We start from the raw sequence: 57,671 nt of genomic DNA, 5'->3' as shown, positions 1-57,671 counted from the left end.
ATAAAATGCAAAGACATCAGCGCCTTCTGGCAATCGAGTACCGCTTGTACTCAATGTCGATAAAATCACTTCTTTTGCCATGATGGTATCGGGATTGTTTGCCAAGTGCCAAATAGGTTCAGCGGCACTATAGGTTAGTACACCAATACCAATGCCTGCGCCAAAAATCATAGAAAACCATGAAAAATTTGAAAACTCTGGCTTGCCATTAGGATCAGAGCCAAGCTTGGTACGACCAAATGAAGGCCATAAAATAACGGTTAAGCAAACAAGAATATAGAACGCTACAGAATAGGTGTAGTAGCTATTGAGATTGGTGTACGACCAGTTTTTCATAACATCTAAGATAGCACCAGAGCGTTCGATATCGCTTAAAATCCAAATAACGACCAAGGTCACCAAAACTTTTGAAGTTATGGTGACAATGCGATTAAAACCCTTATAAAATCCTTTATCGTGAGTTTTGATATTTAACTCTTTTATGGGAGGTCGGATAGGCATAGTTTTTTCCTTAAAACTGAATGCAATGAACTACATTGGTTGATAGCCTAATATCGCACTATCTCATAACAAAAGGATTAGCCATCGGTTCCGCCGAAACATTAATCCACGTCGTTTTTGTGCGAGTATATTGAAGTACCGATTCGCTACCAGCTTCACGCCCGTAACCTGATTGATTGTAACCACCAAACGGAGCCATAGGGGAGATAGCTCGATAGGTATTGACCCAGCAAATACCCGAACGAATTTGTTGTGAGACACGGTGTGCGCGAGCCAAATTTTGGGTAAATACGCCAGATCCTAAGCCATAGACGCTATCGTTTGCCATAGCAATGGCTTCTTCTTCAGTATCGAAAGCCACTAGGGACATCACAGGTCCAAACATCTCAACGGTTTGCGTTTCAATATCAGTATGAGGGCACTCTACTAGGGTAGGGCTGAAATAGTTGCCTCCTGCTAAAGTTGCGTCTGTAGGAGGGTGACCGCCAAATCGAATAGTAGCGCCTTGTGAGACTGCTTTTTCTAACGTATCTTTAATACGATCTACTTGAGCCTTAGTACACAAAGGACCTACGTGAGTAGCAGAATCAAGAGGGTTGCCGATGACAATATTTTTAGCTTTCGCTTCTACGCGTTTGATGATTTCAGGCAAAATAGAGCGCTGGATAAAGCCACGAGAGCCTGCTACACAAGACTGACCGGATGCGCCAAAGTTACCCGCAATGAGGCCATTAGCCGCACTTTCTAAATCGGCATCATCAAAGACAATGATCGGGGATTTTCCGCCCAGCTCTAAGCTTGTTACGGCAAAGCTATTAGCCGAATTTCTAACCACATGACGTGCGGCATCAGGTCCACCAGAAGGCAATCTTGTCCACATCGGGATGACTGGTTAATGGAATAGCACAATTTTCAGCATCACCGGTGATGATAGATATCACCCCTTTAGGAAAGCCTGCTTGTTCTACCAGCTTGGCAAAGGCAAACATAGGACAAGGTGCTATTTCTGAAGCTTTTAGAATTACAGTACAACCTGCTGCTAGTGCAGGCCCTAGCTTCGTTGCCGTCAAAAACATCTGTGCGTTCCACGGTACAACTGCCGCGACGACACCAATTGGTTCGCGGCGAGTAAAGACATGCATGTCAGGCTTATCAATCGGTAGTGTTGCTCCTTCAATCTTATCGGCAAGTCCTGCAAAGTAACGATAATAATCACCAACATAACGTGTTTGGGCCACAGTCTCATGTGCCAGTTTTCCGCTATCGGTCGTTTCTATTTCTCCAAGTTTCTCAGCATTTTTTTCAATCAGTTCAGCGAGACGGTATAGTAGCTTACCTCGCTGTGTTGCTGTCATTTTTGCCCACTCAGGATTATTTAAAGCTGCTTTTGCACCACTGACGGCGCGTTCGACATCGCTTGAGTCAGCACAAGCGAAGGTTGCCCATGCTTCGCCCGTTGCAGGGTTTAGACTGTCCATGCGTTGGTCACTACTGCCTTCGCACCATTCACCGTTTATATACAGTTGATAATGAGGTTTGGTCATCGTTATTCTCCATATTTTTATTGAATTACCTGCTCATCTATTGATAAGTGATGAGTCTTAATGAGGCTACGAAAATGCTGGCATGACTTCATCGATGAATCGGCGTAACGAGTCTCGTTTTTGCTCATAAGTCATACTAGAATCAATCCAAAATGAAAATTCGTCATAGCCTAAAGCTTCATAGTGTTTGAGCTTCTTAATGACCTGATAAGGTGTTCCTATAGGCATGTTCTCTAACATTTTTTCAGGAGCGTACATCTCCATTTTTGCCATTTCTTCATCACTAAGGGGTTTAATTAACCCTTGCGTGACTGGACGCTCATTTTTGAACCATGAGCCAAAATAGCAATAAAAGCGGCTAATGGATTTTGCAGCTTCAGCAACGTCATCGGCATCACTGCCTACATAAGCATGTTGTAAGAGCATGATTTTTGGGTCTTTATCTTGCCCGTACTCATTTTTGGCATCTTTAAATCGCTGCATTAGAGTTTCGATTTCTTCAATACCCATCCATAAAGGCGTGACTTGCACGTTGCAACCATGTTCAACAGCATAGTTGTGGCTATTAGGGTCGCGCGCAGCAATCCACATAGGTACGCCACCTTCTTGTATAGGTTTTGGCGCTGATGTAGTAGCCGGAAATTGCGAATATTTGCCATCGTGGGCGTAATCACCTTTCCACAGTTTCTGAACCGCTGGAACAAGCTCGCGCATGCGTCCGCCAGCTTCCATGGCATCCATACCTGGCATTAAACGCTCATACTCAAAGCTGTAAGCCCCGCGAGCAATACCTAAGTCCAATCGTCCTTTGGTGAGAATGTCAGTCATCGCCGCTTCACCAGCTAATTTAATAGGATGCCAAAACGGTGCAATTATGGTCCCCGTACCTAGTCGAACATTTTTGGTATGGTGGGCTAAATCTACTAAGTTTAAGAACGGATTGGGGGCAATGGTAAAATCCATACCATGATGTTCACCAGTCCAAATGGCATGCATTCCACCTTGATCTGCCATTTTTGCTAGCTCAATAAAATCGTTATATAGCTGCCGATAGCTTTGTGATTCATCAATTCGTTCCATGTGTAAAAATAATGAAAACCTCATAACGCAACTCCTTTGCTCGTTTTTTAATTTGACTTTTTCTGTAGTATTTACGATAAATGTAAAGTTTAATGGACCTTGCCAAACTCTTCTTTGCCAACATACACACCATAAAAGCCATTTTTGCTTTCGATGGCGTAGCGATTCATCATGGTAGCCATGGCTTGAGTCGCAAAATTTTGTTCTGCAAGACTATCGATAGCGACATATTCCCCCAGTCCTTTGGTGTCTGCCGATTCTGCAAAGGCTCGGTAAAAAATATAATTATTATTGTTTTTTGTGTTTTCATAGATTGAGAAGACTGCACCTAGCTGAGCGTCAATACCTTTCTCTGCTAAAAACTGCTTAATAGTACTGAAAGCATTGGTGTTATCGTCAGTAATAGTGTTTGGTAGGTTGGCTTTGCCGTCACTTTGGCTCAATAACACTTTTCCATCGTGTTCGATAATCACACCCACACTGACTTGTTGTTGCTGGGTACTAATCTCTGCCGCTTCGCGTTCTAGTCCTAAGCTAAAATAACCGCCAGAAGCATACCCTAATCCGCGCCCTTCACGAGCTGAAAAATCTAGTACTTGGCCAACCAAAAGGTGATGATCGCCTGCTTCAAGATTACGCTCCGTTTTGCAAGAAAAATGTGTTAAGGCACCATCGATGATTGGATTACCTTGTTCATCTGTATGCCAAACAATTTGACTAAAACGGTCATCTTTTGAACCTGCAAAGATATTTGAGATGTTCTGCTGGTCTTCGCTTAAAATGTTGACGGCAAAGTTTTCGCAGTTGGCAAACACATCAAAACTGGATAGAGATTTTGCTGGGCACACTAATAATAGTGGTGGCTTAAGTGATACCGAAGTAAATGAGTTTGCAGTAAAGCCGACGGGTTTACCATCATCAGTCATAGCAGTTATCACAGTAACGCCAGTCATATAGCTGCCAAAAGCATTGCGTAAGGCTTTAGAGTCAAGTTGCTTCATGAGTACCTCTTCTTTTAAATTAAGCATGCTTTTAAATTAAGCAAGCGTCATATTATGCGATTCACATTGAGTAAAGAACGTCGCCAACGCTGCATTAACGTCATCAGCGTGGGTCATTTGGGTCATATGGCGGGCACCAGGTACGATAACCGCGTGACCACTGGGTAATAGTTCTGCCATCGCCAACGACATTTCAGGCTTAGAGTTAATGTCCAATTCGCCTGTTAGAAATAACGTAGGCACAGTAATGGACTTTAAATCAGCTGCTGCAATACCACGTAAATGGGCAAACATTTGATAAGCCCGTGCATATCCTAAGCGATTGCCATTATCCAACCATGTTCGGCATAATTCTGCTTCTGAGCGGTATTGAGAGTCGCCATCAAACCATCGAGCAATCGGTTGGTCAGTGACATTTTGTTCAAGGTTGTTTAGCAGTGATTCTGCTCGAGCTTGTACATCTTGAGCCGCGACATCTGGACGTTCATATATGGCATTAAATGCAGCAATACCGCGTACTACTTGGGGGTAAGATACCGCGGTTTGTAACGCTGTCATTGCTCCTAATGAATGTCCAACGATGATTGCTGGCTCGCCAATAACATTATCGATGAATGTTTTTAGCACGTCAGCAAAGTCTTGCAACGTCAACGAGGGGTTAGGTAGTAACTCACTCTCCCCATGTCCAGGCATATCGATCGCATAACAGCGATAGCGCTCTGTAAATGCAGATAACTGCTGGTTCCAGCTTTCTGCTCTCAAACCTACACCATGTATAAAAACGATTGGAGTAGTTTTTTCATTAACAGTGCTACTAGCCTTATCATTACCTTTGTAATGATAAGCGATTCCATTAGAGGTTTTACGTGACCACTTCATCAGTGATTGCTCCTTATACGGCTGCTGGATTGTCTAAATCGCGACCGAGGTCTTTCAAATCTTGGTAGCGATCACCAATACGGTGATGCGGCCGCCCGCCAGTTGCTCCTCCCAAAACAATCACGACTTCATCATCACGAGGCGCATCTGGGATAGCAAATTGGATGGTCAAATAATGTGAACGTCGACCTACATCGTCTTTATCCATCAGCGGTACCATGATGGGGGAGTTTGCTGTACCGCGTATATTAGTAAATGATAAATAACTACTCGCAGATAAGGCTTCACGATAAAAATTGCCAAAACGTAACGTATGAATTAGACCTGAGGCATGTTCGATTTCGCCGTTTAACCCGACGACAGCAGCCTTGCCATAAGCCTGTATTTTGTCTGCCCCGCCAGCCAAGTTAATTATCTTATCAGTCATCAGCTTACCCAAAATAGGACCATATGCTTGGATTTCAGGTTTTAAGTCTTCGACATAGCGCCCAGCCCATGGATTAGTAATCACAGCGGCAACAGCGAACAGTCGTAACGGTGTGTCAGTAGCTTTGAAACCTTCAATAAAAGTTTCTTCTTCAAAAGTAACAATTTTTCTAATTTCTGGCTTTAGCATGGTAGATTCCTTTTTAGATACATAGTATATTCCGTAATATGGTATACCATAATATGATATGACAAAGAATGCTATCTTTTTTTTTCATAATCGTTATAATCTCTTTATCTTCGATAGAGTAAAGGTCCAATGTTAGAGAGAGTAGAGAAGCCAAAGACTTTAAAAGAAACAGCATTAGAACAACTGCGTATGGCGATTATGGTAGGTCAGCTTGAGCCAGGTGAAAGATTGGTAGAACGTACAATTGGTGAGCAGTTAGGCGTTAGCCGAACAGTAGTACGTGAATGCATCAGGCACTTAGAAAGCGAGCATTTGGTGACTGTCACCTCAAGTGGTCCTTCAGTGACAGTATTAGAAAACAGTGAAATTCGCCAGATCTATCAATTACGTGCCATGCTTGAAAGTGAGGCAGTACGCCATTGTGCCGAACAAGTAACTCCCAAAATAGTAAGCACTTTACAGAGAGGATTGACTCAAATTAGAGCTGAACTTCATGCAGGAGACGTTGCTTGCGCTCTAGAACACTCGCGTTTGTTTTATGAGTACCTGTTTGTTATAGCGGGAATGACAGTAGCATGGGAGCTGACAGATAAGTTAAATGGACGTATTGGGCGTTTACGGTTTATGACTTTGTCTACGCCGGAGCGTGCGAATAAAGGTCCTGATAATTTGCAAGATATCATTGATGGTATTGCTAATGGCGACAGTAAAGCTGCCATCGAAGCTTGTCAAAAACATATTGATGAAGCATGTCGTATGGGCTTGCTTCTTAACCAACAAGAGTGAGAAACAATCATGGATAAACAACGTTTCGAATTAGGACTCACCCAGCGTAAGGCGACCTTAGGCGAGGAGTATGTCGATAAAAACATACAGGCTGCCGATGATTTTAATCGACCATTTCAAGAAGCCATGACCGAATGGTGTTGGGGTTTTGGGTGGGGTGATGCAGCTATTGATGTTAAGACTCGTTCTTTAATGAATCTAACCATGATTGCCGCTTTAGGAAAAATGCATGAATGGGAGTTGCATCTAAATGGGGCAATCAATAATGGTTGCTCTGTGGAAGAAATTCGAGCCGCCATTCATGCTATTGCAATTTATTGCGGTGTGCCACAAGGGGTAGAATGTTTTCGTATTGCGCGTAAAGTACTGACAGAACGTGAGTTATTATAACTTTTTGCAAGAAGTAATTAACATTAATAGAAAATGTGTTCAAAACATTTTGGTAGCAATGTCGCTGCTTTTAATCAGCTGCATTACACTAATCGTAGGTGTTTGTATAAAAAGAAACCCAGACACAAAAAAACCTCAAACAATCTAATGTTTGAGGCGAAACTTGCTTAAACTTAATGTCTAAATTCGTTTTAGCTGTTTACAAAATATGGCGCAGCGGACGGGACTCGAACCCGCGACCCCCGGCGTGACAGGCCGGTATTCTAACCAACTGAACTACCGCTGCTTAGGTCGTCTTAGCATCTTGCCTTTATAAAAGGCCCACTTGCTAATAAGTGGTGGGTGATGACGGATTCGAACCGCCGACATTCTGCGTGTAAGGCAGACGCTCTACCAACTGAGCTAATCACCCTGAGAAGCGTATAAAAAAAGCACTGCAATTTTAGCTTCGCAAGAGAATTTTCTTTAAAGAGAAAATTCTAGAGCATAAAGCACAGTGTTTTATTAGCTCTCAACAAGAGATATTATGAATAACTCCCCTTGCTGTGGGTGTGTATTATATAGATTTACATCTGCCTGTCAAATAGTATTTTATAAAAATTTCAAATAATCCAAAATAGATTGTAATCATGAGCTCTGGTAGCAGCAGCTTATAGTAATGAATGATTAAAATACCTTGAATAAATATGTATTAAGCAAGGGTGCTATTATAATACGAGAGTGAGATGATTTGATAAGCTGCATTCGTTAAATACGGCTTGTTGCCTTTATCTATTGTTTGATAATAAAAAACTACTATACTACCAAACCGTAGATATCAATTATCAATTTTTTCTATCCATATTTTGTTCTGCGTAGGGTGAGGGAGGCAGTTATAGAATCTTTAGCGACTGAGCAGCACCTTGCATCGTGGTCTTGGGGTAGCTTTGCAGGGTTAGGACTGCTATTACACATCATATTAATGGTGATCATGACTTTGCGTGTGGTCTCGGTACAGCGCAATATTGGAGTGGCGATTGCTTGGATAGCGGTTCTATACACCCTGCCAGTGTTTGGGTTTATAGCTTATATTCTAGTCGGCGAACCGATGATTGGTCGTCGTTATCGGCAGCGTGTGGATCAAGCAAGCTTGCTAATGAACGACATAGCAGCACGTGAGCGGATGGTATTTGATCAAGGACAAGATTTGTTGCCGATTAACTATCGGGGCGTGAGTCGTATCGGTACACGCTGGACAGGGTTTGGCGTGTACGCTGGACATAGGATGCAACTGCTAACTTCATCTAGAGCGTTTTTTAATCATCTGATTAGTGATATCGATAATGCTAAGCGCACCATTCTTATAGAGTTTTATATTATCTATCCTAAAGGCCAAGTCTTAGAGGTGTTAGAGTCTCTAGCTGCTGCCGCCAAACGCGGGGTAGAGTGTCATATACTAATCGACAGTGTCGGCAGCTTTAGCTTTTTTAATAGCTCTGAGCATCAAGCGTTAGAGCGAGCAGGCGTGTTCGTACACCAGTCACTACCGGTAGGATTGTTTAAAACCTTGTTTAAGCGCTCTGATTTGCGCAATCATCGTAAGATTGTGGTGATCGACGAGTATATCGGTTATACCGGTAGTTTTAATTTGGTGGATCCCAAGTTTTTTAAACAAGACAAAGGTGTTGGGCAGTGGGTTGATGTGATGATGCGCAGCGTTGGTCAGCAGCCAATTAGCATAGCTACGGCCATGGCTAAAGTTGTCATTACTGATATCGGTGCTGAAAACAACGACAATCTAGATGCGTTAGATAAGCGGGTAAATAGCTATACTCGTAAGTTGTATGTGTTGAATCCAACCATCAATGATATTAACAGCCGCATTCAGGTGCTCGTTGATGATGTGGATAATTATATACCTACCGTACCAGGCTCAAAGTCGATTGCGATACCGCAAATGCCTGTGGTTGATGATGTCGTTGCACAGCTCATTCCTTCAGCGCCGCAGGTGACCGCTCATGTCATTTATAATACTTTAGTGACTATTATTCACCGCGCCAATAAGCGTATTCAAATTACGACGCCTTACTTTGTACCAGATGAAGCACTATCAGGAGCGCTGGAGACAGCAGCAAAGCGCGGTGTCGATGTGACTTTAATTATTCCAGAAAAGGTAGATTCGTTTTTGGTGCAGCATGCGTCACAAGCGTATTATCAAGAACTGCTTGAAGCTGGCGTAAAGATTGCATTGTTCCAAGGTGGACTATTACATGCTAAAACGGTAGTTATTGATGATGATTATTGCCTGTTTGGTACAGTGAACATCGATATGCGTAGCTTCTATTTAAATATGGAAGTCAGTTTGGCGATATATACACCTGAAATGGTTGCTCAAGTCGCTGACTGCCAAGATGCTTATTTGCAAAGCTGCCGGTTTTTGAGTTTAACAGAGTGGCAGCAGCGTCGCGATTCTGAACGATTGTTCGATAACGTAGTGCGTCTGTTTAGTCCTTTATTGTAGTCGTTACCATCTTTGTATAACTGATTTGTATGACCGATGCCTAATCTAGTAATGCTATTTGTGATTTTTATTCAGAGGATATGCCCACTCCATGCTTGCTACGCCAAACGCTACTTTAGCTAAGATCCCTAAAACGTCACTTGATTATATGGCGGAAGGCTACTGGCAAGATTTTATAGCAGATCGTCCTATCGCAGGGGGTATCGCTTATGAAAAGCAGCTGCATGAGTGTCAGTTAGATGAATCGCTTGCCAGCTTACAGCGAGTAGACACGCTAATTTTGCAGATACGCCGCGATATGACAAAGGCAAAAGATCAATCTGAGGGTTTAGATGAGAATGCACTGCTGATTGATGAGCGTTATCGCAACTTATTACTGTTTTTGGCATTTTATGCAGGGCGAGTGCTGGCGCACCAGTGGCAAAGCGAGCCACATTGGTATGGACAGTTTGAACTAAAAAAGCATTTTGATACGCTACCGTTGATTGCAGAGGATTTTTATCAATCCATGGCTGTGGTATATAGTGATAACTCTAACGATAGCGCAGGTATATTTTTTGCGTTAGAACCCATAGGCTTGCGACTATTTGGGCATATTGATCGACAGTTTCAGGCAGTGCAAGGTGGGCAAGTTGCTAGCGGATTGTATCAAGCAGTAAGTGCGCGACTACCAAAAAATAATGGTATTGATGAGAGTGTTACAGCTGAACCAAGTGTAGAGCATTATTCTGAATCAGTAGATATTCATCCAAGATTAATCAATAATGAAAATTTTCAAAACCAACGGCTACCAATCCAAGCGACCAAACACAGAGAAATTCCTGTTACCAAGCTAGCCGTAGCACAGCAAGCTGAGCCTTCAATAGTCGATGTAGCAGCGAGTGTCAAACCTAAAATATCTGAAATGCCTACTAATATCAGTGCAATTACTACTCAACTGCAAACTGTTAGCCCCTTAAAGGTCTCTATAACGCCAGAAATATTTACTCAATTGCTTATAGAGTTAGATGAGATTAAGGTGCCACAAGCTACTGGCCATGATGACTATCTGCAAGCGTGCAAAATACTGGATCAATTCGAGCACCATATTGCGCGGCAAAATAAGCCGCGTGACCAAGTAACGTTTTTAGAGCAGCATCAGGCTGCACGGCAGCAAGCATTAATACGTCTGCAAAATTCTGCCGAATCTGGTAATACCACTGCGATGTTACGCTTGGCTATGTACGAGTTACTAGGTGAAGGACAAATAGCGGATGCAGAAGCCAGTAAAGTAGTAGGGACAGACTGGGTCAAACAAGCGGCAAACAAGAAAGATATCCGCGCTCAGCGCTTACTTAGTAAAATGTACTATCAAGGTATCGGCGTGCCGCAAGAGGTGATTAGCGGTCAGTATTGGTTGGAGGAAGCGGCTAAAAATGGCCATACAGAAGCAGCAGATCTGGTGGCTAAGTGGCAACAAGCTCAAACATTAATCACATCGAAAAAACAAGAGCAGCATAGTATTAAGCGTTATCAAATATTGCTAGGAGTAGTGGTGCTGGGTGCAGTATTACTTATTGTATTTGTATAATAATCAAACACTCTCTTATCGCGTTGTAAGGTTTTAGACTGGCTATTTAACGATGTCATAAGACAGTAATTAGTAGGCCATACGATTTTCTGTGCACATTTTCTTCGCACATAGTCACTAAGTTGTATGGCTTTTTTCTGATTTACGGTAGAATTTATCAACGGTTGACTGTCTAATTTGTCATTTTATTTATCACAAAACTGGGCTTTTCCATGCCATCACCTTCTGTACCACCGTCTACTGAATCTGAGCCATTAGCGGCTCAAAAAGATTTTGATGACGATACGCTGGATAATCATTCGCTAGATAACTGTGCGTTAAGTAGTACTGCGCCAATCAAACGCGCGACTCGCATGCCACCTTGGTATTATCAGCTTGCTATCACGCTACTAAAGCCGTTGTATCGCATGCAGGTTTGGCGTCGTTCGCGCAGTCGTGACAACTATCAACAAGAAGTTGCGCAGCGCTTTGGCAAACAATATCCACCGTGTCCGGTATCGAGCGACACAAGCGATAATAAAATAATTTGGTGTCATGCCGTCTCGCTAGGGGAGACCAATACAGTCGCGCCCTTGCTCGACGCTCTATTGGCGCAAGGCTATGATATATGGTTGACCAATACCACACAGACGGGTCATGCGCGCGGTGCCAGTCGTTTCGCTGAGGAGATTGCTCAAGGTCGGATGAGTCAGAGTTATGTGCCAGTAGATACGCCCGCCGTTATCGAGACATTTTTGGCGCATGTACAGCCCGTCGCTGCGTTGTTTGTCGAAACTGAATTGTGGGCAAACATCTTAGCCACTTTATCGCAAAAAGACATTCCTAGTATTCTGGTAAATGGACGACTATCAGCGGCATCTTTTACCCGCTATCAAAAGATAAGCGCCGTAAGTGCTAGCATGATGCAAAACCTCAGTTTAATCATCGCGCAAGATAGCGACTCTGCTAAACGCTTCCGGCAGTTGGGAGCAGATAGTGCGCAGATACGCGTTGCAGGCTCACTTAAATGGGTCATCAATACGCCTAAAACTACCAATTCCAAAAACGTCACTGATTCCAAACTAGCAACTAATAAAGTCAAAGAAGATGGCGCTATTAATGAGTTGTCGAATCTGTCTGATTCGCAGTTTGTAGACCGTCCAGTTTGGATAGCAGCGAGCACTCATAGCGGTGAAGAAAGTATGGCATTAGCGCTGCACCAGCAACTATTGGATATAGCGGAGCTGTCTACGGCCCTACTTATCATCGTACCCAGACATCCTGAACGCTTTGATGAGGTGGCTACGCTCATTAGCGAAACAGGTTTGCAAATGGCAAGGCGCAGTCAAGACGAAGACATCACTACGAAAACGCAGGTTTATCTGGCTGATAGTATGGGTGAGCTGATGCGATGGTATGCACAAGCAGATGTAGCGCTTGTTGGTGGTTCTATCGTTGATATCGGCGGCCATAATCCTGTGGAGCCTATGAGTGTGGGCACGCCAGTACTTATGGGACAGTATACTCAATCATGTCAAAGCGTCGTAGATAAGCTGGCAAGTGCTGGTGCTTTATATCAACCAACCAACCATTTTTATCAAGCAATTGGCAGTGACGAGCATCTAATAAACGACTCTACAAGCGATGATGAGATGATATATCAACAGCTACAGTTTTGGCTGCGTCATTTAGAGACTGCCAGACAAGCGGGACAAGCAGGCAAGCAAATGACCATTCAGGAGCAGGCAGTATTACCTCGTCAACTAGCGATGATAGAGGAGACGATTGAAAAGTTTTCTAGCGTGTATCCTCAGACCGACCAGCAGTATCTCTAATCGTCGTTCACTCTTATTTTTATTAAGCGATCTGCTCTATGAATTGTATTTTGTTGCCTGCATCTGATATTACACTGCCTTATGCACAGATTAACTCGCCTGTACAAATCGAACACATCAATCAGGTATTGAAGCTACCAGTTGGTGCGACGCTCAAAATCGGTCAGCTTGGAGGCAATCTTGGTACAGCAGTGATCGATGCTATGTCACCTAGTAACATACAGCTACGTGAGGTACAGCTTGATATTCCGCCACCAGCCAAATTAGAAGTTACTCTGATTTTGGCATTGCCACGGCCTAAAGTACTACGGCGCTTAATCATGGACATGACTGCATTGGGTGTTTGTCATATTATTCTGATCAATAGTTACCGTACCCAAAAGAGCTATTGGCAAAGTCCGCTACTGAGGCGGCTTGATGAATTTGTATTGGAAGGTCTGCAGCAAGGGGTCGATACGATAGCGCCGCGCATTTCTTTACAAAAACGCTTTAAACCGTTCGTCGAGGATCAGCTGCCCAGTCTGATTACTCATGACGCTATAGTCGCTCACCCTTATAGCGATCTGTCCTTTTCGCAATATCTGCAACAGTCTGCACAGTCTATATCTTCTGCAAGAGCTCAGCGGCCAGATGTGGTTTGCATTGGAGCTGAAGGAGGCTGGGTCGATTATGAGATTGAACTGCTATGCAAGCAGGGATGCAAAACGGTAAATATTGGGCCACGAATCTTACGCACAGAAGCTGCTGTAAACGTGATTTTGGGTCAATGGCTAATATAAAGTAGATAGAGTGAAGCTCTCTAAAACCTCTCTATAAACTGTGCTTTCGGCGGCAAAGTCAGTCGAAATAAATGTATTGATAATTAATCTCATTTCTATTAGTATATTGTTTCTGGTTTTTATCATTGTTTTAGCAGTATAAACGCCTACCTAATTGCTCATCATCTAAGCTATCTCATTTATCTTTTACACTATTATGGAGAAGACCATGTCATCGAACGCGGTTGCTGAACGTCTGTCGCTAACTCGCCCTGTTAAGGCTACCTTATCTGTTGCTGTCTTTGGCATGATGATGGGTCTAGTGGGTTGTAATAACGCATCGACTCCAGCTGAAGACGCAGAGACGCAAACGCCGACAACTGAAGAAGCCAGCGATGATAATGCCGTAGCGACTTCGAGTGATGAACAAGTGGTGACGATTTATTCGTCACGTAATGAGCAGCTTATTAAGCCATTGTTGGACAAGTATACCGAAGAGACAGGCGTAAAAATTGAGCTGGTTACTGACAAGACAGGTCCATTAATGGCACGCTTACAAGCTGAAGGTCAGAACACACCGGCCGACATGTTATTGACGGTCGATGCTGGAAACTTATGGCAAGCAGCGCAGCAAGGATTATTGCAGCCAGTCGCTTCTACGGTACTTGAAAGTAATGTTCCTGCTAAATACCGAGATCCAAAAGGTCAGTGGACAGGTCTGTCATTACGTGCACGCACGATATTTTATGATCCAAACAAAGTCAGTGCCGATGAGTTATCGACGTATGCAGATTTGGCCGATCCAAAATGGAAAGGTAAACTGTGCTTGCGTACCTCTAAAAAGGTCTATAACCAATCGCTTGTCGCCAGTATGATGGAGCATTTGGGCGAAGAAAAGACAGAAGAGGTTATTCGTGGATGGGTCGATAATCTAGCGACTGACGTATTTAGTGATGATACCAGCATGTTAGAAGCCATCGCTGCAGGTCAATGTGAAGTTGGTATTGCCAACAGTTATTACTATGGCCGTATACTTGATGAAAAGCCTGACTTCCCTGTCGAGATATTTTGGGCAAATCAAGATACAACAGGCACACATGTAAATATCTCTGGCGCTGGTGTGACCACCAACTCAGACAATCCAGATGGCGCGCTTAAACTAATAGAGTGGTTGTCCTCTGATGAAGCTCAAGGTATTTATGCCAGCTCTGACAAAGAGTATCCAGTAAAAGAAGGTATTGATGAATCAGACATGCTCAGATCTTGGGGTACGTTTAAACAAGACGATATCAATGTGCAAAAATTTGGCGAACTACAAACACAAGCTATCCAGATGATGGATAAAGCAGGTTATAAATAATCTTTTAGTGGATAGTTTGGTTTATACGCGTCTGACAGGGTAATATCTATATTATGACAATGACAAAAGCGTCTGCTAGTGAAGACAGTACTGTCAAAGATAGCCCTGCCAGCGACACTCGTGTTGTTCGTCAAGAGCGTATAGCCGGTAAGCGCATTATTTCAAAATCAGTCTTAGGGCTGATTTCGTCGTTTATGCTCATCCCAATTTTAATTGTGCTTTTTGCATGGACGCAGCCAGTTGCAGATATCTGGTCGCATATGACAGATTATGTGCTACCGCAAGTCCTCAAAAATACGGTCATCTTACTGCTTATGGTGACTGTGATTGCTGGCAGTATTGGTACGGCATTGGCGTGGTTAACAAGTATGTACCGTTTTCCAGGACAGCGGTTTTTTTCGTGGGCGCTGATGTTGCCATTAGCTATGCCCGCTTATGTGCTAGCATTTGTGACAGTGGGAATAGTTGATTTTAGTGGACCGTTACAGACAGGACTACGTGATTTGGGTATCAGTACAGCGATACCTTCAGTACGTAACGTCTGGGGTGCTGGGCTAATATTGTCATTGGCGTTTTATCCTTATGTGTATCTGCTGGCAAGACAAGCTTTTTTATCTCAAGGTCGGCGTGCGATAGAAGCAGGTCAGATGCTGGGGCTTAGCCGTAGTCGAGTGTTATTTCGCTTGGCTCTGCCGCAAGCGCTGCCTTGGATTATCGGTGGGTTGTTGTTAGCAACTATGGAGACTTTGGCAGATTTTGGTGCCGTCTCGGTATTTAATGTCGATACCTTTACCACTGCTATTTATAAAGCATGGTTTGGATTTTTTAGTCTAACTACGGCAGCACAATTGGCCGCTTTATTGATCGGTGTGGTATTTATTGTGGTATTGTTTGAGCAGTATTGGCAAGCAAGGCGCGGCAATGCGGTTACCCAAGGTAGCAATCGCCGCCTTGAGGCCAGTACCCCTGCAAAGCTTACAATGACGCTGCTGTGTACGCTCGTATTTTCAATCGCCTTTCTCATACCATTTTTACAACTGTTCTATTGGACGGCGACGAATTTTCGCCAAGATTTTGATGCACGTTATATTGATTTTGTCACTAATAGCTTGATGATTGCTAGTATGACGACGCTACTTATTGCTTTTCTTGCGATTATCATTGCGTGGATTAAGCGGCAGTATTCTGACAAAACAACGAAGCTAATGATCACTTTAGCCAATTTGGGTTATGTCGTACCAGGCACAGTACTAGCTGTAGGGGTTTTTATTCCGATTGCTTGGGTTGATAATCAACTGATCGCCATCGGGATTACCTCAAAGCAAGTGCTATCAGGAAGTGTTATTGTCATGCTACTTGCGCTTTCAACCCGCTTTATGACGGTCAGCTTCCAACCCATCGACCGTCAGCTACAGCGTTTGACGATCAATCAAGAGGCGGCTGCAAAGCTACTCAGTGATAGTCCATTACAGCGTTGGCGTCAGGTGGTATTGCCGATACTCAAACCAGGCATGTTGACTGCTCTATTAATGGGTTTTGTAGAAGTCATGAAAGAGATGCCGATTACACTTATGACACGGCGTCAAGGATGGGATACGCTGGCAGTACGCGTGTTTGAGATGACTAGTGAGGGGATGTGGGCAAGGGCTGCTTTACCAAGCTTACTCATCGTACTTGTCGGACTGATTCCGGTATGGATATTGCTACGTCAAAGTGACAAAAATAGCTAACGTAATCATACTTTTTGAATCTACTATATCGTCATTCTAATTTAACGTACTATGTATTGTAGCGTACTGTATATAGCTATATTCAATTAACACTTATTATTACTTTTATCGTATTACTTATTTTATCTCTAGCGCTCATTGGTAACATCTATGCATACCGACCTGATCAAAGACTCAGCAGACCGAACAGATCAATCCAAACCGAAATCTCCTGGCAAAAAAGTCATGCCTACCAATATTAGGCAAGCCTCTACCTGTGCGGTCATTATGCCGCAGTCCAAGCAGCATGAATCGATAAAGATGCATGATAAGCCTTATCTTAGTGTTAGAGGTTTAGTCGTCGGTTATGATGATACCACTGTCGTTGATAAGATGTCTTTAACGCTGCAGCAAGGTGAGATTGGTTGCTTTTTAGGCTATAGTGGCTGCGGTAAAACCACAGCATTACGTGCTATCGCTGGGTTAGAGCCTACGCGCCAAGGCTCTATTAGCTTAAATGGTCAGCGGCTAACAGAGCAGACAGCACGCACATCTTTTGCCGTTGCACCAGCTAAGCGCGGCATGGGCATGGTGTTTCAAGACTACGCATTATTTGGGCACTTAAGTGTGGCAAAAAACATCGCCTTTGGTCTGAACAGTTGGTCAACCGCTGACAAAAAAGCACGTGTGACTGAAATGTTAAACCTGGTTGAGTTAACTGAGCATGCCAGCAAGCGTCCAAGTGAGCTTTCAGGCGGTCAGCAGCAGCGAGTTGCTTTAGCACGCGCCTTAGCACCAAAGCCCCAATTGTTATTACTTGATGAGCCATTTTCGAATCTTGATGTAGTACTGCGTGAATCACTGGCGATGAATGTACGTGATATTCTTAAACGTACCAACACCACAGCGATACTGGTGACTCATGATCAAAACGAAGCCTTTGCGATTGCAGACAAAGTAGGGGTCATGCATAGAGGTAAGCTGGTACAGTGGGCCACGCCAAGTGAGCTATACCACGAGCCAATCAGTCCGTTCGTTGCTGAGTTTGTTGGTGAAGGAGCCATGATAGATGGCATCATTAAGGAGGGACATGTCGAGACCGCGCTTGGTGATATCTATCGGCGTATGGAAGTCTACGATGAATTAGGGCAGCCGCAGTATTGCGAGTATGACTATCCTAATGGCACGCCGATCAAAGTATTGGTGCGTCCTGATGATATCATTCACGATGATGACAGTACGCAGACGGCATTAGTCGTTGGACGTGTGTTTCGCGGTGCCAACTATCTATATCGTTTGCAACTCGATGATGGACAGACGGTTTTATCCTTAGTCGCCAGTCATCACAATCATGAGATTGGAACGCATATTGGTATTTTGCCTTTGCTAGAGCATGTGGTTGTATTCGATGAAAAAGAGATTAATGCCACGACTTGGTCAGAATATGATAGGTCATTTATAGATTAAGAAGTAAGAGCGTAATTGATACTGATCAATATTCCAATGAAACAATATTTTCAAGGCGATAAAAGGGCTATGACAAAACGGCTATTAACATTAAGTTTTGCGAGTGGCCATTATATGTAGATAACGGCCAAGCCATTTATAGGGCTCTTGCTGCGAGTAGCGTAGCTCCATTCTAATGACTGCGTCAGGGTCGGTATGCCCGCCACGCTTTAATGGTGCATAGTCATGAAATACGCGCAGACCACTCTCTAATACGATTTGATACTCATGTTGTTGTAACCATGACTCAACCTCTTGTTTGGCAACAGGATAATTGGGCGTCAAACTTTTGTTATTGTCCGCTTGATAGTCAGCTTTATCAAGTAAGGTATCAAGCAAATTAAAATTACCCATGATCAAGTTTCGATAATCAAAGCTTGCCGGATTGTAAAAACACAATGACAAGACGCCATCAGTCGCCAGCTGCTTATCGAAGAAGTCCATCACCGCTCTTGGGTCTGCAAGCCACTCAAGTAATGCATGACACAGTATGACATCAAACTTATCTGTAGAGTCTGTCGTTGGTTTATCTGTTCCTAGTTTAGCTTCAAGCGCCTGATAAGGGCAGACATACCATGTGATATCAAGATTTTTGCCCGTCTGCTCTGCATTCGCTTTGGCTTTGTCGATCATATTAGCAGATATGTCATTGATGACGACTGTATGGCCTTGAATAGCAAGTTCTGTTGCAATCTGGGCGAGTCCGGCGCCCACATCTAAAATATGCAATGGTCGCTTGAGCAAATGGCTAAGTTGTTCGACATAACCAAAGATATCACGGCGTAAGACAGCCAGACGAATATCACCCTTTAAACCACCATATACCTTTTTTTCAAAATGATCGGCAATCGCATCAAAACTGCGGTCGGTACGTTCATCGTCTAGTGCTGTCAATGGATTGTCATCGTTTATCATTACTTTTGAGTCTGCTGTTTATGGATGTATAAGGTGGTATTTTATGGATATATCAATCGTTAATGGCTTTATCGTCTTCTATTAATTACCCATTTAAATACCAGTTTTGCTAGAGTGATAATGACAAATACCACGACGATAAATACCCAAATACCATTGTTTTGTAAATTGTCTTGGTAGGCTTGCGCTAAGTAACCAGATAATACCATCGCAATCAGTAATGAGCCCCAGCGCACAAAAGGTAGCGCGCGGTAATGATGGCTTGGAAAGCTGACAGCATAGTCACTAGAAAAGCTGTACAGTATCATAGCCAAAATCCAGACGATAACAAGGATGATATCCATAACAATAAATGCCTATTTTATAGGGATTGATAAGAAAGATTATAACAAGGACTTATAATATAAAGAGGTAGTGTAACGAGTAGAAATTTTTTGTCTACCACAACCGTAATTTTATCCATTAACGACACATTTTAGTCTGTATGCACGCATCAGTTATGGGCAATTGACGAATAATTATATGACAGCAGATTACATGGTTTTCGGTAGCTTTTCATCACCGTTTACGGTATAAACAATAAGGTATAAGAGATAACAATAGTTATGTTATCTTTATATAAAGTAGGTTTTGGTCAACTGCCAAGGACGTCTGACAATTTTCGCTTTATCACTGCTAAGGATAGCAATTATGTCTAAATTTGAATCCAATCTTAATAAAGACAGCAAGACCGCTCCAGTTAATATTATAAATGTTCAGCAAACAAACTCTATTAGTATCCCAACGAAATCATGCAAACCAACTATGGTGCGAGGTGTGCTATCAGTCGCCGTAGCAAGTAGTTTACTATTGATGGCCGGTTGCGGAGACGATGATACCACGATCACCACTGAGTATATTACATCCGTTCAGGCTGTTAACGCATTTAATAAAGCCCAGATAGATGGTGGTTTTGGTCTGGAGAACACTGCAACACCTGCAGCAAAGTGTGACATCAAAGTAGAAAAAGTCAGCTATCCAACAGTAGGGGCAGCAGGCGAGCGTACGAATGCAACAGCGGCATTGATGTTACCGAGTGGTGATAGTGCCGACTGTCAAGGCGATCGACCTGTATTGCTCTATGCACATGGCACCACTACTGACAAAGCCTATGATTTTAGTCAAGTAGGTAATCCGCAAAATCCAGCAGGAGCAGAGGCAACCCTTATAGCAGCAAATTTTGCGGCGCAAGGTTATATTGTGGTCGCGCCCAACTATGCTGGATATGATGATTCTGAGCTTGATTATCATCCTTACCTAGTGGCAGATCAACAGTCAACTGATATGATTGATGCCTTAGATAGCGCGCGTGTGATAATCAAAAAGCAGCAGCGCAGCAGTGATACTAAGTACACCACTATCGACGACTCTGGTGAACTGTTTATTAGCGGATATTCACAAGGTGGCTATGTGGCCATGGCCGCAGCAAGGCTGTTAGAGCAACAAGGCAAATCTGTAACAGCAATAGCGCCATCATCAGGACCTTACGCATTAGCTGCTTTCGGCGATTATATATTTTCAGGCAACGTCAATATTGGCGCGACAAGATTTGCACCGCTACTGGCAACTGGCCTGCAAAAAAAGTATAAAAACATCTATCGAAATAGCACCGATATCTTTACGACAAACTATTCAAACACTCAGCTACCAAGCTTGTTAAGCTTTGGAGAGCTGGTCGCGTCTAACAAGCTGCCAGATAACGCATTGTTTGAGGATAATCCCCAAAACAACCCTACACTTGATATGTTACCGCCACCGACTGTCCCGTTTGCGTTCTTAGGGTTTGCCGATGATAACTATCTTATCAAAACGGATTTTCGCACCACTTATGTAGCCGATGCGCTGCAAAATCCTGATAGTCTGACAGCCAAAACGGGTGTACTTCCAGCAGACAGTCCACAAGATAACTTACGCAAAGCCCTAAAAGCCAATGATCTACGCGGCTACATACCTAAAATGCCAACATTATTGTGCGGTGGTAATCAAGACCCAACCGTATACTATGACCTAAATACGGGTTCGATGTCGGCTATATTGCAACAAGCTAGCATGAGTCCAGCTGCTAATCTAAACATTACTGTATTAGATGTGGACGCAACCAATGATGATGATCGAGATCAAAACACAGTGACATCGATCGGTAGTGCTGCTATGAGCAATGCTTGGATGAATACAGATACAATCGATAATATCCAAAATAGATTTGCCACGACTTTGACGGCAGTTCAAAATCAAGCTATTGCAGATGCGCAGTCAGCAGGAGTCACCAACCCAGATTTACTAGCACAAGCAGCAGGTGCTGCGGTACTGGCCAGCTATCATGGCGGATTGACCAGTGCCTCTTGTACTCAAGCTGCGCGTGAGTTTTTTGAACAGAACTTTAGACAATCATAAGAGGACGCACGTAATAAAATTGTTCGTACGTAGGCGTTGAACAGATAATAATAACAACGCCTAAAAACTGCATCTACTCTGGTGCAGTTTTTTTGTTTTATCGGTAAAAAATAAATACTACTACGCACGCTCAATCAGCATTTTTACTAGATTTTAATGACCGTGAAATGTCCCTAAATCAGCAAATTTGTGCTAAAATAGCTTCTTTTATTCAACCTTAAAACTATCACCGTTTTCCTACTATTTTACCCGCTTGATGGTGCTTTTTTATAGTCTGTTTCTCATTAATATTGACGCTTTTATGCGCCTTTATTTTTGTATGAGTATGAGCGTCTCCAACTGAGTCAAATATTAGAAAAATAATGTGAGTGAAGGAGTGTATATGAGCGAATCGGTCAGTCCTATTGGCATCGTAGATGAACTAAAGCAGTCCTATCTGGATTATGCGATGAGCGTGATCGTCTCGCGTGCGCTGCCTGATGTGCGTGATGGGTTCAAACCTGTACACCGCCGCGTGATGTACGCCATGCACGTGCTATCAAACGATTATAACAAGCCCTATAAAAAATCTGCGCGTGTGGTCGGTGATGTCATTGGTAAATATCACCCGCATGGTGATAGTGCGGTCTATGATGCCATCGTACGTATGGCGCAGGACTTTAGTTTGCGTTATCCGATGGTTGACGGTCAAGGTAACTTTGGCTCGATTGATGATGATCCACCAGCAGCGATGCGTTATACCGAAGTGCGTATGACCAAGCTGACGCATCAAATGCTGGCTGATTTGGACAAAGATACGGTCGATTGGGAGGACAACTACGACGGCTCTGAGCGTATGCCAAGTGTCATGCCAGCACGTATTCCTAACTTACTGGTCAACGGCGCGACAGGTATCGCCGTCGGTATGGCGACCAATATGGCGCCGCACAACCTAACTGAGGTGATTAATGCCTGCCTAGCTTATGCTGAAAACCCGCAAGTATCAGGCGAGGAGCTGATGAGTCATATCTCAGGCCCTGACTTCCCGACGGGCGGTATCATCTATGGTCGTGCGGGTATTTTAGATGCCTATCGTACGGGTAAAGGTCGTCTGCATATACGGGGTCGCTATCATATCGAGCCTATGAGTGATACAGGTGTCAACCGTGATCGCGAGCGTATCGTCTTCACTGAAGTGCCGTATCAAGCCAATAAAGCCAAGCTCATTGAACGTATTGCTGAGCTGGTGCGTGACAAAAAAATCGAAGGCATTACTGAGATTCGTGATGAGTCTGACAAAGAAGGCATGCGCATCGCCATCGACTTACGCCGCGGTGAAACGGCTGAAGTTATCGTCAACAATCTATTTCTGCAAACGCCGCTTGAGTCTAGCTTTAGTATCAATATGGTGGCACTTGACAATGGTCAGCCAAAATTACTGACTTTGCGTCAGCTTATTGCCGCTTTTGTGCGTCACCGTCAAGAAGTCGTCACTCGCCGTACTATTTATGAGCTAAATAAAGCGCGCGTACGTGGTCATTTGCTCGAGGGCTTGACCGTTGCGTTGGCCAATATTGATGAAATCATTGCGACTATTAAAGCCTCTGCCAATCGCGGCTTGGCACGTGAAAGCTTGTTAAGTAACACCTGGGGCTCAGGCAGTGTGGTTGCGATGCTGACAGCCGCTGGCAGTCAATCAGTCCGTCCTGAATATATCGAAGGCGAAGATCCTAAGGCGCCGTTTGGTCTTATTGATGGCACAACCGCAGGTGAACAACGTTACCGCTTGTCACTGGAGCAGGTCAATGCCATCTTAGACATGCAGTTGCACCGCTTGACGGGCCTTGAACAGGATAAGTTGACCGAAGAGTACCAAGACTTATTGCGTGAAATCGCTCATTTAGAATCTATTCTTGGTGATTTTGATAAGCTGATGACTATTATCTCCAACGAGATGATTGAGATTCGTGATAATTTTGGGGATGAGCGACGTACCGACATTATTGACTCACGTACTGATTTTAATCGTGAAGATCTTATTCCTGAACAAACCGTCGTCATGACTGTCTCACGTACAGGCTACGCCAAGACTCAGCCTATTGATGATTATGTCGCGCAAAAACGTGGCGGTAAAGGCAAGTCTGCAACCGCGATGAAAGAAGATGATGTGATTGATCATTTAGTCGTGACCTCAACGCATGCAACGGTACTGTGTTTTACTGATACTGGACGTGTCTTTAGTTTACGTGGTTTTGAAGTGCCTATTGCCAGTCGCGGCTCTCGCGGTCGTCCATTGGTCAATCTGATTGGTCTAAATGGCGACGAAACGGTGACGACTATTTTACCAATACCGCAGACCACGTCCGAGGTAACGGGTCATTTTGTATTCTTTGCCACAGCCAATGGTACAGTGAAGCGGGTAGAGCTAGAGCAATTTGCTAGCATTCGCTCTAATGGTCTGATTGCTGTGGTTTTAGAAGATGGTGACAAATTGGTCAGCGCGCGCATTACCAATGGTAGCCAAGATGTCATGCTGTTTGCTTCAAGTGGTAAAGCCATCCGTTTTGATGAAAACGATGCACGCTCGATGGGTCGTACGGCGAAGGGCGTACGTGGTATGCGTCTCGCTGATGATGAGTTTATCAAATCATTGGTTGTTATCGAAGACGACGTACGCGAAATCCTGATTGCCTGTGAAAACGGCTTTGGTAAGCGTACCTTTATTGATGAATTTAACACTCAAAACCGTGGCGGCGGCGGTGTTATCGCTATCAAGACCAGTCAACGTAATGGCGCTTTAGTACGTGCTACCAAGGTTGAGCCTGAAGATGATATTATCCTAATTTCAGACAAAGGCACGCTTGTACGTACACCAGTAGAACATGTTGCAAGTGCAGGTCGTAATACTCAAGGCGTCACACTCATTCGGTTGTCTAAAGATGAAAAACTGGTGGCGATGGCACGTGTTGAAAACGAAGAGAGCGACAATGAGCTGATTGATGCGATGAAACAGGATGGAACGTTTGAGTCAGAAGAGCAAGTAAACACAAGTGGCTCAACTGACAATGCTGCAAGTGCTGACATAAGCGAGTCTATTGATATTGCAAATGATCATACATTAGGTGATACAGCAAACGATAGCAATGACGTTATCGATGAAGAATAAGCGGAACGAATGAGTGTCTAGTTGAATAGCTTTTTAGTTTAGTTCTTTGTAACTTTGCTACAAAAAAGCCTCTGACGTTATTGTTGGAGGCTTTTGTTTGTTTCTTCGTTTTTTGATGTTTTAAGTTGTTTATAAATTATGCCCATAAAGTTCTATTTTTTAAGGCGACTGTTATGCTCACTACCAATCAAACTTTTCAAGGAACCGTTGCATCGGTAACATCAAGTTTTTTATTTGCGTTCATGTTCTTGTTTGGGTTATTTATGATGCCCTTGTCAGGTACACAGGTCGCATCATGGCGCGTGCTGATGATGTTATTGAGTCTAGTATTATTGGTTAGTCTTACCAAGCAGTGGCAACATGTCTTTGATTATTTAAAAACGCTAAAAACGCCCAAAGATTGGTTATTATTTCTACTACCAACACCAATACTCGGCGGACAGATTTGGCTGTTTATGTGGGGGCCTGTCAACGGCTACGGTCTTGACGTGACTTTGGGCTATTTTTTATTGCCACTTATCATGATAGTAGTTGGGCGCTTTTTTTATCACGAACATATGAGTATCCTACAATGGGTAGCAGCACTATCTGCAGCGATAGGGGTTGGTTATGATATATTTCAATACGGTTCGATATCATGGGTCACCTTGTTTGCGTGTTTGGGTTATCCACCATATTACCTGCTACGACGTAAATTGGCGGTACCGCCAGTGACTGGTTTATTGTCTGATCTTACTTTATTGGCGCCTGTGGTGTTAATCATGCTTTATGTTAGCGGTGGCTTTAGTATGGCGATGCAGACCAGTAAGTTTTGGTATCTGTTACCATTACTTGGCGCGTTTAGTGCTCTAGCAATGTCGCTCTCTATGGTTGCTAGTAGTAAATTGCCTGTTTCGTTGTTTGGCGCGCTCAGCTATCTTGAGCCTATGCTGTTGTTTGTATTTTCTATTACGATATTGGGTCAAAGTCTTCATGAAGGCGGCTCTTTATTTATGTATGGTATGATTACTTTGGCGTTGATTTTCATGATTTTAGAAAGTAGTTTGGGTTACGTAACGCGTCGCCGCGACAACCGACTCCATGGCTATAATGAGCCACAAGTGGTCGGCTTCCCTCCGCGTCGCCGTCTGATAGATCGCCGTATAAACGGTGTGCTGACAGCCCATCGTTTTCGTAGAATTAGAAAGTATCAAAGCAAAATAGATAAAATGCAGCGAAAAATAGAGCGATTAGATGTAAAATAAGTGTTTGCCAAAAATTAATAGGTAAATTGACGGTCCAGTTAAGTAGACATATTGCTTATATGGTTTGACTTTGACATAATGCCGACCATGATGTAAGCCGAACACATCAAAAGCGTTCAACTTAGATTGCGCGACGATCTTATATACAAAAGCCTCAGACGTTCTCGTCTGAGGCTTTTGTTTTTTTTAAAAATTGCCATGGATGTGCCCCAATCGTTAAAGGCTGTTGTGATGCTGACTATTAACCAAACTTCGCAGGGTACAATCACTGCTGTTGCTGCAAATTTTTTATACTCATTACTGTTCTTATTTGGCCTACTGCTACAACCATTATCAGGTACGCAGGTCGCTTCGTGGCGCGTGCTGACAATGTTTTTTAGTCTGGTGTTGCTAGTAAGCGTACTAAAGCAATGGCAGCACATTTTTGATTATCTAAAAACACTAAAAAACGCAAAAGAGTGGTTTTTGTTTATACTACCCACACCGATTTTAGGCGCGCAAATCTGGATATTTATGTGGGCGCCAGTCAATGGCTTGGGGCTTGAGGTAACGTTGGGTTATTTCCTATATCCGATGATTATGATCGTTGTTGGTAGGTTTTTTTACAATGAAGACATGAGTTTGCTGCAATGGGCTGCGATACTTTTTGCAGGCGCAGGTATTGCTTATGATATTTTTCAATACGGGGCAATATCTTGGGCGACTTTATTTGTTTGCTTGGGTTATCCTCCTTACTATTTACTACGTCGCAAGCTAGCAGTGCCGCCTATCACTGGTCTGATCTCAGACCTTGTATTGTTGTTACCGGTGGTACTGGTTGCACTATATATGAATGGCGGTTTTGAAGTAGCAATTACCAATCACAAACTTTGGTATCTACTGCCTTTATTAGGTATTATCAGCACCGCTGCGATGTCACTAACGATGGTAGCGAGTCAAAAGTTGCCTGTCTCACTATTTGGGACTTTGTGCTACCTTGAGCCAATATTCTTGTTCATATTTTCAATCGCAATTTTAGATCGTAACTTACATGATGGTGGCTCTATACTAATGTACAGTATGATTTTTATCGCACTACTGATTATGATTGCTGATAGCGCATTGGGTTATATGGCGCGCAAACGTGAGGACCGTCTACATGGCTACAATGAGCCACAAGTTGGCAGTTTTCCACCACGTCGCCGTTTAAAGAATCGCCGTATCAAAGGCGTATTGGCTGCACATCGGTTTCGCAAAATTAGACGGTATCAATCCAAAATGAATAAGATATCGGATAAAATCGATCAGCTATATTCAAGATAAAACCGCAAAAATACGAGATATAAAACGCATCATACAGTCATTAATTTTGACTGTTTTTGAATGATATGACTGTATTAAAGCATGGCTAAGTGCGCTATCATCAATAGCATTAATAAGTTGCTTTGTTTAACTTACCAACCATCATTAGGGTGAATCCATGTTACATCTGCATCATTTAGAGAACTCGCGCTCGTTTCGTATCATATGGCTTTTGGAAGAACTAAACGCTGACTATCAGCTGACTTGTTACGAGCGTACTAAAGCTTACCGTGCGCCTGAAAGTTTAAAGAAAATTCATCCACTTGGTCATACTCCTATCTTGGAGGTGAACGGGCGTGCGCTGGTCGAATCAGGATTTATCATTGAGTATTTACTCAAGCATTATGATAAAGAACAACATCTTAAACCTACTGATGACAATGAAGAGGCATGGGAGTCTTATACTTTTTGGCTACACTTTGCTGAAGCATCAATCATGCCGCTGTTGGTCATGCGTTTGGTATTTACCAAAGTGGTCGAAAAATCACCAATGCTTATCAAGCCTGTGAGCAAGAGTATTCGTAAGCAAGTCGAAAACAATATGATTAGTGATAGCCTGACAACGATGCTAAATATGATGGAGCAGCAACTACAGCACAATCATTGGTTTGCAGGTGAAGCTTTTAGTGCTGCAGACATTCAGATGCATCTTGTGGTCGTCGCTACCAATGCAGGGAGTGGGCTCGACAAAGTAAAATACGCCAATATATTAAATTGGTTAAAACGCTGCGAAGCGCGAGCAGCTTTCAAGCAAGCTGAAGTCAAAGGTGGCCGTGTCCAGTTCTAGGACTACTAGATTTATCAAAGTGTTTATAAATGCTAGCTATTGCTATGTTGATAGCGTTTGGGGCATGTTAAGTTCAATATGTCCCATCAATAAATAGTCCTCTAAAAGGTAAGACAATGACAGACTCTAATAACTTGAATAAACCCTCTGGTTCCGATAAGGATCAGCTGGCACGGCAGCAGCTTGCTTCTCAGCAAGTAACTGTTAAGGCGTGGTCGCAAAAGATATTAGTCGTTTTATTATGTATAGCAAGCTTCTATGGAGGCTGGAAGTCGCATGAATCTAGCATGGTCAATCAATGCTTTGCTAGTGGCGGTCAAATCGTTGAGGGTGATAAAACCATTCTTTGTAAATTGTCGTAAATCATATTAGATTTGAAAAACTCTTTTGCTATGAATAATAAACCATGCTGCAACTAACCTTTTTAGGGACATCGGCTGGTGTGCCGACCAAGCAGCGCAACGTAACAGCGCTGGCGATTGAGTGCCTTAATCCTTATCTGTCCGGATCTAATCAACAGCAGAGTAAAAAATCGCGTCCGTGGTTACTCATTGATTGCGGTGAAGGTACACAGCAGCAACTGCTCCATACCAAGCTATCACTGCATCAGCTTACCGCTATTTGTATTACTCATGTGCATGGCGATCATTGCTATGGTTTGCCAGGATTGCTCGCTAGTGCTGCCATGTCAGGGCGTACCGCGCCGCTGATTCTTATCGCACCCAAAGCCATTAGCAAACTATTAGATGCTGTAATACTAGCTACTGAGTTGCATTTGCCATTTGCCATCGATTTTATGGCGATTGAAGATTTGCTATATCAGCCAAATAATGAAAATAAAGGTCAGGTAAGTATCAGCTTGGATAAGCAGCAACAGCTTGCGATAGATATTCATCCTCTATCACATCGCGTGCCATCCTATGGTTTTGGTATTACTCAGACTATCAGTCGTCGCACGCTCAATACCGATAAATTGCTAGCAGCTGGTATTCCAGCTAGTAAGGTGTGGGGGAGGTTGCAGCAAGGTGAAGATGTTATAACCGAGGACGGTAAGCAGTTACGCGCAGCAGATTACGTTGATAATGACGAACAACGTACAAGGGTCGTGGTGGCTGGTGATAACGATATGCCAAGTCTTTTAGCTTCTGCGCTACAAGATACCGATTTACTGGTACATGAGGCGACTTATACCAATGAAGTCTTAACCAAGATTCAAGCTAAAAATCCAGATTTTGACCCCATGCATAGTAGTGCACAGCGAGTTGGCAAGTTTGCACAAGATATGAGCTTGCCCAATCTCATTCTGACGCATTTTAGTGCCCGTTATCAGCGTTTCGATAATCCAGATAGCACGACGCCTAATATGGCGCATATCCGCTTAGATGCAAAAAGCGTTTATCACGGCAACTTATGGTTAGCGGCAGATTTTGCGCAATATAGGGTAGATGGTGCAGTAGAAGTAGTTGAAGGTCAAGCAGACAGCCGCGTACAGTATGTAGGATCTGCACGCGACAGCAAATGAGTTAAGACTGACTATCTGCAGCAGCCAATTGGGATTGTCCTATCCAGTAACGACTAAACTGATAAGCGACGCGTCCCGAACGTCCACCACGCTCTGATGCCCAACGCAGTGCCGCCGCTCTCACGATTTCGTCAAGCTCTTTATCATTATTATTACTATTAGCATTCATAATATTGCTAATAGTTTTTGCTTGCTGCAAGCTTAGATAATGCTGAACGATTTGCAAATACGTTTGCTGATTCATAGGATAAAACGACAACCACAAACCAAAGCGATCAGATAGCGATACGGTCTCATCAATGGTTTCGTAAGGGTTGACCTCATCGGTATTTCCATCGTAAATATTGACATTGTCTTTCATTAGTTGTGGCAATAGATGTCGACGATTGCTGGTCGCATACACCAATAGCTTATCTTGCTCAGAATCGAGCGAACCATCCAATACACTTTTTAGCGTACGATAGTTCTCATCCTGACCGTTAAACGCGAGATCATCACAGTACACCACATAGCGACTACCACAATCAGCTGGTAGCTCGTTGATGGCTGCGCGAATCTTGTCTAATACCAACAAATCATCGCGAGCAATCTCAATAACGCGCAAGCCTTCGCTATGATAGGCTTGCAGTAACGCTCGAATCAGTGATGATTTACCTGCGCCGCGTGTCCCAGTCATCAACACATGATTGGCTGGATAGCCTTTAAGAAATTGGCGCGTGTTTTGTACCAGTTTTGACTTTTGGGTGTCGATACCATGCAAGTCATCCAAACTCAAAAATAAGTTAACGGCTAACGGTTCTAAATGTCCGGTGCGTCCACCAACCCAGCGATACGCCAGCTGTGCAGGATCAATTTTGATAGTAGGGGTCACGTGCTCTGCTAAATATTGACTTAATAAGTCCAATAAAGGGGCAGGTAGGGCGTAATCAGTGGACGGTTTATCAGTAGATGGATTGGTTGGTTGGGACATAATGACTCTAATAATTAAGGTTACGTTTCATTTATTTTATAATGGTTTTAGAAGGGCTGAGTGATACCATGAAAAATAGTGCCAGCAATCCGCCTACAATACAAGCGATAACGCAAACCTTGCGTAGGCAAGCGGAAGAGCTACTACCAAAATTAAATACTGTGCTAGAAGGGTTGGGCTATTATGAGATAACCCATCAACGTATTAGCCAGCAAAATAATGACCAAAGGCAGTATGTCAAAAATACTAGTTACCAAGGGCTAACGCGTGCGCGCCATTCGCAGCTTTGTCGTGTCATGATTAAGTGGGAGCTTAGTCACGATAGTAATCATGAGTTGTCTACCTTACAACGTGAAGTTGCGGTCTTAACAGCTGTGAGCCATTCTCGGTCAACTGGGACTCAGAATACTCCTCAAACTATCGTACCACCAGTATTATCTTTCGAAACCGTATATATGAAATTTTTAGCGCAAAGATGGCAGCTTAATCTCCTTGCTATGCCTTACTACGAGAATGGTAACTTGGCTCAGCAGTTGAGCAATGAGAAATCCTCACTATTAAGCGATGAGAAAAAATATCAAATAATAAATCAGGTCGCGCACTTAATAGCCAATCTTCATAAAGCTGGTTGGCTGCATAATGATATTAAACCGAGTAATATTTTGCTAGATGATTTTTTGCCGAATAGTGCGGATAACAGCGTCATAGTACCTAATTTACGATTGACTGATTTTGCGTTAGCGAAGAATATCGACAAACCCAGCGTAGCAAACCCTGCCGGCACGCCAGCTTATCTCGCACCTGAGCGCTGGCAAGGGCAGGGCGCGACGATACAAAGTGATATCTACGCCTTTGGAATAATACTATATGAGATATTGACAAGCGAGCGACCGTTTAAAATCGATAATCAACGTAGTGAGCCACTAAAAGAGTGGGCAATTCAGCATTGCCAGCAGTCTATTTCAACCTTACCGCTAGAGTATCAGCGCTATCAAAGAATCATTAATGAGGCTTTGGCGAAGCGAGTAGAGAAACGGTATGAGAGTATGGAGGAAGTGTTAGAAGATTTGGAACGTGTTTAAGTCAAAAATAAAATCGCAGACACAAAAAAACCTGCTAAAAAGCAGGTTTTAATATTTGGTCTAAGATGTACTATCCGAAAATGGTGGGGCTGGAGAGACTCGAACTCTCACACCTTGCGGCGCCAGAACCTAAATCTGGTGCGTCTACCAATTCCGCCACAGCCCCATTATCAAAACTTTATCATCAAAAGTGTTTAAACTCAAACGCGATTAAGATAAATAACTGATTCGGTAGTGCGTCTCAGTGGTTGGCTATTATATAGAGTTTGAATAGTTTGGCAACCCCTTTTTGCAAATAATTTTAAATTAATCACAATTTTTTGTACTTGAATTTATAAATGTTTGATTTCACTACGACTTTCAAAGGAGCTTTTTCAAATACATAGTGTCAAATCTATTCTTGAACTTGTTTAATTATGACTCTTCTGATTGATTGTCTGATGAGTCAATATCGAGCAGATGAAGTTTACGGGTTAAGGTGTTGCGTCCCCAACCTAATAAGTTAGCCGCTGCAATCTTTTTGCCGCCGCTATAGGTGAGCGCTGCATTCAATAATACGCGTTCGAAATCGGGTGTTGCGGTCTGTAAGATATCGGTTTCGCCCGCCTGTAGCGATTCTTTCGCCCAGTCTGCTAGCACTTCTTGCCAAGTTGAAGTCGCAACCGAGTAGGAGGTAGACTCTAAAGGCTGCATTACGTCATTACGATGAAAGTCATTATCATAAACGCCATTATGTGGTTGATTAGGTTGTTGCTGCAAAGAATGATGATGATTATCCAAGAGCTCAGGTGGTAAATCTTCGACCAAAACCGTGTCACCCGTTGCCATGACCGTCAACCACAAACAGACATTTTCGAGTTGACGCACGTTGCCTCGCCAGTCAAAGGCCTGCATGAGATGCAGTGCTTGGGGGTGCAGCTGCTTTGGTGCAGTGTTCATTTGCTCAGCGGCGCGCTGCATAAAGTGTGTAGTAAGTGCTGGAATATCCTCACGGCGTGCGCGCAATGGTGGTAATGGCAAACGAATGACGTTGAGACGATAAAATAAATCCTCACGAAACTTGCCTTGCTGTACGAGATGCTCTAGGTTTTGATGAGTCGCAGCGATGATACGTACGTCAACCTTGATAGGCTGCTGCCCGCCAACGCGATAAAACTCACCATTTGCTAGTACCCGTAGCAAGCGTGTTTGTGTACTAAAGGGCATGTCACCGATTTCATCCAAAAACAGCGTGCCACCGTCTGCTTGCTCAAAGCGTCCTTGCCTGCGCGTGGTAGCGCCTGTAAAAGCCCCTTTTTCATGGCCAAATAGTTCAGATTCAATCAAATCATGAGGAATGGCTGCCATATTGAGTGCGATAAAAGGCTCTTGCTGCCTTGGTGAGTGCTGATGTAGGGCGCTTGCGACCAGCTCTTTGCCGGTCCCTGATTCACCAGTGATTAGTACGGTGATAGGAGAATGTGCCAGTCGTCCAACGGCTCGAAAGACCGTTTGCATGGCCTGTGACTGTCCAATAATACCATTAGGGTTGTTGTTAGACTTATCAGTAGCTTTATCTTTTAACGAATCCTTGTCTTTGACCGAGTTGTCAGAGCTGTTGGTTGGTTTCGTTGTTAGATTTAGCTTGCTCTCTTTTTTTGCCTGAGCTTTGACATCGGTTTCGGCTTGCTTATTATTTATCTGATGAGTTGGCTGATAATTGATAGCTTTATAAATTATTGCGACTGCATCATCTAGATCAAAGGGTTTGGGTAGATATTCAAATGCGCCTGTCTGATAACTGTCAATAGCAGAGCTAATGTCCGAATGAGCAGTCATAATAACGATAGGTAGCTGAGGAAAATGCTTATGTACCCATCCACTAAACGACAAGCCATCCATCATTGGCATACGAATATCAGTTAATATGACATCCGGCAACTGCGTCGCTGATGCATGTTGTTGTAAGACATCATTAAGCTGAGTCCATGCCGCCTGCGCTTGCGTAAAGCTGACAACCATAAAACCAGCGTCTTCAAAAGTATCGGCCAATACTAAGCGCAATGCCGCATCGTCATCAATCAGCCATAAAGTCGCAGAGTTGTCGTTGGGTGCATTATTGACTGTTACTTTGATGGTTTGAGCACTTGTTGATTCGTCATGTAACGTTTGACTATCGCTTTTAGGGTTATGGTTGTCGTTAAGTTCAGTCATGTATCAGGCCTAATAAGCAATTATTTTAGAGTTATCATTGGTAATTCAAGATTGGCATTAATTTTTTATTTATAGTCAATACTAAATAAAATCGATACATTATTAATAGTCACGTGCTGCTGGGGTAAATTTTATTTGCTTGCTGTGCCTACGCCGACAGAGGCTGCACAAAATTTACCCCAGCAGCACTGTATCGTTTCTAGAGTGAATCAACTATACCCTTTATATTTACGCATTAAGTGCTGGCTGATTAAAGGGTAAATATAGCGTGAAGCGCGTTTGTCTATTCTGATTGTCATCTTTAAATTGAGTGGAGCTAACGTCAATCATACCATGATGTCGGCTAATAATATCTTGAACGATAGACAGCCCTAAGCCTGTGCCTGCTGCACGGCTGGTTACCATCGGGAAAAATATTTGCCCGATCAGTGCTGGATCAATCCCTGCACCGTTATCGGTAATAGTAACTTGCAGCACTTGTTTGTGTTGCTGGCTGCCAATAGTATGCTGAAAAACCACACGCGTTTGGACATGCAATTGCGGTTTATAGCCTTTATCTGTCTGAGTGTCATTCGCTTTTGCATAAGCAGTATCAAAATCATTTGCTGCATAATGCTCTGTCATCGCCTCACAAGCATTATTAATTAGATTTAAAAATACTTGGATTAACTGGTCTTTGTCAGCGTCCAGCTCAGGCAAAGATAAGTCATAGTCACGTTTTAAAGTCACTTGCGGGTAAGGATTCATCACCAAAGTTAGCACATGCTCTAGTGGCTCATGAATATTGACAGCTTGCCAGTTTGGCAATTGATTGGAGCCAAGAAGCTGACCGATGAGCTGGGTTAAGCGATCAGTCTCTGAGACAATAATATCGGTATAACTACGTAACTTATCAGTGGTCTTTTGCAGGTTTTTTTCAATATTTTTTTCACTAAATTTGACAAATTGTCGTTGTAATAATTGTGCAGCACCGCGGATACCTGCTAACGGATTTTTTACCTCATGGGCGACTGAACGCAGCATATGACGGGCCACATCATATTGTTGCTGTTGGCGTTGTTCTTCTGTGATACGGCTTTGACGGTCTTTGCCCCACATCTCAATAATAAAATAAGCTTGCTGCTGATAGGTGACTGGTGTGACACTATAATCGATTGATACCGCTGCGCCGCTGCTCGGTTGTAAAGTTACTTTATGGTCATGATCAATAAAAGGTTGTTGGTATTTTTGCGCTTGACTAAAGCGTTCACTCAAAGAGGAGGTTGGACGTTTTTGCCTTACAGTATTAGGTTTTAGATGGTTGTCTGAATACTTGTTTGAAAAGTTGTCTACGTTGTCACTCAAACCTTTTTTGAGCTCTTCAGGTGCTAATAATGTCAATATAGACTGGCCCAATAACCGTTCGCGACTGACTGCTAACAACTGCTCAGCTTGACCATTGAGCCAAGTAATCGTCAGATCATCATTGACCCATAAGATTGCGGTATATAAATGCTGCACAATAAAAGCCGAGTTTGGTGCGTCATCAAGTGCTACTGAAAATGCCATAAATATAAGAAGCCTAGTCACAAATCAAATTTAAGTGAATATTTAACCATAAATCAATACTCTAGCGCGGCAAAACTGGTGATTGTCATAAAAAAAACGTACAATGCGTCCAGCCAATTTATCTTTAGCAAGGTTAGCCATGCCCAATATTTCTACTCAGTCTTCTGGTTCTACGCTTTTAGACGATAGCCCAAACTCAAATTCAGACTTAAATTTGAACACAGACGCTTCAAGTGCTGATGTCTCATCAAAACAGATACAAACGATAAAAGATACTGCAACGGTGTTTAATCCTGCTCAATCGCAATCGCCACAAGAACAGGAATCTGCACCTGCCCAACCTTACCATCATAAGGCCAATCATAATCAAAACCGCAGCATTGCACAAAGTAGCGATGCGACTGCTGATGCTCCAGTAACCAGTGCGCCAAAGATTGGGTTTGTGTCTTTAGGTTGCCCAAAGGCCTTAGTGGATAGCGAACGTATTATTACAGAGCTTAGTCGCGATGGCTACCAAGTCGCAAGTGACTATGACGGCGCAGACTTAGTAGTGGTCAATACTTGCGGCTTTATCGAGTCAGCGGTACAAGAGTCGCTTGATGCAATCGGTGAAGCTATCAGCAAAAACGGTAAGGTCATCGTGACAGGCTGCTTAGGTAAGGAAGCTGAAAAGATTCGTGAAATGCACCCAGCAGTGCTAGCAGTGACTGGTGCACATGCTTATGATGAAGTAATTACAGCGGTCTCCCAGCATGTACCGAAGCCAAATCGTAGTCTTGATGCAAACTACGACCCAAAGATAGATTTAATCGATGAGGCGGGCATCAAGTTAACCCCAAGCCATTATGCTTATCTAAAAATATCAGAAGGCTGCAATCACCGCTGTACCTTTTGCATCATTCCAAGCTTGCGCGGCGATTTAGCATCACGCCCGATTGACAATGTGATGACTGAAGCGCTGGCACTCAAAAATGCTGGCGTAAAAGAGTTACTTATTATCTCGCAAGACACGTCTGCTTATGGACTAGACCTAAAGTATAAAACCAGCTTTTGGAATGGCATGCCGCTAAAGTCAAAATTCTATGACTTATGCCAAGCATTGAACGACTTAGGTATCTGGGTGCGTCTGCATTATGTTTATCCATATCCACACGTGGATAAAGTCGTTGAGCTCATGAGTGAGAAAAAACTATTACCTTATCTAGACATACCTTTTCAACATGCAAGTCACCGCATCCTAAAGGCGATGAAGCGTCCAGCGCATAGCGAAAACACCTTGGCACGCATTAAAGCATGGCGTGAAATTTGTCCCGATATCGTCATTCGTTCAACCTTTGTCGTCGGCTTCCCTGGTGAGACGGAAGAGGATTTTCAATGCTTGCTTGATTGGCTGGTTGAGGCACGCCTTGATCGCGTTGGAGCTTTTACGTATTCAGAAGTAGAAGGCGCGGTTGCTAATGATTTGCCTGATCACGTACCTGAAGACGTTAAACAATCTCGCTATGAGCGCTTGATGGCATTACAACAAGACATCTCAGCACAAAAACTACAAGAAAAAGTCGGTAAGACTTTAACGGTATTGGTTGATGAGATTGATCATGAAGAAAATATTGCAATTTGCCGTAGTTATGCTGATGCACCAGAGATTGATGGTCATGTCTATGTAGATGATATTACCGCCAAAGTGAAAGTCGGGGCATTCTTAACCGTCACTATCGATGATGCTAGCGAATATGACTTATTTGCCAGTTACCAAGGCTGATTAAACGTTATAAAAAGCGCTGCATGAATTTTGAACATCGGTGTCCACTGAGTGACTAAAATAAAAACTGGCATGGATTACCGATGAAAATTGCCCAATTGTGAGTAGTTTTTGCTACAATTAGCGCAATTTGACCTACTAGCCTGTTTTGGACTATCAGTTCTAACCTGAGCTCCAATTCTATTGGTTTTAACCATTATTTAATGATAAATTTAACGATAAAAAGGTGCCCTCATGTCTGACAAAAACCCTCGTTTCTCGCGCATATTGCTCAAATTATCTGGTGAAGCCCTAGCTGGTGGCAAAGATATGGGGATTGATACTGAAGTGCTTGATAAGATGAGTTTGTCTATCGCGCATTTGCGTGGTCTTGGGGTTCAAGTTGGTATTGTCGTGGGCGGCGGTAATTTGTATCGCGGCGCGCAGCTACAAAAAGAGGGTTTGGTTGGCCGCGTTACTGGTGACCAAATGGGTATGCTGGCAACGGTCATGAATGGCCTTGCGATGCGTGATGCGCTTGAGCGCCGTAATATTAAGACACGTTTGATGTCAGCATTGCCAATCGGCGAAGTCACTGAAAGCTATAGTAGTCGAAATGCGATTCGTTACCTCAAAAATGGTGAAGTTTGTATTTTTGTTGCTGGTACTGGCAATCCCTTCTTTACGACAGACACGGCTGCTTGTTTGCGCGGTATTGAAATTGAAGCAGGCTTGATTCTAAAAGCCACCAAAGTTGATGGTGTTTACGACAAAGACCCAAGCTTGCACGCTGATGCGACCAAATACGACGGGTTAACCTTTGATGAGGTGTTGGAGCAAAAGCTTGGCGTGATGGATTTGACCGCTATTGCACTGTGCCGTGAGCATAACGTACCGCTACAAGTATTTGATATGACCAAGCCCAACGCTCTATTAAATGTCGTTATGGGTGAAAACGAAGGCACACGCGTTTATCATTAATCAAAGTTAATTATCTATAGACAGTTGATAGCCAGCTGCCATAGATGGCAATAGTACAATGGGTCATGTACCTACAATAATGTAATAAAATAGCATATTATCGATATCGATAAGTAAGGACATATAATGATTAAAGAGATTAAACAAGACGGCGAGTCACGCATGCAAAAGACATTAGAGGCGCTAGAAAGTACCTTTAGTAAAGTCCGTACAGGGCGTGCACACCCAGGTATGTTGTCAGGCGTTATGGTCAGCTACTACGGTGCTGATACACCACTTAACCAAGTCGCCAGTGTCAATGTCGAAGACTCACGTACGCTACTGGTGCAGCCGTTTGATCGCACTATGGTACAAGCAGTAGATAAAGCGATTCGTGAAGCGGATTTGGGTTTAAATCCTATGAGCGCTGATGTGATTCGTGTACCGATGCCAGCTTTGACTGAAGAGACACGCCGTGATATGCAAAAGCTTGCACGTGGTGAAGCTGAAAACAGCCGTGTGTCCATTCGCAATATCCGTCGTGACATGATGAATGACATCAAAGACTTGGCAAAAGAAAAAGAGATCTCAGAAGATGATGAGCGCCGCGCGAACGATGATATTCAAAAAATCACCGATAAGTTCATTGAAACGATTGATAAAAAGCTCGATGCTAAAGAGACTGAATTGATGGTTGTATAAGCCGTACTGTTTTTAGTACAGTTTTATTAAATAGGTAGTCAATAGCCTGTTGCTACTGGCTGCCTATTTCTATATGTTTTATACCCAATAGTGCAAGATGTTTGCAATGTTTCAATACCGTTTTTTCAAAACCGTGTCACAGATAAATTTACCTTCATAATAAGCAGTATAGTCCATGTCTACTTTACCCCCTCTAGGTTCTACTATTGTTCCCCGTCATATTGCTATCATTATGGATGGCAATAACCGTTATGGGAAAGCCAAGGCTTTAGGTCGCGGGGAAGGGCATATTGCTGGTAAAGATGCACTAGACCCTATCGTCGAGTATTGTCTAGATACTGGCATTGAGGTACTGACAGTATTTGCATTTTCGAGTGAAAACTGGCAACGACCACCAAGTGAGGTGGCACTACTCATGCGCCTATTGACCTCGACCATTCATGAGCAAATGCCGCGCATGAATAAGTACCGTATTCGGTTACGTTTTATAGGTGATCGTAGTCAGCTTGATGATGATTTGCAAACTTTAATGCTCGACGCAGAAGCTAAGACAGCTCATTTTGAGGCGATGACACTGGTGATTGCTATTAGTTATGGTGGTCAATGGGATATTGCACATGCTGCAAAGCAGCTGGCTTTACAAGTTGAGGCGGGTGACTTACGTGCTGAAGACATCAACAATGATTTGCTTGGCCAATATGTTCAATTAGCGGATGCACCCCCAGTAGATATGTTAATCAGAACGGGCGGTGAATATAGAATTTCCAATTTCTTGTTGTGGCAATCAGCCTATGCAGAGCTGTTCTTTACCCAAACATTATGGCCAGATTTTGCAGCAAATGAGCTTGCAGACATGATTGCAGAGTTTGCCAAACGTCAACGTCGTTTTGGCAAAACCAGCGAACAAATTGACACACAGGCATCACACTAGGTCATGCATTTATATTAACTGCTATAATGCAATATTGAGCAAATGTCTCTTTTTACTATAAGGTCTGATTGGTATGTGGCAACGGATTAAAACAGCAATTATTTTAATTATTATTGTTGGAATTGCATTGTTTGCAAGCCAAACGCCCATCTTCTTTGCACCGTTATTAGCAATTGGGGTCACTATTGCTGCGCACGAATGGACGAAGCTGATGCCCAAATGGCGTCAGCCTGTTGTCTTTGTTGTGATGGTGCTGGCCATCACCTTGGTTTCATTGATGTTTGAAGTCACATGGGTGCTTTGGTGGGTGGCGTCTTTAGTTATCTGGCTGCTGGCATTATCTTGGGTTCGTAGTTTTCCAACATACACAAATTGGTATGGTAAAAAGCTGAGCCTGATGGGGGTGGTGATATTAACGGCCTCTATTACTGCAATGTTTTATTTATGGCAGTTATCGGCTTGGTGGCTAATGTATGTATTCTTATTGGTATGGTGTGCAGACAGTGGCGCTTACTTTGTGGGACGCAAGCTTGGTCGACGTAAGATGGCACCCAACGTATCTCCTAATAAGAGTATGGAAGGGTTAGCTGGCGGCTTGATAACTGGCTTAGTGGTGGTTATCGCTATTAGTGTCTTTAAGCTGCAATTGACAGGTATGGCATTGATCGCTTTCATCGCGCTCTCAGCTGTGACGATACTTGCCTCAGTATTGGGTGATCTATTTGAGTCAATGCTCAAACGCCGTGCCAAGGTAAAAGACTCAGGAACTATTTTACCGGGTCATGGCGGTATTCTAGATCGTATTGATTCCCTATTATCTGCAACTCCGATATTTGCCCTCGGGTTTTGGAGTTTGCAACATTTGGGATTGCTCATTGTCTAAATTTGCATCTACTTCACTCTATGCATATTTGTCTACGCTAAATTTTGTAAAGTCAGTAGCAATCCTTTACTGATTCGGCATTTTGGCTAGATGGTTCTTGTTCTTAACGATACTTTTTTATTAATATTATGGGCATTGGTAGTTATGACGCAACGCATCGCTGTACTTGGCGCAACGGGCTCTATTGGTGACAGCACATTAGCAATTTTGGCGGCACATACACAAAACTATGATGTCTATGCTTTATCCGGGTATCAGCGTTTAGATAAGTTGTTTGCACTGTGTCAGCAGTTTGAGCCGAGGCGTGTTTGTGTGCCAACGGCTGATGTTGATAGTTTTTCTCAGCGTTTAAATGAGGCAGGTCTAACTATTGATGTGGTAAGTGGTGATAGCGGTTTGATAGACATTGCCACCGATACACAAGTTGATACTGTGGTGGCAGCCATTGTTGGTGCCGCAGGACTGCCATCGACGTTAGCGGCTGCACGTGCTGGTAAGCGTATCTTGCTTGCCAATAAAGAAGCGCTGGTCATGGCAGGGCAAGTGATGATTGCAGCGGTCAAAAGGCATAATGCTACTTTGTTGCCCATCGACTCTGAACACAATGCCATTTTTCAATGTTTGCCAACTGCTATACAGCAAGACAACACGTGCATTCATGAATCAAATCATGGCGTACGTAAGCTTTGGTTAACAGCTTCAGGTGGACCATTTTTACAGCGGTCGTTTGAGCATATGCAGCAGGCAAGCATCGCCGAAGCGGTCAAACATCCAAATTGGTCGATGGGGCAAAAGATATCAGTTGATTCTGCGACGATGATGAATAAAGGGCTTGAGCTGATTGAAGCTTGTCATTTATTCGATTTGCCTGAAAGTAAGATAAATGTGGTCATTCATCCACAAAGTATCATTCACTCAATGGTAGAATATAGCGATGGTAGCTTTTTAGCGCAGCTTGGCAGCCCAGATATGAAAACGCCGATTGCCCATGCTTTAAGCTACCCTGAACGGATTAATAGTGGCTCTCAACCCTTGGATTTATATGCGTTAAGCGGTTTGGAGTTTATTAAACCAGACTTGCAGAAATTCGCCTGTCTGCGTCTTGCCCGTCAAGCTATGCAAGCAGGCACTCAAGCAACGATAATTTTGAACGCTGCTAATGAAATTGCCGTGTCGGCATTCTTAGCGGGACAATTACGTTTAACCGACATTGCCAATATTAACGAGCAAGCATTAACCGAAATACAAGTACCACTATTAGACCTAAATGCGAATATTGATGATATTTTAGCAATTGATAAGATAGCACGGCATCACACCGAAGCGCTTGTGACTGAGATGGCATAGCCAGATTCAGAGTCACCTAAACGAGAAAAGATCATGACGTTTTTACTAACGCTACTTGCAGCGATTTTTGTCTTAGGACCTCTGATCGCATTGCATGAATGGGGTCACTATATAGTGGCAAGATTATGCGGTGTTAAGGTACTGACATATTCTATTGGTTTTGGCCCAAAGCTGACGGGCTGGACCAGTAAAAAAAGCGGCATCGACTATCGTATTTCTATGCTGCCGCTAGGTGGTTACGTCAAGATGCTTGATGAGCGTGAAGGTGACGTGGCAAAGGATGAGCTACATTTGGCGTTTAACCGTCAGCACCCGTTAAAAAAAATAGCTATTGTCGCAGCTGGTCCAATCATGAACTTTATCATTGCAATTGCGCTGTTTTGGGTATTGTTTATGACCCCATCTGAGCAATTAGCGACGAAGATCGGTCAAGTACTTCCCGATACTCCCGCAGCAATAGCACAATTGCCAGTTGGGGATAAAATACTCGCGATAGATGGTCATGAAGTACAAACGTGGGAAGGCATTAACTATCGTTTAGCTGGACGAATGGGTGAGACGGGTAATGTCAGTATAACGCTACAAACAGACGAATCAGCCACAGATGTCGCAAAGACCTATCAAGCACCTGTCATGCAATTTATGCAGGGTGAGGATAAAGGTAAGGATGCGCTAACCAGTTTGGGGATGTTACCTTGGCAGCCACAGATTGCACCAATCGTTGGTGATTTATCAGCGGATGGAGCGGCTGTACGTCAAGGCCTAGAAGTAGGCGATCGCATTATAGCGATTAACAATAAAGAGATTGAAGATTGGATCAGTGCTACACGAATGATTCGTGACAATCCTGAGGTGCTACTAAACTTTACCGTCATTCGTGACAGCAAACCAGTACAGCTACAGATTATGCCGCAAGGTAAGAAAGACAATCTAGGCAATGCCTACGGTCAGATTGGTGCTATGGTTGAACAAACTGAGATTGTTATTCCTGATGCGTATAAAACCACGGTAGCTTATGGTCCTGGTGAGGCTATGGTAAAGTCGTTTGAAAAGACTGAGCAGCTAGCAGTAATGACGGTCAGCTCAATGGGTAAGATGATATCAGGTATGATCGGCCTTGATAACTTATCTGGCCCTATTACCATCGCTAAAGTTGCCAAGCAAAGCTTTGATATTAGTTGGGAGATGGTGCTGTCTACTGCCGCCTTGATTAGTTTGAGCCTAGCAGTTTTAAATCTATTACCGATACCTGTACTAGATGGTGGTCATATTGCGTACCATCTTATTGAACTGATTCGCGGTAAGCCTTTATCGGAGGGGGTTCAGATTGTAGGATTAAATATCGGTTTACTCTTACTGGCAGGTTTCATGGTGTTAGCGATTGGTAATGATATCAGTAGGCTTTTTTAAATAAATACTTTGTTATTTGTCAATTAAAGCATGACATACTAACGTCTACACAGACATTATGTTCTAGTTGTTTGGCTGATTTACTATTGCTGTTGCATCGATGCAACTGTACTAATCGTAATTTTTAGTTTATTTTATGATGCATTTTATATAAAGTGTCCTCTGTCAGTTCATGTTTGAATCGCAAATTGCGTACCAATTGGACTAGACAAAATATGCTTTTTACCTTAACTTAAGCAAGTTTTTTATTGACGGATAGTGTTTATGCGTACGCCTTTATTTATGAGTGCGGCTGGGTTGCCGTTAGTTGTAGCAATGATGAGTATGCCTGTGCAGGCGGCAAACTTTGTAGTCACTGATATTGGCTTTACTGGTCTACAACGTTTAACCCCTGATAGCTTGTATCCAGTCTTACCTGTGACAGTAGGTGATACAGTCAATGACAGTAGCCTTGCAGCCAGCATTAAAGCACTATATGCCACTGACAATTTTGCAAATATCCAAAGCCGTGTCGAAGGTGGTCAGCTGAGTTTTGATGTTATCGAACGTCCTATTATCGCTGAAGTAAATTTTGAAGGTAATAAGCTGATTCCTGAAGAAGGTCTAGAGCAAGGACTCGAAAACGCTGGACTGTCTGCAGGTGATGTGCTCAAACAATCGACCTTACAAGGCGTTGCTAATGAGTTACAACAACAATATATTAGCCAAGGTTATTACAACAGTAATATCGAAGTGGACCAGACTTTGCTTGATGGCAACCGTGTAAAGTTAGATGTGCGCTTTATCGAAGGCAAGCCTGCTAAAGTGGTTGACATCAACGTCATTGGTAATAAGCATTTTAGTGATGAAGATATCAAAGACGTCTTTGCGGTAAAAGAATCTTCATGGACACGTCTATTATCTAAATCTGATCGCTACGCGAAAGAAAAGCTGGCTGCCAGTCTAGAGAACTTAAAAGCCCTATATCAAAACGATGGTTATGTACGCTTTAATGTTGATAACGCTGTACTAAATATCAGTGAAGATAAGCGTAGTGTGTTCATTGAAGTCAGTTTAAGCGAAGGTGAGCAGTATCAGTTCGGTGAAATAAACTTCTTGGGCGATCCAAAATTTGCTACTGATGAGCTGGACGAGCTGGTGACTTTTGCGTCTGATGAGCAATACTCACAAGCCAAGCTTGATGCATCTACCGCTGCTTTAAAAAGCCGTTATGGTAATGAGGGTTATTATCTGGCACAAGTACGTCCAGTACCACGCATTAATGATGAAACCAAAGTTGTCGATATTGATTATTATATTGACCCTGCGCGTCCTATTTATGTACGCCGTATCAATTTTAATGGCAATATTAAAACGCAAGATGAAGTATTACGTCGTGAAATGCGTCAGTTAGAAGGGGCGCTGGCATCTAACGACAAGATACAGCTATCACGTACACGTTTGATGCGTACAGGCTTCTTCAAAGCAGTCAATGTCGATGTAAAACCAGTCCCTAATCAACCAGATCGAGTGGATATCAATTATGTGGTTGAAGAGCAGCCTTCTGGTAGCTCAACCATTGCCGCAGGTTATTCACAAAGTGGCGGTGTAACGTTCCAGCTAGATCTTACCCAAAACAACTTTATGGGTACAGGTAACCGCGTTAAAGCGGCGCTATCACGTTCAGAGACACGTGATTCTTATAGTTTAGGTTATACGGATCCGTACTTTACAGAAAATGGCGTGTCCCAAGGTGTCAGCGCTTATTATCGTGAGACTAAATATGATGATCGTAACGTTAGTAACTATGTTACTGACTCTTACGGCGCAACACTAAATTATAGCTACCCTGTAGATGAGACTAAGCGCGTCAGTGCTGGGGTAAACTTTGATAACACTGCCGTACGCGGTGGTCGCTGGCTTGGCGTATCAAACGTTCAGCAAATTATTGATGACGGTGGTACTACTGAAGCATTTTCTGGAGAATTTGAAGGTCGAACTGGCTTTAAAAACGACTATAATACCTACAACCTACTTTTAGGGTGGGATTATAGTACGTTAGATCGCCCTGTATTTCCGACTAAAGGCATGAGCCACAATGTTAATGCCACTTTTGGGTTTGGCGATACGAATTACCAAAAACTGCTCTATACTGGTAATGTGTACTATCCTGTGTATAAAGATGTGATTGCACGCGGCTATACTAAGCTTGGCTATGGTAATGACTTGCCTTTCTATGAAAATTTCTACGCTGGTGGTTATGGTTCGGTACGTGGTTATGAAGCGTCGACGCTCGGTCCTCGTTCTGAGTCTTATTACAATGCAGTAAATGGCTTTGAAAGTATTCAAAAAGAAGAGGTTGGCGGTAATGCGTTAGCAACCTTTGGTACTGAACTGATTCTGCCAATGCCATTCAAAGGTGACTGGGCGGATCAAGTACGTCCAGTACTATTCGCTGAAGGTGGTCAGGTCTTTGATACCACAGATAAAGAAGATCGCACCTTTATTAACCCAGCTAATGGTAATGATACAGAGGTGCCATTGCTGACCCAAGACAACGACCTGCGCTTTAGTGCGGGTGCAGGGGTCACTTGGTATACACCTATCGGTCCAATCTCATTAAGTTATGCTGTACCTATCGGCGATAAAGAAAACGATGAGACTGAAAAGGTGCAGTTCCAGATTGGTAGCACGTTCTAGTTAAGCGTATAGACGTAAAGTCGTTTTATTATGCAGATGGTTTTAAACGCTTAGTATTATTTTATAACTATTATTGAATTGGTTGTTAAACTGAAGTATCAGTTTGGCATCCATTTTATTCTTATTAATCATATTAACGCCAATTATGATAACGATTAAGCAAATTATTTCTCGAATCGAACAGCGTCAGCCAGTATTGAATAAAGCTGAGCTTACTACGGATCAGTTAACCCTATCAATAAACGGTGTCGGTAGTCTGACTGATGCAAATAGTACGCAGCTGAGTTTTTTGGCAGATCCAAATTACATCACCAGCTTAGCGCAAAGTCAGGCAGGTGTAGTGCTTGTCACTGAGCAGTATCGTGAGCAAGTACCATCGCCAACTGTAGTCGTAGTCGTTGCATCACCTTATCTGGCTTACGCTAGCAGCAGCCAGCTGTTTGTACGTCATACTACAAAAAGTAATAATATTCATCCGACAGCAATTATCGCTAAGAGTGCAGTAATTGGGGCTGATGTCCGCATTGGTCCCTATTGCGTAATCAATGAGCATGTCCATATCGGTGATCGTAGCTGTCTGGATGCGAATGTAATCGTTGAAGCATACAGTCGTATTGGTACTGACTGTGTGTTTAAGTCGCAAGTCGTCATTGGCCATGATTGTATTATTGGCGATTATGTTAGATTACATGCTGGTGTCAGCATTGGTGCTGAAGGCTTTGGCTTTGCACCGTCTCAAGATCCAAGTATTGACGGGTGGGAGCGTATCGCACAGCTGGGTCGTGTGATCATTGGTAGCCATGTCCGCATTGGTAGTAACACCTGTATTGACCGCGGTGCTATTGATGATACTGTCATCAGTGACCACGTCATTATTGATAACCTGGTGCAGATCGCTCATAACGTGCGTATCGGTGCTGGTACTGCTATCGCTGCCAATACAGGTATTGCTGGTAGTACTACTATTGGCAAACGTTGTGTCATCGGTGGCGCGGTAGGTATTAATGGTCATATCGATATCACAGATGATGTTACTTTATCAGGTATGACGATGGTGACCAAATCTATTAAGAGTGCTGGATCATACTCTTCGGGAACAGCTGCAATGCCAACTGCTAAGTGGCGGCGGGCAGCAGTACGCTTCCGGCAGCTGGGTGACAGCTAAATCTATTTATTTGAAGTTATCTATAAGTGTATTAACAACAGAATAATTTTCTTACCAACAATATGTAATATAAGCAAGGAAGCCCCTTTATGAGTGCTACAGACATAGATACTTTAAACGACGAAGACATCAAAACATTATCTGAACAAGGTCTGACACTGCCATTAACCTATCATACCCTCAAGCATTATTTGCCACATCGCTATCCTTTTATGTTGGTGGACAAAATCACAGCTTGTAAACCTGGTGAATGTATTACTGGCATCAAAAATGTGACTATCAATGAAGAATTCTTCAATGGTCATTTTCCTGATGAGCCTATTATGCCAGGTGTACTAATGGTTGAGTCTATGGCTCAAGTTTCAGGTGTGCTAGGCTTTATTAGTGCAGGTTTGACTGCCGAAGATGGTTATTTGTATTTGTTTGCAGGGGTCGATAAGGTTCGTTTTAAGCGCCGAGTGATTCCTGGTGATCAGCTAATCATCCGTGCTAAGACTGTGATGCAAAAGCAAGGCATTTATAAGTTTGACTGTACCGTACACGTCGAAAATGAGTTGGCTGCCAGTGCTCAAGTAATGATCGCTCGCCAAGAGCAATAAAAAGCTGACAATAAAAGCGTTTGAATCAGTAATTGACTGAATTTGCTGGAGAGTCATGTTAATATTCGCGATGAGAATAATCATCAACAACAATAATTTTGGTTATAATTGGTATTGGCCTTAAGGCCAAACTATTGGTATTCTGTTTTACCATTTCTCGTATTAAATGATACAAAGGCCCGCATTATGAGTCAGATTCATCCCACAGCGCTCATCTCACCATCTGCCAAGATTGATGAGACAGCTATTATAGGACCATATTGTATCATCGGTGATGAGGTGACGGTTGGTGCACACACCATTTTGCATCGGCATGTGGTAGTAACCAAACTTACTCGAATTGGTAAACATAACCAAATTTATCAGTTTGCAAGTATCGGCGAAAATCCACAAGATTTAAAGTATGCTGGTGAGCGTACATGGCTTGAAATCGGCGATCATAATACCATTCGTGAAGCTTGTAGCTTTCATCGTGGTACGGTACAAGATGACAAGTTAACCAAAATCGGTAATCACAATCTATTTATGGTCAACACTCATATTGCGCACGATTGCATGATAGGTGATCACAATGTAGTGGCAAATAATGTCGGTATTGCAGGCCACGTGACTATCGGCAACCATACCATCATTGGTGGTAACTCAGGTATACATCAGTTTTGCCGAGTAGAAGATTACAGCTTGGTTGGCGGTGCTAGTCTGATTCTAAAAGATGTCGCTGCTTTTACGATGGTGTCAGGCAATCCAGCACATGCTCATGGACTCAATATTGAAGGCATGCGTCGTAAAGATTGGTCGCAGCACACCATAGATATGCTTCGTCAAGCATACGTGACGATTTTTAGATCTGGATTAACCACTGCTCAAGCACTCAAAATTCTGCAAGAGGATTTGTTGCCAAAAGAGCCCAAAATTCAGTTGCTTATTGATTCTTTACAGTATAGTAAACGAGGTGTGGTGCGCTAAGACTCTTTTAATATAAATTCCCTCATGCTCTGTATTCTTCTCCATTGATATCTATAGACAAAAAGCCATAACTAAATGTTATGGCTTTTTATGTCTATGAGTACTTGACTTTTTATAATGTTTAGCAGACACTTTCTAAAGATGTTCAGTAAGATTATAGTAACCTATTTTAATTAAAAAATAATGTATAACATCTTTTTTGCTAATTTAGCTATCTCTTGGTTTATAAAATTTGAGTAGCTTATCATTGTAGTGTTAGGAGGAGTATATGGCAGAACCAAGAGAGAATTGGTCGAGTAGGACTGGTTTCATCATAGCAGCTGTCGGTTCGGCAGTAGGCCTAGGTAACATATGGCGTTTTCCTTATGTGGCTTATGATAACGGTGGTGGGGCATTTATGGTGCCTTACCTTATTGCTTTATTAACAGCAGGTATTCCGCTGTTGTTTTTAGATTATATTATAGGACATAAGTATCGCGCTGCCGCGCCACGTGCATATAAGAAAATGGTGAAATCTGCCCAGTTTGTGGGCTGGTGGCAGACGCTTGTCTCCTTTGTCATTGCTATTTATTATGCCGCCGTTATTGTATGGGCGGGCAGTTATATGGTTTTCTCGTTTGGACAAAAATGGGGTGAAGATACCACAACCTTCTTTGTCAGCGACTTTGTACAGCATACAGGAGATCTGACTTCTGTATTCGTACCACAGATGTTTATAGGTTTGCTCATCGTTTGGGCATTAGCCATGTTAATCATGTTTGGCGGTATCCGTAAGGGTGTTGAGCTTGCCAACAAAATTTGTATTCCACTACTCATAGTATTGTTTGGCATTATGGTATTTAAAGCTGTTAATTTACCAGGCGCTGAAATTGGTTTGAATGCTTTTTTTGAACCAAATTGGGAGAGAATGAAAGATCCTAACGTTTGGCTTGCAGCTTATGGCCATGTGTTTTTCTCATTATCGGTCGGTTTCGGTATTATGGTGACTTATGCCTCTTATCTAAAAAGAAATACCAATTTAACTGGCGCAGGTTTGGTGGTAGGTTTCGCTAACTCATCTTTTGAATTGATTGCTGGTATCGGTATTTTTGCCGCTATTGGTTTTATGGCGATGTCAACAGGTCAAGAAGTCTCTGAAGTTGCTAGTGGCGGCGTGGGACTGGCGTTCTTTGTATTCCCCAAAATCATCTCAACGATGGGCAGCAGTGGTGACTTTATTGGTTTCTTGTTCTTCGGCTCTTTGGTAGTAGCTGGTATCAGCTCTTTAGTGAGTATCCTTGAAGTACCTATCTCAGCCTTTCAAGACAAGTTTGATTGGTCACGTAAAAAAGCAGTTGCTGCAATAGGTGGGGTATGTGCTGTCATATCGATTGCTGCGTTCTCTACTGGTAGCTCACTGGTGTTAGTAGATGTTATCGATCACTTTGCAAATAATATCGGTATTGTCGCTGGTGGCTTGATGTCAATCGTTTGGGTAACATGGTTTAATCGCCATAAGATTCCAGGTTTATTAGAGCATATCAACCGCATCTCAAGTGTCAAACTAGGCGGTGCTTGGGTATTTATGTTGACGGTTATCACACCAACCGTATTGACCATTGCCCTAGGTTTGAAGCTTATTAATTTGGTTCAAGAGCCTTACGAGGGTTACTCTACTACCATACTATTATTATTTGGTTGGGGCGTTGTGGTATTCTTTGGATTAGGCGCGTTTATACTTTCTCGTATAAGAGGTCATCACGATGATGAAGATGATGAATCTCGTTTGATTGACGATGCACACTAATCAAATTGAAATCTTAATAGGAATTTATTATGACAACATCAGCAATTATTTTTATGATTATTTCAATGTTACTTATATGGGGTGGTTTGCTCACTGCAATCTTACATTTAAGAAAGCATCCTGACATTCCGATGAGTGAATTGCCAAAAGATCATATCTAAAGACAGTCACGTTTTTGCAATGATAAAAAACTATACTGTTGAAAAAATAATGATTATCTGAAAAATAAAGTGCCAGTCAGTAAACACTGTCTGGCATTTTTCTGTTTAGTGACTGAGCTAAAAGTTTACCAGGCAAGACGTACTTAAATTAACGCAAATTTAGCTCAGGAACCGTCTGTCCACGCTGATGATAAAAAACGCTGACGAATGAATCAAAGGTATCTTGCTCGATGGCGTCTCTGATACCTTGCATCAAACGCTGGTAATAGCGCAAATTATGGATAGTGGCCAGCTGCGCACCCAGCATCTCTTTGCATTTATTAAGATGATATAAATAAGCACGGCTAAAGTTCTGGCAAGTATAGCAATCGCACTCAGGATCTAATGGGCCTTCATCGTTACGATACTGGCTATTACGAATACGTACCACACCTGCATTGTCTGTGTCGCCTGTGACAAAGTAATGACCATTACGGGCGTTACGAGTGGGCATAACGCAGTCAAACATATCGACACCGCGACGGACTGCCTCAACGATGTCCTCAGGCTTACCAACGCCCATTAGATAGCGTGGTTTGTCTGCTGGCATCGCATCTGGGATATAGTCTAGTACATCCATCATCTCATCTTTTGGCTCACCAACAGATAGACCGCCGATGGCATAACCATCAAAACCAATCTCGAGCAGGCCTTCGAGAGATTGCTGGCGCAAATCTGCGTACATACTACCTTGAATGATACCAAACAGCGCATTGGTACTGCCCAGTCTATTATGCTCGTCAACGCAGCGCTGTCCCCAACGCAATGATAGCTCTAAAGATTTTTTCGCCTCATCATGAGTCGCAGGATAGGGGGTACACTCATCGAATTGCATAACGATGTCTGAGTTTAAACTATACTGAATCTGCATCGACTTTTCTGGCGACAAAAACACCTTGGCACCATCGATGGGCGACTTAAAGTTGACGCCTTCTTCGGTAATTTTACGCATCGCACCGAGGCTAAACACTTGAAAACCACCTGAATCGGTTAAGATGGGTTTATCCCAATGCATAAACTTGTGCAAGCCGCCAAATTTATCAATTACTTCAGTACCAGGACGTAGCCATAGGTGAAAAGTATTGCCCAATATAATATCAGCGCCGATGGCTTCGATATCGCGTGGCAGCATACCTTTAACCGTGCCATAAGTACCGACAGGCATAAAGGCGGGTGTTTGTACATCACCATGATTAAGATGGACTGTACCACGGCGTGCACGCGTCTCGCCAGTAGCTGTTTTATGTAAAACAAATTGCATATGATAACCGCTATGTAAGCTATGAAAATGGTGCTAATTATAACATTGTTAGGTTTTTTTGGGGACCTAGAAGTTTAGCAGCAGTGAATAATGCTATGAAAGTATTCTTTACTATAACCAAAAAATACAGACAGTATTATCGAATGCTTGCTAAAGTAAACGATGAGATAGTGATAAAGTAAAAGCGTTTAATCTTACTTCTGACTAGTAGAGGGACAGTATGACTAAGGTAGCTGATTTTTTATCGAGTGGTACGCTATTTAATGGTTTGTTAGTAAGTGGCCTATTACTAATACCAGGAGCAGCTATGGCAGTCGAGGAACCAGATTATACTATTTTGTTACAAGCCGATAATTTTGAGTTGCGTCGTTACGATAAACAGCTGGTAGCTCAAACTTGGGTAACAGGTGATCAAAATGATGCCAGTCGCGAAGGGTTTAAGGTTTTGGCAGATTATATCTTTGGGAATAATACGGCGTCAGATGGGAAGAGCAGTAAGATTAGTATGACCGCGCCTGTCACTATGGAACCTAAAAGCAACCAAGACAAGGGGGAGTCGCAAAAGATTGCCATGACCGCGCCCGTAAGCATGCAACAAGACGATGGTAAGTGGCGCGTGCAATTTACTATGCCAAGCCAATATACGATACAAACATTGCCTAAGCCCAACAACCCAAATATTGAGATTAAGGAAGTACCCGTACAGAATTATGGCGTTATCAAGTTTTCAGGATTGGCAGGAACTGATAAGGTCGCAAAAAAGACAGAAGCGCTACAGTCTTGGATGCAAAGCCAAAATCTGAATATAATGAGTACACCCCAGCTTGCACGTTATAATCCGCCATGGACGTTACCATTTATGCGTCGCAATGAGGTGATGATTGCCTATCAGCCCAATTAATATCCACCAAAAAGACAGCCTCTGCTGTCTTTTTGGTTCTTAGTTTTTTACTTTTAACTTTAAAACATCTATTTTAGCTATTTTGCTCACGAATGATATTTAGCATACGGCGCAAAGGTTCAGCAGCACCCCATAACAGCTGGTCACCAACGGTAAATGCACCTAGATATTCAGGCCCCATGTTTAGCTTACGCAAGCGTCCTAACGCCACAGTCAATGTACCGGTCACGGCTACTGGGGTTAAACGGCTCACGGTAGTCTCTTTATCATCTTCGACCACATCTAACCACTCGTTACCGCTATTTTTTAGCGCCGCTTCGATTTCTTCTAATGGGATGTCTTTTTTGAGCTTGATGGTTAAGCCTTGAGCGTGGCAGCGCATGGCACCAATGCGCACACACATACCGTCAATAGCGATATTGTCAGCTTCAGAGTTGCCAAGAATCTTGTTGGTTTCAACACCACCTTTCCACTCTTCACGTGATTGCTTGTTGTCTAATTGAGCATCGATATAAGGGATCAAACTACCCGCTAGTGGCACACCAAAATACTGCTTAGGAAAGTTCTCTGAGCGCTGCGTCTGAGCGATTTTTTTATCGATGTCCAAAATGGCGCTGGCAGGATCAGCCAGCTCATCTTTAACTGCATCATGTAAGACGCCCATGCCATTGATAAGCTCGCGCATATTGTTTGCGCCTGAGCCGCTAGCTGCTTGATACGTCATGGCGCTGACCCATTCGACCCAGCCTTTATTGAACAGTTCACCGATAGCCATTAGCATTAGTGATACTGTACAGTTGCCGCCAATAAAGTCTTTTTTGCCATTAGCCAGTGCATTATCGATGACACTACGGTTCACTGGATCAAGGATAATGATGCTGTCATCTTCCATGCGCAAAGTGCTTGCTGCATCAATCCAATAACCACTCCAGCCGCTGTCACGCAACGGCTGATGAACTTTTGATGTATAATCGCCACCTTGACAAGTGATAATCACATCGCACGCTGCTAAGGCAGCAATATCATGAGCATCTTTGAGTTGGCTGGTCTTAACGCCGTCAAAGCTTGGCGCATTACCACCTGCATTACTCGTCGAAAAAAACACAGGCGTGATACCGTTAAAGTCATTTTCTTCTTGCATACGTTGTATCAATACTGACCCAACCATACCGCGCCAGCCTACCAAGCCTACTGTTAAATTACTCATGAAGTCTAATCCTGTTTACAATCAGTTATTACGTCGTCAACCAGTAACAATGCCGTGAATAACGTTAAAAATCAAGATATTTCAGTGGTTTTTCGAAGTTTTTTGCACACTATTAACTGTGCCTATTATAACTTTTGGTTATGACTGTAAGGCGAGCATTTAAGGGAGAATACATTTACCAGCTCTTGGGCCGATTACTATCTTGTTATTGGGTTCAAATAGGTTTGAGTGCGCTTCTCTTTATATCTCATAGATAGCGTTTGTAATATTTTATGACAGTCTATGCTTAAGTAATGTTTAGCAATAGGCGATAGTCTCATGAGATGCTAAAGTGTGTACCTAATATAAATGTTCAATAGACTTACTCATATAAGCACTTAAAGCAAAAGCCTAAATGTTTTTAGAGAAAAACGATATGGGCTTTTGTCATTTAATTTAAGGTAAGTATAATCATAAATCTCACCCACAAACTAACAAACGGTTAATACATACTATGGATCTCTCCTTATTATATTATGGCATGCAATGGTTAGCAGGATTCATCGCATTTGTGACAATCTGGGGCTGGTTACCTCTTGATAACTGGTGGGTGAGAGGTGTTGAATTTCCACGTATTCAAATAATGGTACTGGGTATTATCGCGTGGATTGGCATGTTGGTGTTTTGGTCAGAATGGCAATGGGAGCAGTGGTTGTTGTTTATTACCTTAACTATTACGTTGGCTTTTCAGCTTAGAATGGTACTGCCTTATACTAAATTATGGAAAAAAGAAGTCCAAAATGCAAAAGACAAGCCAGAAGAGCAGGTATATCAGCTTAAAATCATGGTATCAAATGTCCTGACTCCCAATGATGAGACACAAAAACTGGTTGATTTGGTCAAACAAAAACAGCCTGATATTTTGATTACTTTAGAAAGTGATGAGAAGTGGGAAAAAGCGTTGCATCAAGTCGAGTCCGATTATCCTTATACGGTAAAAGTGCCGCTAGACAATCTTTATGGTATGCACCTATATTCTAAGCTTGAGTTGATAGACCCTCAAGTTAAGTACTTAATGATAGATGATATACCTTCTATCCATACACAACTGCGTCTGCAAAGTGGTCGAGTCATCTGGCTGTACTGTTTACATCCGATGCCGCCAAGCCCGACAGAAGCAGATAAATCAACCACTCGTGATGCTGAGCTGTTGATGGTCGGTAAGCATATTAAGGAAAATAATCAGACTGCAATATTAGCAGGGGATCTTAATGATGTCGCATGGTCAAAGACTACTCGACGCTTTCAACGTATCTCAGGATTGCTAGACCCACGTATTGGTCGTCATTTTATCAATACTTTTCATGTTAAGTACCCATTTTTACGTTGGGCATTAGATCATTTATTTCATAGTGCTTGCTTTACTGTAGTTGATATTCAGCGTATGCCGTCTGTAGGTTCCGATCATTTTCCTGTCATGACAACTTTGCAATACGAGCCGGAGGAAGCAGATAAGCAAGAACAAAATGCACCGACTGCCCAAACTGAAGATATTGAAGAGACAGAAAATAAAATCGAAGAAGGTAAAGAAGAAGGTGATAAAGTATCAAAAGAACATGCAGAGTATGATTGAAACCATGGAAACCGTGCTCAAACAGCCTCTTTTTTTAATTCGCTTAAACGAATACATGTAAGCCAAAACGTACAGTAAATAGAGCTTTTAGCCTCTAGCTACCCATATCCGTTTACCCTACAATAGTTTCATCAACACAAGGAGGGTAAGGATACCGTGTTGAGACAGTGATACTATGAGTACAGGTCAGCCCGCTGTCTTATAGATTATTGTCCGTGACTTAGGATGAGTCATCAGGGAAGAGATAATAATAATATAAAGCGCTAAAACCCCGAACCAATTGCCCTAGGTTCGGGGTTTTTCTTTGTGAAATAAATAGTTGAATAGAATATGATTGAATTTAACGAGCTGGCTACAAAGACAAAAGAGTGTATTTATACATACACTTTCAGATAAAACCACTCATCTACAGTAAGACTTTAGAACCATAACATTTGTTCTAATAAGTTATGAAGCCAATTCTAATTATAAATTGGCTTCTTGTTGTGTTAGTGGAACAATCTTGATAGGCACAGCATAGGACCATGTCATGCCAGCAGTACAATAAAATTTTCCATCACGAAAAGATACGATACGAGCGGTAAAATCATTTTCGATTTGATCACTAATAGCTCGTGCATCGCTATCGTCATCTACTGCACACCAAATCTTTTTATCGCCACGATTTAGCATTGCTCGGGTTAAGTCACTACCAGTTAATTTGTTATTCACGCTCATGTATCCTAAATATCAATGATGATTATGGAATTATAAAAAATGCACGGTGATATCATCCTTCCACCTTTATAATATCTTTAATAGTCTGTAAAACCTTACATTATGGTGTCTTCACTCAAAAAAAGTATATAAGTAATTAACCTTTGGACTTAGCAAACTTTCATAGCATTATATTTAATAAACATCAGCTGATTGTTACTGATATTGTGAATAAAGGTTAGAAACAGTATAAATGACTACAGTAAAGTATAAATGAGTAGATTTTTTGTGACACTATGCTTTGTTTTCTTATATTACTATTGATATATAAGCAGCTTATTATAGAACACGAAAAGGCGGCGTTTAACGGTTACGATATACGATTTTTAATCGCCATAGATAAGTTTTGAGAGCATAAAAAGGGCGTATATAAAGATATACGCCCTTGATTAGTATTAAGTGTTGCCTAAATAAGCGCTAAGTTACTAACTCTTAGTTGAGGACTTGAATATAAGCGCCAGCGCGTAATTCTTGTAACCAATCCTCTTGCGCTTGCGGGGCTAAGCGTTGATAAAGCGCTTGACGAGCCATATTGCGACGGTATTGATCACTGACATCTTGCTGGCGCTTGTCTTCTACTTTTAGGATATGCCAACCAAACTGGGTTTTGAAAGGGGCGGAGTAATCACCAACGGTAGTGTTTTTCATGACGGCTTCAAACGGACCAATCATATCTTCCTCGCTGACCCAATCAAGATCACCACCACGTCCTGCTGAGCCTGAATCATCAGAATACGTCGATGCTAAATCTGCAAAATTCGCTCCTTGACGTAACTGGTTGTACAAATCATTAATCTTCTGTTCAGCGAGGGCTTCTGTTTGAAGCTCGTCAACTTTAACCAAGATATGACGAGTATGCCACTGCGGTATAATCATGGTATCACTGGCTTTTTTGTCAGCCAGTTTAATGATATCAATACCTTCAGGGGTCACTAATGGAGCACTAACGGCGCCAACGTCAAGCTTGGTAATTTCGCTAGATAACTCTGTAGGTAGAGCAGCAGCTTTGTGATAACCCATATCGCCACCTTGTAATGGGATCGGGTAATTGCCTTGGGCCTCAGCGACCGCAGCTTCGACATTGACATTTGGTGCTTGCAGGCGAGTGCGCAAATCCTGCGCAACTTTTAGTGCCTCACTACGCTGAGCTTCTGACAAGCGGCTATAGTCATCTATATAAGGTACGCGAACATGGATGGTTTGATACTCACTTTGATTTAGGCGTTTTGCTTCAGGAGAGCTCAAAAAAGCATCAATATCTTGCTCACTAATGCGTACCCGATTAGTGATTTGACGCTGCTGTAATGCTTGAATAGCGGCATCTTCGATCAGTTTTGCGCGTAAAGCCGCGTAGCTTCCAGCTTGGTTGGC

46 protein-coding genes, 3 tRNA genes and 1 pseudogene (2 of these 50 only partly in view) are annotated in these 57,671 nt (G+C 42.7%); 32 read left to right on the top strand and 18 right to left on the bottom strand.

Annotated elements, in window-relative coordinates; all coding sequences use genetic code 11:
• The 6 genes and pseudogenes from Q0890_RS01305 to Q0890_RS01280 all read right to left on the bottom strand — a co-directional run.
• Nucleotides 1-501 carry the 5' end (the start) of a BCCT family transporter gene (locus tag Q0890_RS01305; protein ID WP_299216498.1) on the bottom strand. The gene continues 1,236 nt to the left of window position 1, outside the view, so the window shows 501 of its 1,737 coding nt (coding positions 1-501); the start codon lies at nt 499-501; the stop codon falls past the left edge of the window.
• Nucleotides 502-559: 58 nt separating this feature from the next.
• A pseudogene (locus tag Q0890_RS01300) lies at nt 560-2,045 on the bottom strand (aldehyde dehydrogenase).
• A gap of 66 nt (nt 2,046-2,111) precedes the next feature.
• Complete coding sequence (locus Q0890_RS01295; RefSeq protein ID WP_299216495.1) at nt 2,112-3,149, bottom strand: LLM class flavin-dependent oxidoreductase; 1,038 nt, start codon at nt 3,147-3,149, stop codon at nt 2,112-2,114.
• Between the two features lie 65 nt (nt 3,150-3,214).
• The gene (locus Q0890_RS01290) at nt 3,215-4,126 is read right to left on the bottom strand and encodes a flavin reductase family protein (protein WP_299216492.1); all 912 of its coding nucleotides are present in this window, start codon (nt 4,124-4,126) and stop codon (nt 3,215-3,217) included.
• Nucleotides 4,127-4,162: 36 nt separating this feature from the next.
• On the bottom strand, nt 4,163-5,005 hold the full coding sequence (locus Q0890_RS01285) for an alpha/beta hydrolase (protein ID WP_299216489.1): 843 nt from the start codon (nt 5,003-5,005) through the stop codon (nt 4,163-4,165).
• A gap of 13 nt (nt 5,006-5,018) precedes the next feature.
• Nucleotides 5,019-5,621, bottom strand: a complete 603-nt coding sequence (locus Q0890_RS01280; RefSeq protein WP_299216486.1) for an amino acid synthesis family protein — start codon at nt 5,619-5,621, stop codon at nt 5,019-5,021.
• A gap of 129 nt (nt 5,622-5,750) precedes the next feature.
• Between Q0890_RS01280 and Q0890_RS01275 the strand changes: the two genes are divergently transcribed.
• On the top strand, nt 5,751-6,407 hold the full coding sequence (locus tag Q0890_RS01275) for a GntR family transcriptional regulator (RefSeq protein WP_299216483.1): 657 nt from the start codon (nt 5,751-5,753) through the stop codon (nt 6,405-6,407).
• Between the two features lie 9 nt (nt 6,408-6,416).
• On the top strand, nt 6,417-6,797 hold the full coding sequence (locus tag Q0890_RS01270; RefSeq protein ID WP_299216480.1) for a carboxymuconolactone decarboxylase family protein: 381 nt from the start codon (nt 6,417-6,419) through the stop codon (nt 6,795-6,797).
• Between the two features lie 209 nt (nt 6,798-7,006).
• On the opposite strand, the gene Q0890_RS01265 is transcribed toward Q0890_RS01270, so the two are convergent.
• Together Q0890_RS01265 and Q0890_RS01260 are read right to left on the bottom strand one after the other, a co-directional pair.
• Nucleotides 7,007-7,083 (bottom strand) — tRNA-Asp (locus Q0890_RS01265).
• A 50-nt stretch (nt 7,084-7,133) separates the two neighbouring features.
• Nucleotides 7,134-7,209, bottom strand: a tRNA-Val gene (locus Q0890_RS01260).
• Nucleotides 7,210-7,656: 447 nt separating this feature from the next.
• Here Q0890_RS01260 and Q0890_RS01255 point away from each other — a divergent pair.
• From Q0890_RS01255 to Q0890_RS01225, 7 genes are all read left to right on the top strand, one after another.
• Nucleotides 7,657-9,297: a cardiolipin synthase gene (locus Q0890_RS01255; protein WP_299216477.1), complete on the top strand. Its 1,641-nt coding sequence runs from the start codon at nt 7,657-7,659 to the stop codon at nt 9,295-9,297.
• Nucleotides 9,298-9,388: 91 nt separating this feature from the next.
• A complete protein-coding gene (locus tag Q0890_RS01250; protein WP_299216474.1) occupies nt 9,389-10,867 on the top strand; it encodes a sel1 repeat family protein in 1,479 nt (492 codons plus the stop codon).
• A gap of 212 nt (nt 10,868-11,079) precedes the next feature.
• Nucleotides 11,080-12,681, top strand: a complete 1,602-nt coding sequence (locus Q0890_RS01245; protein ID WP_299216472.1) for a 3-deoxy-D-manno-octulosonic acid transferase — start codon at nt 11,080-11,082, stop codon at nt 12,679-12,681.
• Nucleotides 12,682-12,719: 38 nt separating this feature from the next.
• On the top strand, nt 12,720-13,460 hold the full coding sequence (locus Q0890_RS01240) for a 16S rRNA (uracil(1498)-N(3))-methyltransferase (RefSeq protein WP_299216470.1): 741 nt from the start codon (nt 12,720-12,722) through the stop codon (nt 13,458-13,460).
• A gap of 208 nt (nt 13,461-13,668) precedes the next feature.
• Nucleotides 13,669-14,799, top strand: a complete 1,131-nt coding sequence (locus Q0890_RS01235) for a Fe(3+) ABC transporter substrate-binding protein (RefSeq protein ID WP_299216468.1) — start codon at nt 13,669-13,671, stop codon at nt 14,797-14,799.
• Between the two features lie 59 nt (nt 14,800-14,858).
• Nucleotides 14,859-16,529 (top strand): iron ABC transporter permease, encoded by a 1,671-nt coding sequence (locus Q0890_RS01230; protein ID WP_299217975.1) that lies wholly within the window; start codon nt 14,859-14,861, stop codon nt 16,527-16,529.
• A 150-nt stretch (nt 16,530-16,679) separates the two neighbouring features.
• Complete coding sequence (locus Q0890_RS01225; RefSeq protein ID WP_299216466.1) at nt 16,680-17,975, top strand: ABC transporter ATP-binding protein; 1,296 nt, start codon at nt 16,680-16,682, stop codon at nt 17,973-17,975.
• A 90-nt stretch (nt 17,976-18,065) separates the two neighbouring features.
• Here the strand turns inward: Q0890_RS01225 and Q0890_RS01220 are convergent, their stop codons facing one another.
• Entirely contained in the window at nt 18,066-18,929 is an 864-nt protein-coding gene (locus tag Q0890_RS01220) for a methyltransferase domain-containing protein (RefSeq protein WP_299216463.1), read from the bottom strand.
• 68 nt (nt 18,930-18,997) lie between these two features.
• Complete coding sequence (locus Q0890_RS01215) at nt 18,998-19,273, bottom strand: hypothetical protein (RefSeq protein ID WP_299216460.1); 276 nt, start codon at nt 19,271-19,273, stop codon at nt 18,998-19,000.
• A 346-nt stretch (nt 19,274-19,619) separates the two neighbouring features.
• On the opposite strand from Q0890_RS01215, the gene Q0890_RS01210 reads away from it, so the two are divergent.
• The 7 genes from Q0890_RS01210 to Q0890_RS01180 all read left to right on the top strand — a co-directional run bounded on the left by Q0890_RS01210 (nt 19,620) and on the right by Q0890_RS01180 (nt 29,401).
• Nucleotides 19,620-21,362 (top strand): S9 family peptidase, encoded by a 1,743-nt coding sequence (locus Q0890_RS01210; protein WP_299216457.1) that lies wholly within the window; start codon nt 19,620-19,622, stop codon nt 21,360-21,362.
• 382 nt (nt 21,363-21,744) lie between these two features.
• Nucleotides 21,745-24,507: a DNA gyrase subunit A gene (gene gyrA / locus Q0890_RS01205; protein ID WP_299216454.1), complete on the top strand. Its 2,763-nt coding sequence runs from the start codon at nt 21,745-21,747 to the stop codon at nt 24,505-24,507.
• 173 nt (nt 24,508-24,680) lie between these two features.
• Nucleotides 24,681-25,751 carry an EamA family transporter RarD gene (gene rarD, locus Q0890_RS01200; RefSeq protein ID WP_299216451.1) on the top strand — a complete coding sequence of 357 codons (1,071 nt, stop codon included), beginning with the start codon at nt 24,681-24,683 and terminating at the stop codon, nt 25,749-25,751.
• 231 nt (nt 25,752-25,982) lie between these two features.
• Nucleotides 25,983-27,053, top strand: coding sequence for an EamA family transporter RarD (rarD, locus tag Q0890_RS01195; RefSeq protein ID WP_299216448.1), 1,071 nt, complete (start codon nt 25,983-25,985; stop codon nt 27,051-27,053).
• A 157-nt stretch (nt 27,054-27,210) separates the two neighbouring features.
• Nucleotides 27,211-27,879 (top strand): glutathione S-transferase, encoded by a 669-nt coding sequence (locus tag Q0890_RS01190; RefSeq protein ID WP_299216445.1) that lies wholly within the window; start codon nt 27,211-27,213, stop codon nt 27,877-27,879.
• Nucleotides 27,880-27,995: 116 nt separating this feature from the next.
• Nucleotides 27,996-28,241: a hypothetical protein gene (locus Q0890_RS01185; protein WP_299216442.1), complete on the top strand. Its 246-nt coding sequence runs from the start codon at nt 27,996-27,998 to the stop codon at nt 28,239-28,241.
• 44 nt (nt 28,242-28,285) lie between these two features.
• A complete protein-coding gene (locus tag Q0890_RS01180; protein ID WP_299216439.1) occupies nt 28,286-29,401 on the top strand; it encodes a ribonuclease Z in 1,116 nt (371 codons plus the stop codon).
• Between the two features lies 1 nt (nt 29,402).
• Here Q0890_RS01180 and Q0890_RS01175 read toward each other — a convergent pair whose 3' ends face one another.
• Nucleotides 29,403-30,371, bottom strand: coding sequence for an ATP-binding protein (locus tag Q0890_RS01175; protein WP_299216436.1), 969 nt, complete (start codon nt 30,369-30,371; stop codon nt 29,403-29,405).
• 68 nt (nt 30,372-30,439) lie between these two features.
• Here Q0890_RS01175 and Q0890_RS01170 point away from each other — a divergent pair, with 68 nt between their 5' ends.
• Entirely contained in the window at nt 30,440-31,453 is a 1,014-nt protein-coding gene (locus Q0890_RS01170; RefSeq protein ID WP_299216433.1) for a serine/threonine-protein kinase, read from the top strand.
• Nucleotides 31,454-31,534: 81 nt separating this feature from the next.
• On the opposite strand, the gene Q0890_RS01165 is transcribed toward Q0890_RS01170, so the two are convergent.
• The 3 genes from Q0890_RS01165 to Q0890_RS01155 form a co-directional block, all read right to left on the bottom strand.
• Nucleotides 31,535-31,619 (bottom strand) — tRNA-Leu (locus Q0890_RS01165).
• Between the two features lie 248 nt (nt 31,620-31,867).
• Entirely contained in the window at nt 31,868-33,646 is a 1,779-nt protein-coding gene (locus Q0890_RS01160; protein ID WP_299216430.1) for a sigma 54-interacting transcriptional regulator, read from the bottom strand.
• A 228-nt stretch (nt 33,647-33,874) separates the two neighbouring features.
• The gene (locus Q0890_RS01155) at nt 33,875-35,194 is read right to left on the bottom strand and encodes an ATP-binding protein (protein WP_299216428.1); all 1,320 of its coding nucleotides are present in this window, start codon (nt 35,192-35,194) and stop codon (nt 33,875-33,877) included.
• A gap of 139 nt (nt 35,195-35,333) precedes the next feature.
• Between Q0890_RS01155 and rimO the strand changes: the two genes are divergently transcribed.
• From rimO to Q0890_RS01090, 13 genes are all read left to right on the top strand, one after another.
• On the top strand, nt 35,334-36,956 hold the full coding sequence (rimO, locus tag Q0890_RS01150) for a 30S ribosomal protein S12 methylthiotransferase RimO (protein ID WP_299216425.1): 1,623 nt from the start codon (nt 35,334-35,336) through the stop codon (nt 36,954-36,956).
• A gap of 234 nt (nt 36,957-37,190) precedes the next feature.
• The gene (pyrH, locus tag Q0890_RS01145; protein WP_058369103.1) at nt 37,191-37,916 is read left to right on the top strand and encodes a UMP kinase; all 726 of its coding nucleotides are present in this window, start codon (nt 37,191-37,193) and stop codon (nt 37,914-37,916) included.
• 126 nt (nt 37,917-38,042) lie between these two features.
• Nucleotides 38,043-38,597 carry a ribosome recycling factor gene (gene frr, locus Q0890_RS01140; protein WP_299216421.1) on the top strand — a complete coding sequence of 185 codons (555 nt, stop codon included), beginning with the start codon at nt 38,043-38,045 and terminating at the stop codon, nt 38,595-38,597.
• A gap of 175 nt (nt 38,598-38,772) precedes the next feature.
• The gene (gene uppS, locus Q0890_RS01135) at nt 38,773-39,528 is read left to right on the top strand and encodes a polyprenyl diphosphate synthase (protein ID WP_299216418.1); all 756 of its coding nucleotides are present in this window, start codon (nt 38,773-38,775) and stop codon (nt 39,526-39,528) included.
• Nucleotides 39,529-39,601: 73 nt separating this feature from the next.
• Nucleotides 39,602-40,411 (top strand): phosphatidate cytidylyltransferase, encoded by an 810-nt coding sequence (locus Q0890_RS01130; RefSeq protein ID WP_299216415.1) that lies wholly within the window; start codon nt 39,602-39,604, stop codon nt 40,409-40,411.
• Nucleotides 40,412-40,555: 144 nt separating this feature from the next.
• Nucleotides 40,556-41,758: a 1-deoxy-D-xylulose-5-phosphate reductoisomerase gene (gene ispC, locus Q0890_RS01125; RefSeq protein WP_299216412.1), complete on the top strand. Its 1,203-nt coding sequence runs from the start codon at nt 40,556-40,558 to the stop codon at nt 41,756-41,758.
• A gap of 33 nt (nt 41,759-41,791) precedes the next feature.
• Entirely contained in the window at nt 41,792-43,168 is a 1,377-nt protein-coding gene (gene rseP / locus Q0890_RS01120; protein WP_299216410.1) for an RIP metalloprotease RseP, read from the top strand.
• A gap of 264 nt (nt 43,169-43,432) precedes the next feature.
• Nucleotides 43,433-45,847, top strand: a complete 2,415-nt coding sequence (bamA, locus tag Q0890_RS01115) for an outer membrane protein assembly factor BamA (protein WP_299216407.1) — start codon at nt 43,433-43,435, stop codon at nt 45,845-45,847.
• A 145-nt stretch (nt 45,848-45,992) separates the two neighbouring features.
• Entirely contained in the window at nt 45,993-47,012 is a 1,020-nt protein-coding gene (lpxD, locus tag Q0890_RS01110) for a UDP-3-O-(3-hydroxymyristoyl)glucosamine N-acyltransferase (RefSeq protein WP_299216404.1), read from the top strand.
• Between the two features lie 89 nt (nt 47,013-47,101).
• Nucleotides 47,102-47,611, top strand: a complete 510-nt coding sequence (gene fabZ / locus Q0890_RS01105; RefSeq protein WP_299216401.1) for a 3-hydroxyacyl-ACP dehydratase FabZ — start codon at nt 47,102-47,104, stop codon at nt 47,609-47,611.
• A 186-nt stretch (nt 47,612-47,797) separates the two neighbouring features.
• Nucleotides 47,798-48,577, top strand: a complete 780-nt coding sequence (lpxA, locus tag Q0890_RS01100) for an acyl-ACP--UDP-N-acetylglucosamine O-acyltransferase (RefSeq protein WP_299216398.1) — start codon at nt 47,798-47,800, stop codon at nt 48,575-48,577.
• A gap of 268 nt (nt 48,578-48,845) precedes the next feature.
• Nucleotides 48,846-50,363: a sodium-dependent transporter gene (locus Q0890_RS01095; RefSeq protein ID WP_299216395.1), complete on the top strand. Its 1,518-nt coding sequence runs from the start codon at nt 48,846-48,848 to the stop codon at nt 50,361-50,363.
• A gap of 29 nt (nt 50,364-50,392) precedes the next feature.
• Nucleotides 50,393-50,524 carry a methionine/alanine import family NSS transporter small subunit gene (locus tag Q0890_RS01090; protein ID WP_299216392.1) on the top strand — a complete coding sequence of 44 codons (132 nt, stop codon included), beginning with the start codon at nt 50,393-50,395 and terminating at the stop codon, nt 50,522-50,524.
• A 148-nt stretch (nt 50,525-50,672) separates the two neighbouring features.
• Here the strand turns inward: Q0890_RS01090 and tgt are convergent, their stop codons facing one another.
• Nucleotides 50,673-51,824, bottom strand: a complete 1,152-nt coding sequence (gene tgt / locus Q0890_RS01085) for a tRNA guanosine(34) transglycosylase Tgt (protein ID WP_299216387.1) — start codon at nt 51,822-51,824, stop codon at nt 50,673-50,675.
• Between the two features lie 220 nt (nt 51,825-52,044).
• On the opposite strand from tgt, the gene Q0890_RS01080 reads away from it, so the two are divergent.
• Nucleotides 52,045-52,725 carry a heme-binding protein gene (locus Q0890_RS01080; RefSeq protein ID WP_299216384.1) on the top strand — a complete coding sequence of 227 codons (681 nt, stop codon included), beginning with the start codon at nt 52,045-52,047 and terminating at the stop codon, nt 52,723-52,725.
• Between the two features lie 73 nt (nt 52,726-52,798).
• Here Q0890_RS01080 and asd read toward each other — a convergent pair whose 3' ends face one another.
• Entirely contained in the window at nt 52,799-53,932 is a 1,134-nt protein-coding gene (gene asd, locus Q0890_RS01075; RefSeq protein ID WP_299216381.1) for an aspartate-semialdehyde dehydrogenase, read from the bottom strand.
• 493 nt (nt 53,933-54,425) lie between these two features.
• Between asd and Q0890_RS01070 the strand changes: the two genes are divergently transcribed.
• Nucleotides 54,426-55,544 (top strand): endonuclease/exonuclease/phosphatase family protein, encoded by a 1,119-nt coding sequence (locus Q0890_RS01070; RefSeq protein ID WP_299216378.1) that lies wholly within the window; start codon nt 54,426-54,428, stop codon nt 55,542-55,544.
• Nucleotides 55,545-56,009: 465 nt separating this feature from the next.
• Here Q0890_RS01070 and Q0890_RS01065 read toward each other — a convergent pair whose 3' ends face one another.
• Together Q0890_RS01065 and Q0890_RS01060 are read right to left on the bottom strand one after the other, a co-directional pair.
• Nucleotides 56,010-56,261 carry a hypothetical protein gene (locus tag Q0890_RS01065; RefSeq protein WP_299216375.1) on the bottom strand — a complete coding sequence of 84 codons (252 nt, stop codon included), beginning with the start codon at nt 56,259-56,261 and terminating at the stop codon, nt 56,010-56,012.
• Between the two features lie 471 nt (nt 56,262-56,732).
• A protein-coding gene (locus tag Q0890_RS01060; RefSeq protein ID WP_299216372.1) for a peptidylprolyl isomerase crosses the window boundary here: on the bottom strand, nt 56,733-57,671 show its 3' portion. The gene runs 456 nt beyond the window's last position; 939 of the gene's 1,395 nt are visible here — the last part of the coding sequence; its start codon lies off the right edge, out of view; it ends in the stop codon at nt 56,733-56,735.

The sequence above is a fragment of the uncultured Psychrobacter sp. genome, from assembly GCF_947488565.1.
In the GTDB taxonomy this organism is placed as follows: domain Bacteria; phylum Pseudomonadota; class Gammaproteobacteria; order Pseudomonadales; family Moraxellaceae; genus Psychrobacter; species Psychrobacter saeujeotis.
The sequence above is the reverse complement of the archived record's forward strand: the minus strand, read 5'-3'. Positions and strand labels throughout refer to the sequence as shown.

Excerpts from the sequence above, each read along its gene's own strand:
- Q0890_RS01295 (WP_299216495.1), bottom strand. The coding sequence starts at position 3,149 with ATGAGGTTTTCATTATTTTTACACATGGAACGAATTGATGAATCACAA.
- Q0890_RS01290 (WP_299216492.1), bottom strand. The coding sequence starts at position 4,126 with ATGAAGCAACTTGACTCTAAAGCCTTACGCAATGCTTTTGGCAGCTAT.
- Q0890_RS01285 (WP_299216489.1), bottom strand. The coding sequence starts at position 5,005 with ATGAAGTGGTCACGTAAAACCTCTAATGGAATCGCTTATCATTACAAA.
- Q0890_RS01280 (WP_299216486.1), bottom strand. The coding sequence starts at position 5,621 with ATGCTAAAGCCAGAAATTAGAAAAATTGTTACTTTTGAAGAAGAAACT.
- Q0890_RS01275 (WP_299216483.1), top strand. The coding sequence starts at position 5,751 with ATGTTAGAGAGAGTAGAGAAGCCAAAGACTTTAAAAGAAACAGCATTA.
- Q0890_RS01270 (WP_299216480.1), top strand. The coding sequence starts at position 6,417 with ATGGATAAACAACGTTTCGAATTAGGACTCACCCAGCGTAAGGCGACC.
- Q0890_RS01250 (WP_299216474.1), top strand. The coding sequence starts at position 9,389 with ATGCTTGCTACGCCAAACGCTACTTTAGCTAAGATCCCTAAAACGTCA.
- Q0890_RS01245 (WP_299216472.1), top strand. The coding sequence starts at position 11,080 with ATGCCATCACCTTCTGTACCACCGTCTACTGAATCTGAGCCATTAGCG.
- Q0890_RS01240 (WP_299216470.1), top strand. The coding sequence starts at position 12,720 with ATGAATTGTATTTTGTTGCCTGCATCTGATATTACACTGCCTTATGCA.
- Q0890_RS01235 (WP_299216468.1), top strand. The coding sequence starts at position 13,669 with ATGTCATCGAACGCGGTTGCTGAACGTCTGTCGCTAACTCGCCCTGTT.
- Q0890_RS01230 (WP_299217975.1), top strand. The coding sequence starts at position 14,859 with ATGACAAAAGCGTCTGCTAGTGAAGACAGTACTGTCAAAGATAGCCCT.
- Q0890_RS01225 (WP_299216466.1), top strand. The coding sequence starts at position 16,680 with ATGCATACCGACCTGATCAAAGACTCAGCAGACCGAACAGATCAATCC.
- Q0890_RS01220 (WP_299216463.1), bottom strand. The coding sequence starts at position 18,929 with ATGATAAACGATGACAATCCATTGACAGCACTAGACGATGAACGTACC.
- Q0890_RS01215 (WP_299216460.1), bottom strand. The coding sequence starts at position 19,273 with ATGGATATCATCCTTGTTATCGTCTGGATTTTGGCTATGATACTGTAC.
- Q0890_RS01210 (WP_299216457.1), top strand. The coding sequence starts at position 19,620 with ATGTCTAAATTTGAATCCAATCTTAATAAAGACAGCAAGACCGCTCCA.
- gyrA (WP_299216454.1), top strand. The coding sequence starts at position 21,745 with ATGAGCGAATCGGTCAGTCCTATTGGCATCGTAGATGAACTAAAGCAG.
- rarD (WP_299216451.1), top strand. The coding sequence starts at position 24,681 with ATGCTCACTACCAATCAAACTTTTCAAGGAACCGTTGCATCGGTAACA.
- rarD (WP_299216448.1), top strand. The coding sequence starts at position 25,983 with ATGCTGACTATTAACCAAACTTCGCAGGGTACAATCACTGCTGTTGCT.
- Q0890_RS01190 (WP_299216445.1), top strand. The coding sequence starts at position 27,211 with ATGTTACATCTGCATCATTTAGAGAACTCGCGCTCGTTTCGTATCATA.
- Q0890_RS01185 (WP_299216442.1), top strand. The coding sequence starts at position 27,996 with ATGACAGACTCTAATAACTTGAATAAACCCTCTGGTTCCGATAAGGAT.
- Q0890_RS01180 (WP_299216439.1), top strand. The coding sequence starts at position 28,286 with ATGCTGCAACTAACCTTTTTAGGGACATCGGCTGGTGTGCCGACCAAG.
- Q0890_RS01175 (WP_299216436.1), bottom strand. The coding sequence starts at position 30,371 with ATGTCCCAACCAACCAATCCATCTACTGATAAACCGTCCACTGATTAC.
- Q0890_RS01170 (WP_299216433.1), top strand. The coding sequence starts at position 30,440 with ATGAAAAATAGTGCCAGCAATCCGCCTACAATACAAGCGATAACGCAA.
- Q0890_RS01160 (WP_299216430.1), bottom strand. The coding sequence starts at position 33,646 with ATGACTGAACTTAACGACAACCATAACCCTAAAAGCGATAGTCAAACG.
- Q0890_RS01155 (WP_299216428.1), bottom strand. The coding sequence starts at position 35,194 with ATGGCATTTTCAGTAGCACTTGATGACGCACCAAACTCGGCTTTTATT.
- rimO (WP_299216425.1), top strand. The coding sequence starts at position 35,334 with ATGCCCAATATTTCTACTCAGTCTTCTGGTTCTACGCTTTTAGACGAT.
- pyrH (WP_058369103.1), top strand. The coding sequence starts at position 37,191 with ATGTCTGACAAAAACCCTCGTTTCTCGCGCATATTGCTCAAATTATCT.
- frr (WP_299216421.1), top strand. The coding sequence starts at position 38,043 with ATGATTAAAGAGATTAAACAAGACGGCGAGTCACGCATGCAAAAGACA.
- uppS (WP_299216418.1), top strand. The coding sequence starts at position 38,773 with ATGTCTACTTTACCCCCTCTAGGTTCTACTATTGTTCCCCGTCATATT.
- Q0890_RS01130 (WP_299216415.1), top strand. The coding sequence starts at position 39,602 with ATGTGGCAACGGATTAAAACAGCAATTATTTTAATTATTATTGTTGGA.
- ispC (WP_299216412.1), top strand. The coding sequence starts at position 40,556 with ATGACGCAACGCATCGCTGTACTTGGCGCAACGGGCTCTATTGGTGAC.
- rseP (WP_299216410.1), top strand. The coding sequence starts at position 41,792 with ATGACGTTTTTACTAACGCTACTTGCAGCGATTTTTGTCTTAGGACCT.
- bamA (WP_299216407.1), top strand. The coding sequence starts at position 43,433 with ATGCGTACGCCTTTATTTATGAGTGCGGCTGGGTTGCCGTTAGTTGTA.
- lpxD (WP_299216404.1), top strand. The coding sequence starts at position 45,993 with ATGATAACGATTAAGCAAATTATTTCTCGAATCGAACAGCGTCAGCCA.
- fabZ (WP_299216401.1), top strand. The coding sequence starts at position 47,102 with ATGAGTGCTACAGACATAGATACTTTAAACGACGAAGACATCAAAACA.
- lpxA (WP_299216398.1), top strand. The coding sequence starts at position 47,798 with ATGAGTCAGATTCATCCCACAGCGCTCATCTCACCATCTGCCAAGATT.
- Q0890_RS01095 (WP_299216395.1), top strand. The coding sequence starts at position 48,846 with ATGGCAGAACCAAGAGAGAATTGGTCGAGTAGGACTGGTTTCATCATA.
- Q0890_RS01090 (WP_299216392.1), top strand. The coding sequence starts at position 50,393 with ATGACAACATCAGCAATTATTTTTATGATTATTTCAATGTTACTTATA.
- tgt (WP_299216387.1), bottom strand. The coding sequence starts at position 51,824 with ATGCAATTTGTTTTACATAAAACAGCTACTGGCGAGACGCGTGCACGC.
- Q0890_RS01080 (WP_299216384.1), top strand. The coding sequence starts at position 52,045 with ATGACTAAGGTAGCTGATTTTTTATCGAGTGGTACGCTATTTAATGGT.
- asd (WP_299216381.1), bottom strand. The coding sequence starts at position 53,932 with ATGAGTAATTTAACAGTAGGCTTGGTAGGCTGGCGCGGTATGGTTGGG.
- Q0890_RS01070 (WP_299216378.1), top strand. The coding sequence starts at position 54,426 with ATGGATCTCTCCTTATTATATTATGGCATGCAATGGTTAGCAGGATTC.
- Q0890_RS01065 (WP_299216375.1), bottom strand. The coding sequence starts at position 56,261 with ATGAGCGTGAATAACAAATTAACTGGTAGTGACTTAACCCGAGCAATG.